59 protein-coding genes and 1 other RNA gene (2 of these 60 running past the window's edge) are annotated in these 55,020 nt (G+C 65.8%); 42 read left to right on the top strand and 18 right to left on the bottom strand.

Going from position 1 to position 55,020, the window contains the following annotated elements; all coding sequences use genetic code 11:
• From NMB43_RS15800 to NMB43_RS15690, 23 genes are all read left to right on the top strand, one after another.
• On the top strand, window positions 1-367 hold the 3' end of the coding sequence (locus tag NMB43_RS15800) for a hypothetical protein (protein WP_494349120.1). Its footprint begins 1,400 nt before the window's first position; only the last 367 of its 1,767 coding nucleotides appear in the window; the start codon falls outside the window, past its left edge; it ends in the stop codon at window positions 365-367.
• 8 nt (window positions 368-375) lie between these two features.
• Window positions 376-537 (top strand): hypothetical protein, encoded by a 162-nt coding sequence (locus tag NMB43_RS15795; RefSeq protein WP_494349119.1) that lies wholly within the window; start codon window positions 376-378, stop codon window positions 535-537.
• 94 nt (window positions 538-631) lie between these two features.
• Window positions 632-1,063 (top strand): hypothetical protein, encoded by a 432-nt coding sequence (locus NMB43_RS15790; protein ID WP_494349118.1) that lies wholly within the window; start codon window positions 632-634, stop codon window positions 1,061-1,063.
• Window positions 1,064-1,124: 61 nt separating this feature from the next.
• Window positions 1,125-2,333: an ExeA family protein gene (locus tag NMB43_RS15785; protein ID WP_494349117.1), complete on the top strand. Its 1,209-nt coding sequence runs from the start codon at window positions 1,125-1,127 to the stop codon at window positions 2,331-2,333.
• Between the two features lies 1 nt (window position 2,334).
• On the top strand, window positions 2,335-2,625 hold the full coding sequence (locus NMB43_RS15780) for a hypothetical protein (RefSeq protein ID WP_494349116.1): 291 nt from the start codon (window positions 2,335-2,337) through the stop codon (window positions 2,623-2,625).
• Between the two features lie 11 nt (window positions 2,626-2,636).
• Window positions 2,637-2,858 (top strand): hypothetical protein, encoded by a 222-nt coding sequence (locus NMB43_RS15775; protein WP_494349115.1) that lies wholly within the window; start codon window positions 2,637-2,639, stop codon window positions 2,856-2,858.
• The gene (locus NMB43_RS15770) at window positions 2,851-3,096 is read left to right on the top strand and encodes a hypothetical protein (RefSeq protein ID WP_494349114.1); all 246 of its coding nucleotides are present in this window, start codon (window positions 2,851-2,853) and stop codon (window positions 3,094-3,096) included. Before NMB43_RS15775 ends, NMB43_RS15770 begins: the two co-directional genes overlap by 8 nt.
• Entirely contained in the window at window positions 3,093-3,389 is a 297-nt protein-coding gene (locus tag NMB43_RS15765) for a hypothetical protein (protein ID WP_494349113.1), read from the top strand. The genes NMB43_RS15770 and NMB43_RS15765 overlap by 4 nt, the downstream gene beginning before the upstream one ends.
• Before the next feature lie 26 nt (window positions 3,390-3,415).
• Window positions 3,416-3,763 carry a hypothetical protein gene (locus NMB43_RS15760; RefSeq protein ID WP_494349112.1) on the top strand — a complete coding sequence of 116 codons (348 nt, stop codon included), beginning with the start codon at window positions 3,416-3,418 and terminating at the stop codon, window positions 3,761-3,763.
• Window positions 3,760-4,284, top strand: a complete 525-nt coding sequence (locus tag NMB43_RS15755; RefSeq protein WP_494349111.1) for a host-nuclease inhibitor Gam family protein — start codon at window positions 3,760-3,762, stop codon at window positions 4,282-4,284. Before NMB43_RS15760 ends, NMB43_RS15755 begins: the two co-directional genes overlap by 4 nt.
• A 130-nt stretch (window positions 4,285-4,414) precedes the next feature.
• A complete protein-coding gene (locus NMB43_RS15750) occupies window positions 4,415-4,699 on the top strand; it encodes an HU family DNA-binding protein (protein WP_494349110.1) in 285 nt (94 codons plus the stop codon).
• A gap of 2 nt (window positions 4,700-4,701) precedes the next feature.
• The gene (locus NMB43_RS15745) at window positions 4,702-4,899 is read left to right on the top strand and encodes a hypothetical protein (RefSeq protein ID WP_494349109.1); all 198 of its coding nucleotides are present in this window, start codon (window positions 4,702-4,704) and stop codon (window positions 4,897-4,899) included.
• A 138-nt stretch (window positions 4,900-5,037) separates the two neighbouring features.
• Window positions 5,038-5,520, top strand: coding sequence for a hypothetical protein (locus tag NMB43_RS15740; RefSeq protein ID WP_494349108.1), 483 nt, complete (start codon window positions 5,038-5,040; stop codon window positions 5,518-5,520).
• A gap of 1 nt (window position 5,521) precedes the next feature.
• A complete protein-coding gene (locus NMB43_RS15735) occupies window positions 5,522-6,262 on the top strand; it encodes a hypothetical protein (protein ID WP_494349107.1) in 741 nt (246 codons plus the stop codon).
• 2 nt (window positions 6,263-6,264) lie between these two features.
• Complete coding sequence (locus tag NMB43_RS15730; protein WP_494349106.1) at window positions 6,265-6,672, top strand: hypothetical protein; 408 nt, start codon at window positions 6,265-6,267, stop codon at window positions 6,670-6,672.
• A gap of 5 nt (window positions 6,673-6,677) precedes the next feature.
• Window positions 6,678-7,325, top strand: a complete 648-nt coding sequence (locus NMB43_RS15725; protein WP_494349105.1) for a phage protein GemA/Gp16 family protein — start codon at window positions 6,678-6,680, stop codon at window positions 7,323-7,325.
• Entirely contained in the window at window positions 7,325-7,669 is a 345-nt protein-coding gene (locus tag NMB43_RS15720) for a Mor transcription activator family protein (protein WP_494349104.1), read from the top strand. Before NMB43_RS15725 ends, NMB43_RS15720 begins: the two co-directional genes overlap by 1 nt.
• Before the next feature lie 29 nt (window positions 7,670-7,698).
• Window positions 7,699-8,157, top strand: coding sequence for an HI_1489 N-terminal domain-containing protein (locus NMB43_RS15715; protein WP_494349103.1), 459 nt, complete (start codon window positions 7,699-7,701; stop codon window positions 8,155-8,157).
• Between the two features lie 64 nt (window positions 8,158-8,221).
• Window positions 8,222-8,518, top strand: a complete 297-nt coding sequence (locus NMB43_RS15710) for a hypothetical protein (protein WP_494349102.1) — start codon at window positions 8,222-8,224, stop codon at window positions 8,516-8,518.
• 94 nt (window positions 8,519-8,612) lie between these two features.
• Window positions 8,613-8,837, top strand: coding sequence for a hypothetical protein (locus tag NMB43_RS15705; protein WP_494349101.1), 225 nt, complete (start codon window positions 8,613-8,615; stop codon window positions 8,835-8,837).
• A gap of 261 nt (window positions 8,838-9,098) precedes the next feature.
• On the top strand, window positions 9,099-9,467 hold the full coding sequence (locus NMB43_RS15700; RefSeq protein ID WP_494349100.1) for a hypothetical protein: 369 nt from the start codon (window positions 9,099-9,101) through the stop codon (window positions 9,465-9,467).
• Window positions 9,468-9,543: 76 nt separating this feature from the next.
• Window positions 9,544-9,774: a hypothetical protein gene (locus NMB43_RS15695; RefSeq protein ID WP_494349099.1), complete on the top strand. Its 231-nt coding sequence runs from the start codon at window positions 9,544-9,546 to the stop codon at window positions 9,772-9,774.
• Window positions 9,775-9,857: 83 nt separating this feature from the next.
• Entirely contained in the window at window positions 9,858-10,064 is a 207-nt protein-coding gene (locus NMB43_RS15690) for a DUF167 domain-containing protein (protein ID WP_494349098.1), read from the top strand.
• 44 nt (window positions 10,065-10,108) lie between these two features.
• On the opposite strand, the gene NMB43_RS15685 is transcribed toward NMB43_RS15690, so the two are convergent.
• Window positions 10,109-11,575: a pectate lyase family protein gene (locus tag NMB43_RS15685; protein WP_494352158.1), complete on the bottom strand. Its 1,467-nt coding sequence runs from the start codon at window positions 11,573-11,575 to the stop codon at window positions 10,109-10,111.
• Window positions 11,576-12,161: 586 nt separating this feature from the next.
• On the opposite strand from NMB43_RS15685, the gene NMB43_RS15680 reads away from it, so the two are divergent.
• From NMB43_RS15680 to fliW, 5 genes are all read left to right on the top strand, one after another.
• Window positions 12,162-13,151 carry a DctP family TRAP transporter solute-binding subunit gene (locus tag NMB43_RS15680; RefSeq protein WP_494349097.1) on the top strand — a complete coding sequence of 330 codons (990 nt, stop codon included), beginning with the start codon at window positions 12,162-12,164 and terminating at the stop codon, window positions 13,149-13,151.
• Window positions 13,152-13,199: 48 nt separating this feature from the next.
• Window positions 13,200-15,332: an ATP-binding protein gene (locus NMB43_RS15675; protein WP_494349096.1), complete on the top strand. Its 2,133-nt coding sequence runs from the start codon at window positions 13,200-13,202 to the stop codon at window positions 15,330-15,332.
• Window positions 15,329-15,697, top strand: coding sequence for a response regulator (locus tag NMB43_RS15670; protein WP_494349095.1), 369 nt, complete (start codon window positions 15,329-15,331; stop codon window positions 15,695-15,697). The genes NMB43_RS15675 and NMB43_RS15670 overlap by 4 nt, the downstream gene beginning before the upstream one ends.
• A complete protein-coding gene (locus NMB43_RS15665) occupies window positions 15,690-16,136 on the top strand; it encodes a chemotaxis protein CheX (protein WP_494349094.1) in 447 nt (148 codons plus the stop codon). The genes NMB43_RS15670 and NMB43_RS15665 overlap by 8 nt, the downstream gene beginning before the upstream one ends.
• A gap of 94 nt (window positions 16,137-16,230) precedes the next feature.
• Window positions 16,231-16,665, top strand: a complete 435-nt coding sequence (gene fliW, locus NMB43_RS15660) for a flagellar assembly protein FliW (RefSeq protein ID WP_494349093.1) — start codon at window positions 16,231-16,233, stop codon at window positions 16,663-16,665.
• Window positions 16,666-16,727: 62 nt separating this feature from the next.
• On the opposite strand, the gene NMB43_RS15655 is transcribed toward fliW, so the two are convergent.
• Window positions 16,728-19,082, bottom strand: a complete 2,355-nt coding sequence (locus NMB43_RS15655) for a Tex family protein (protein ID WP_494349092.1) — start codon at window positions 19,080-19,082, stop codon at window positions 16,728-16,730.
• 155 nt (window positions 19,083-19,237) lie between these two features.
• On the opposite strand from NMB43_RS15655, the gene NMB43_RS15650 reads away from it, so the two are divergent.
• The 3 genes from NMB43_RS15650 to NMB43_RS15640 all read left to right on the top strand — a co-directional run bounded on the left by NMB43_RS15650 (window position 19,238) and on the right by NMB43_RS15640 (window position 21,078).
• A complete protein-coding gene (locus NMB43_RS15650; protein WP_494349091.1) occupies window positions 19,238-19,651 on the top strand; it encodes a globin family protein in 414 nt (137 codons plus the stop codon).
• Between the two features lie 37 nt (window positions 19,652-19,688).
• An RNA gene (ffs, locus tag NMB43_RS15645) (signal recognition particle sRNA small type) lies at window positions 19,689-19,786 on the top strand.
• A gap of 125 nt (window positions 19,787-19,911) precedes the next feature.
• A complete protein-coding gene (locus NMB43_RS15640) occupies window positions 19,912-21,078 on the top strand; it encodes a right-handed parallel beta-helix repeat-containing protein (RefSeq protein WP_494349090.1) in 1,167 nt (388 codons plus the stop codon).
• A 65-nt stretch (window positions 21,079-21,143) separates the two neighbouring features.
• Here the strand turns inward: NMB43_RS15640 and katG are convergent, their stop codons facing one another.
• Window positions 21,144-23,345 (bottom strand): catalase/peroxidase HPI, encoded by a 2,202-nt coding sequence (gene katG / locus NMB43_RS15635; RefSeq protein WP_494349089.1) that lies wholly within the window; start codon window positions 23,343-23,345, stop codon window positions 21,144-21,146.
• Window positions 23,346-23,728: 383 nt separating this feature from the next.
• On the opposite strand from katG, the gene dnaX reads away from it, so the two are divergent.
• Together dnaX and NMB43_RS15625 are read left to right on the top strand one after the other, a co-directional pair.
• Window positions 23,729-25,414, top strand: a complete 1,686-nt coding sequence (dnaX, locus tag NMB43_RS15630; RefSeq protein ID WP_494349088.1) for a DNA polymerase III subunit gamma/tau — start codon at window positions 23,729-23,731, stop codon at window positions 25,412-25,414.
• 5 nt (window positions 25,415-25,419) lie between these two features.
• A complete protein-coding gene (locus NMB43_RS15625; RefSeq protein WP_494349087.1) occupies window positions 25,420-25,743 on the top strand; it encodes a YbaB/EbfC family nucleoid-associated protein in 324 nt (107 codons plus the stop codon).
• On the opposite strand, the gene NMB43_RS15620 is transcribed toward NMB43_RS15625, so the two are convergent.
• Window positions 25,727-25,858, bottom strand: coding sequence for a hypothetical protein (locus NMB43_RS15620; RefSeq protein ID WP_494349086.1), 132 nt, complete (start codon window positions 25,856-25,858; stop codon window positions 25,727-25,729). The two genes, NMB43_RS15625 and NMB43_RS15620, sit on opposite strands and share 17 nt — an antisense overlap.
• A 30-nt stretch (window positions 25,859-25,888) precedes the next feature.
• On the opposite strand from NMB43_RS15620, the gene recR reads away from it, so the two are divergent.
• Together recR and NMB43_RS15610 are read left to right on the top strand one after the other, a co-directional pair.
• Window positions 25,889-26,476, top strand: a complete 588-nt coding sequence (gene recR / locus NMB43_RS15615) for a recombination mediator RecR (RefSeq protein ID WP_494349085.1) — start codon at window positions 25,889-25,891, stop codon at window positions 26,474-26,476.
• A gap of 94 nt (window positions 26,477-26,570) precedes the next feature.
• On the top strand, window positions 26,571-27,350 hold the full coding sequence (locus NMB43_RS15610) for a substrate-binding periplasmic protein (protein ID WP_494349084.1): 780 nt from the start codon (window positions 26,571-26,573) through the stop codon (window positions 27,348-27,350).
• 10 nt (window positions 27,351-27,360) lie between these two features.
• Here the strand turns inward: NMB43_RS15610 and NMB43_RS15605 are convergent, their stop codons facing one another.
• Window positions 27,361-27,864 carry a MaoC/PaaZ C-terminal domain-containing protein gene (locus NMB43_RS15605; RefSeq protein WP_494349083.1) on the bottom strand — a complete coding sequence of 168 codons (504 nt, stop codon included), beginning with the start codon at window positions 27,862-27,864 and terminating at the stop codon, window positions 27,361-27,363.
• Between the two features lie 80 nt (window positions 27,865-27,944).
• Window positions 27,945-28,376 carry a hypothetical protein gene (locus tag NMB43_RS15600; protein ID WP_494349082.1) on the bottom strand — a complete coding sequence of 144 codons (432 nt, stop codon included), beginning with the start codon at window positions 28,374-28,376 and terminating at the stop codon, window positions 27,945-27,947.
• Window positions 28,377-28,555: 179 nt separating this feature from the next.
• Between NMB43_RS15600 and NMB43_RS15595 the strand changes: the two genes are divergently transcribed.
• The 6 genes from NMB43_RS15595 to NMB43_RS15570 all read left to right on the top strand — a co-directional run bounded on the left by NMB43_RS15595 (window position 28,556) and on the right by NMB43_RS15570 (window position 37,932).
• Entirely contained in the window at window positions 28,556-29,791 is a 1,236-nt protein-coding gene (locus NMB43_RS15595; RefSeq protein ID WP_494349081.1) for an extracellular solute-binding protein, read from the top strand.
• A gap of 10 nt (window positions 29,792-29,801) precedes the next feature.
• Window positions 29,802-30,569: a glycerophosphodiester phosphodiesterase gene (ugpQ, locus tag NMB43_RS15590; RefSeq protein ID WP_494349080.1), complete on the top strand. Its 768-nt coding sequence runs from the start codon at window positions 29,802-29,804 to the stop codon at window positions 30,567-30,569.
• Window positions 30,570-30,707: 138 nt separating this feature from the next.
• A complete protein-coding gene (locus NMB43_RS15585) occupies window positions 30,708-32,306 on the top strand; it encodes a methyl-accepting chemotaxis protein (protein WP_494349079.1) in 1,599 nt (532 codons plus the stop codon).
• Window positions 32,307-32,407: 101 nt separating this feature from the next.
• The gene (gene alaS, locus NMB43_RS15580) at window positions 32,408-35,053 is read left to right on the top strand and encodes an alanine--tRNA ligase (RefSeq protein WP_494349078.1); all 2,646 of its coding nucleotides are present in this window, start codon (window positions 32,408-32,410) and stop codon (window positions 35,051-35,053) included.
• A 99-nt stretch (window positions 35,054-35,152) separates the two neighbouring features.
• On the top strand, window positions 35,153-36,910 hold the full coding sequence (locus NMB43_RS15575) for a sensor domain-containing diguanylate cyclase (RefSeq protein WP_494349077.1): 1,758 nt from the start codon (window positions 35,153-35,155) through the stop codon (window positions 36,908-36,910).
• The gene (locus NMB43_RS15570; RefSeq protein ID WP_494349076.1) at window positions 36,907-37,932 is read left to right on the top strand and encodes a threonine aldolase family protein; all 1,026 of its coding nucleotides are present in this window, start codon (window positions 36,907-36,909) and stop codon (window positions 37,930-37,932) included. The genes NMB43_RS15575 and NMB43_RS15570 overlap by 4 nt, the downstream gene beginning before the upstream one ends.
• Window positions 37,933-38,003: 71 nt before the next feature.
• Here NMB43_RS15570 and NMB43_RS15565 read toward each other — a convergent pair whose 3' ends face one another.
• From NMB43_RS15565 to NMB43_RS15510, 12 genes are all read right to left on the bottom strand, one after another.
• Window positions 38,004-39,593, bottom strand: a complete 1,590-nt coding sequence (locus tag NMB43_RS15565; RefSeq protein ID WP_494349075.1) for a pectate lyase family protein — start codon at window positions 39,591-39,593, stop codon at window positions 38,004-38,006.
• A gap of 238 nt (window positions 39,594-39,831) precedes the next feature.
• Window positions 39,832-41,397: a pectate lyase family protein gene (locus NMB43_RS15560; RefSeq protein WP_494349074.1), complete on the bottom strand. Its 1,566-nt coding sequence runs from the start codon at window positions 41,395-41,397 to the stop codon at window positions 39,832-39,834.
• A 452-nt stretch (window positions 41,398-41,849) separates the two neighbouring features.
• Window positions 41,850-43,223, bottom strand: a complete 1,374-nt coding sequence (locus tag NMB43_RS15555) for a phosphomannomutase/phosphoglucomutase (protein WP_494349073.1) — start codon at window positions 43,221-43,223, stop codon at window positions 41,850-41,852.
• A gap of 120 nt (window positions 43,224-43,343) precedes the next feature.
• Window positions 43,344-44,438 carry an FIST signal transduction protein gene (locus NMB43_RS15550; protein WP_494349072.1) on the bottom strand — a complete coding sequence of 365 codons (1,095 nt, stop codon included), beginning with the start codon at window positions 44,436-44,438 and terminating at the stop codon, window positions 43,344-43,346.
• A gap of 154 nt (window positions 44,439-44,592) precedes the next feature.
• Window positions 44,593-45,066 carry a nuclear transport factor 2 family protein gene (locus NMB43_RS15545; RefSeq protein ID WP_494349071.1) on the bottom strand — a complete coding sequence of 158 codons (474 nt, stop codon included), beginning with the start codon at window positions 45,064-45,066 and terminating at the stop codon, window positions 44,593-44,595.
• Window positions 45,067-45,259: 193 nt separating this feature from the next.
• Window positions 45,260-45,703, bottom strand: a complete 444-nt coding sequence (gene cynS / locus NMB43_RS15540) for a cyanase (protein WP_494349070.1) — start codon at window positions 45,701-45,703, stop codon at window positions 45,260-45,262.
• A 24-nt stretch (window positions 45,704-45,727) separates the two neighbouring features.
• A complete protein-coding gene (locus tag NMB43_RS15535) occupies window positions 45,728-46,600 on the bottom strand; it encodes an ABC transporter ATP-binding protein (protein WP_494349069.1) in 873 nt (290 codons plus the stop codon).
• Window positions 46,601-46,746: 146 nt separating this feature from the next.
• On the bottom strand, window positions 46,747-47,586 hold the full coding sequence (gene ntrB, locus NMB43_RS15530) for a nitrate ABC transporter permease (RefSeq protein WP_494349068.1): 840 nt from the start codon (window positions 47,584-47,586) through the stop codon (window positions 46,747-46,749).
• 138 nt (window positions 47,587-47,724) lie between these two features.
• Window positions 47,725-49,104: a CmpA/NrtA family ABC transporter substrate-binding protein gene (locus NMB43_RS15525; protein ID WP_494349067.1), complete on the bottom strand. Its 1,380-nt coding sequence runs from the start codon at window positions 49,102-49,104 to the stop codon at window positions 47,725-47,727.
• Between the two features lie 33 nt (window positions 49,105-49,137).
• Window positions 49,138-49,812 carry a DJ-1/PfpI family protein gene (locus NMB43_RS15520; RefSeq protein WP_494349066.1) on the bottom strand — a complete coding sequence of 225 codons (675 nt, stop codon included), beginning with the start codon at window positions 49,810-49,812 and terminating at the stop codon, window positions 49,138-49,140.
• 115 nt (window positions 49,813-49,927) lie between these two features.
• Window positions 49,928-51,775 (bottom strand): glucans biosynthesis glucosyltransferase MdoH, encoded by a 1,848-nt coding sequence (gene mdoH, locus NMB43_RS15515; protein WP_494349065.1) that lies wholly within the window; start codon window positions 51,773-51,775, stop codon window positions 49,928-49,930.
• 59 nt (window positions 51,776-51,834) lie between these two features.
• Window positions 51,835-53,421, bottom strand: a complete 1,587-nt coding sequence (locus NMB43_RS15510; RefSeq protein ID WP_494349064.1) for an OpgD/OpgG family glucan biosynthesis protein — start codon at window positions 53,419-53,421, stop codon at window positions 51,835-51,837.
• A gap of 303 nt (window positions 53,422-53,724) precedes the next feature.
• Here NMB43_RS15510 and NMB43_RS15505 point away from each other — a divergent pair, with 303 nt between their 5' ends.
• Window positions 53,725-55,020 carry the 5' portion of an ABC transporter ATP-binding protein/permease gene (locus NMB43_RS15505; protein ID WP_494349063.1) on the top strand. It continues 495 nt past the right edge of the window, so 1,296 of the gene's 1,791 nt are visible here — the first part of the coding sequence; the start codon lies at window positions 53,725-53,727; its stop codon lies beyond the right edge, outside the window.

Here is a 55,020-nt window from a genome sequence, read left to right as displayed (position 1 = left end):
GCTCAAGAAGATCAACCAAATGGCTTACGACGTGCCCACCGAGGCCGAGGCCAGGGCCGCCCGCAAGGCGCGCGAGAACGCCTTCGAGGGCGAGATCAACCCGTTCGCAGACTTCGAGCAGGTAAGTGTGCCGCAGTACCTGACGAAGCGCGGCACCGAGCATGCAGTGAGCATTGCCGCCCGCGAGCTGCCCCCCGTTGCCCTGGTGGATGTGGTGCGCCGACTCAAGGCGGCTGGCGACCGCAGCCCGGACCTGTATGCCCGCCTGCGCGCCGAATACGGCGACGAGGTGCCCGCCAGCGTGGCGGATGAACTGGAAGCCGCTGCCCGCGCCGCACAGCCCGTGCGTGCCGCAGGTGGCATGTGAGGTGCCACATGGAACAGCAACCGACCCCGCTGCCGCCGCTGGACCCGGATGTGCGCGAGCAGCAGAAGCGTGAAGAAGAGGAAAGGCCGGTGACGGCCGACTTGCACGGCGGCGCGCACTCGCTGGGCGTGAGTGGGTGTTACGTGCGCGAAACGAAGTATCGGGAATGAAAACGCCCCGTCGGCGCTAACCGACAGGGCGTTGGGTGGGGGCCTGGCAGGGCACCCGTTGCAACCGCAGGAGCAATCGCAGGAGGTAGTGTAAATGAGCAACAGCAAGTACGTCATCCCGCTGCTGCTGGCCTTGCTGGCCACCAGCGCACACGCGGAAACGCCGGCCGACGAGGGCTGCGCCCTCACGGTGGCCGGCATCAGCCACCACTTCGACCGCTCGCAGGAGTGGAAGGAAACCAACCCCGGCATCGGTATCGAGTGCGAAGGGGCCATCGCCGGCTACTACCGCAATAGCTACGACAAGGACACGGTCTATGTCGGTTACGCCTGGCGCCCGCTGGAAGCCGGCCCCATCCGCGCCGGGCTGATGGGTGGCCTGGTCACCGGCTACGACCTGCCGGTGATGGTGGCGCCGACGGTCGAAATCCGCATCACGCAACGCGTGGCCATCGAGCTGATCGGTGCCCCCTCGGTGGGTAAGCGCACCGCGTTCGTGGCCGCTCAACTGAAGCTGGGGTTCTGACATGGCACACGCCAAGCGCACCGAACCCAGCCCCCGCGAAATCTACTGGAGGCTCCCTTACATGCCACTAAAGCTCCGCGACGTGGTGGCGTCTGCCGGCCTGACGATGAAGAAGTTCGGCAGCCTGCTGCGCCAGCAGAACGGCAAGACGTTCAGCGAATCGACCGTCAGCCTGATCCTGGGCCGCGACATCTGGCCCACCAAGACCCCGCGCCCCTGGCTGGAGAAGCAGATCCGCGAGCTGCTGGAACAGCTGGGCCGCCCCGAGGCGCACGACGAAGACCTGTTCGCGGTGCTGGAAGACCAGATCGCGGAACACGGCCCCGCCGTGAGTGCCTTTCAGCGCGCGGGCGCCAAGCCCGCACCCGTGACTGATGAACCCTTTGACTATGAGGAACGACACATGCTCAGCGCTGCTGCCAAACGCAAGTTCGGCCTGTTCTCCGACCCCTTCAACGCCGACCCGCAAGGGGCGGAGGATGTGTGGTTCGGGCCCGACCAGAAGTTCATTGCCGATTCGGTGTGGGAGGCCATCCGCAATGGTCGCCTGTTCGCCCTGGTGGGCGAGTCCGGCAGCGGCAAGTCGACCATCATGGACTGGACGCGCGACCGCATTCAGCGCGAAGGCCACCCGATCCGGCTGATCCAGCCGATGCTGCCGGAGAAGCAGAAGCTGAGCGGCGTGGGCATTCTGGAAGCCATCGTGCGCGATCTGGATCCGGACGCGGTGGTGAAGCAGCGCAACGAACCGCTCACGCGCCAGGCCATTCAACTGCTGGCCGATAGCGCGGCGGCAGGCAACACGAATGTCATTCTGTTCGAGGAGGCGCACGACTTGTCGGTGCATGCCTTGAAGCAGCTCAAGCGCTTCCACGAATTCAAGAGCGGCTGGAAGCGGCTGGTGTCGATCATCCTGATCGGGCAGCCGGAAATCCTCTCGAAGCTGGGCGAACACGCACAGGGCGAAGCGCGCGAGGTGGCACGACGCCTGGAGATTGCGCAGTTGCTGCCGCTGGACGATGAGCTGGAAAGCTACACCAGCCACAAGCTGGCCCGCTGCAGCAAGCAGGCGCATCAGCTCTTCGACGACAGCACGTGGGACGCCGTGCGCGGCAAGCTGCGCCGCAGTGTGCAGCGCCCCGGCCAAACGGCTGGTGCGGTGTCGATGCTGTACCCGCTGTTGGTCAACAACCTGCTGGTGAAGGCCCTGAACGCTGCCGCCGAACTGGGCGCGGACAAGGTCGACGCCGCCATCGTGAAGGGGTGCTGAGATGAATCGCGAAGTCGATCACACCCCCGGCATGCCTTTGGCCTACCAGGCGCGCGGCGTGGCGCTCAACGCCTTCTTCACCGCGCTGTTCATCGTGGGGCTGTTGTTGCTGGTCGGCACCGTCAGCAACGACGAGTACACCGCGCAGGTGGTCTATGAGCGCGACACGCTGCAGAGCGAGCGCGACGCGCTGGCAGATGCGGTCGGCCAACTGGAGCGCGAGCTGCTGCTGGCCCGCGCCCAGGCAGACCTGGCGTGCGCCCACCAATCCACCGAGTTGGCACAGCGATGAGGGCGGCAGACATGTTCATCCATATGCACGTGCAGTCCCATGTCATCGGCCCGGTGGTGGCGGAGCGCAGCAGCAAGGGCGGCCACTGGTCGGTGCATCGCGAGATCACGATCTACGAGAAGGATGGGGGCCGTCACATCCTCACCCTGTTCCTCGACCCGCGCAGCCCTGAGGGTGTCGTGGCCATCACGGCAGCGAAGAGCCGCATGAATGAGGAGGTGAGCCATGCCTGATACCACGCTCATCCCCCTGGCCCCCGTGGGGGACGCGGCACAGGCCACGCCACGTCAGGAGGTGTTTCCGGTCGGCCGTGCAGATGAACCCGCCGATCAGACCGAGCCCTGCTTTTTGTTCAGCGACAAGGGCGAGCTGTTTATCGAAACGGGCGAAGAAGTGACCCGCCTGGGCGCGCGTGATGTGGCACGGCTGCGCGACTTTCTGGCACGCCTGGACAAGGGGGACCGGTCATGAAAAAGCTGCCCGCGCTGGCAAACAAGATCCTGCTGGCGGCACGGCCGTCGTGCATCACGATGGCACAGCTCAACGAGCGCTATGGCGTGTCGGTGCTTCACCACCTGCATCTACTGCGCCGCGAAGGCCTGCTGACCACGACGCTCAGCGATGCGGGTGATGAGGCCTGGATGCTGACAGCGGCAGGCCGCAAGGCCTGCCCCTCCGCACGCGACCTGGCACGCCTGCCCAGCCCGGAAGAGCTGACCGCAATGGCGGCTGCGGCACGACCGGCACACGCACCGCAACACTGACCCAAACCCATCGCCTGGAGAGTGACATGCAGATTACGAAGGAAACGCCCGGCAACAACGCGCTGCTATTGGTGCTCTCCCGGCACATGGGCGAGGCGAATGGCATCACCGGCGAGGCACTGGCCCGCGCCATCGGCAAGACCTCTCGCCAGGTGCGCGAGCTGATCAGCGAGCTGCGCACCTGCGGCGTGCAGGTGTGCGGCCATCCGAAGAGTGGCTACTACATCGCCACCGACCCGGCCGAAGTGCAGGAGACCTGCCGCTTCCTGCGCGACCGTGCGATGCACTCGCTGCGGCAGGCCGCCGCCCTCGACAAGAAAACCCTGCCCGAATTGTTGGGCCAACTTCGCATCGATCTGGAGCAAGCAGCATGAGCAAGAACAAAACCCGCCTCAAGGCCGCCGCGTCGGTCGCCGTACCTCAGACGCGCGAGCAGGTGACCGGCAGCATCCGAGAGATCGGCACGCTGACGCGCGACATCACCCGCATCGAAGCGGCCATGAACGACGAGCTGGCCGCCGTGCGTGAGCGCTACGAACAGCAGGCACAACCGCTGCGCGACCGCGTGGCCACGCTCAACCTGGGCGTGCAGACCTGGTGCGAGGCCAACCGCGAGCCGCTGACGCAAGGCGGCAAGGTGAAGACGGCCGCCTTCCCCAGTGGCGAGGTGCAGTGGCGCCTGCGCCCGCCCTCGGTGCGCATCACCGGGCAGGAGGGCGTGCTGGACGCACTCGCCCGCCTGGGCCTGACCCGCTTCATCCGCACCAAGGAAGAGGTGAACAAGGAAGCCATCCTCGCCGAGCCCGAAGCGGTGCGCGGCGTGGCCGGCATTGCCATCAACCAGGGGGAGGACTTTGTCATCCCCCCCTTCGAGACCGAACTCAGCGAAGCCTGAACCGAGTGTGAGTGAGCTGTTGCACGAGCCCAGGAAACCGTGGCGCATGTAACGGACCCCGCGGCCGCCGATCCTCCCGCAGTACCAAACCGGCGGCCGCACCCCACCCATCAACTGAAAGGAGCCATCAATGGCAACGCAAGCAGAACTGATCGCCGAAGTGTCGGAAGTGTCCGGCTACACCCGCAAGGCGGTCGAAGACGTCATCAAGACCTTCGGCGACGTGGTCGCCGCCGAGCTGGCTGCCGGCCATGAAGCCCCGCTGCCCGGCCTGGGCAAGCTGGTGGCCACGCAAGCCCCGGCCCGCACCGCCCGCAACCCCAAGACCGGCGAAACCATCCAGGTGCCCGCCAAGTGGAAGCCGGTCTACAAGTCGGCCAAGGCCCTGCGCGACGCGATGAACGAGGGTTGCTGACCATGCACATCCGCATCACCCACTGCGACCCCGACACCCGCAAGGCGCTGGTCGTCACCCCCATCAATGAACACGGCCGCATCTGCGGCCTGCCCGAGATGGTGACCCCCGGCGAAACCCGCGACCTCTACCTGCACCACGCCAAGGGCTACAGCCTCGGCGAACACACCATCGACGTGGTGAGCCAGGCCGCAGCTTGACCCCAGCCTGCAGCCTCGCGTGCGGGGCTGTGGAGTGGAGTCGGACGAACACCCCAGAAGCTGGTGAGACGGCTAGCCAGCGACCACCCGTGTGAGCCCCCGGTGCCGAAATCTTAGCCGGGCTGAATGGAGGAAACGATGAACCGCACCAAGATCACCAGCGAGCTGATGCCGAAGCTGTCTCACTGCCTCGAAGCCACGCTGACCAAGCACACCGGCCACAACTTCACGTTCTCGCTCATCGTGTTCCTGGAGCACTCGCTGGAATACATCACCAACGGAACGCTCGACGACTGTCTGAGCATGATCGAGCGCGTCGTGTCCATCCATCGCAACCCGGTGGAGCACAGCGAAATGCAGGCTAGGCAAATGATGGCCGACGACAAGACGATGCGCGTCGCCTACTGCCTAAACGGCGCCGCTCACTTCATCCGCGACCAGCTCCAGGCCGCCTCGAAGACCAGCACCTTCGCCCTGATCGTGCAAACCGACATCGGCCCGCTCTACGCCAGCAACGCGGATCGGATCGACGTGACCAATGCACTGGCGGAGTTCGCCGCCGACGTTCGCGCAGGCAACCCGATTGATCCGCCTGCTTACCTGCAACACCAGTTGCACTGACATGGCCAAGAAGAAGGCACCCCACGTTCCTGACCCGGCGCGCATCGCGCAGTACCGAGGCGTGCCGGAGTTCAAGCCGCTGGCGATCAAGCGGCACCCGCATCTGCGTCAGGAACACGCACCGCTGCGCCAACTTGGCGCAGTCACCGAACAACCGCACCAGCCGGTACTGGCACCGCAGGAGGATCAGATGGATACACCCACCACATCGCGCGACTGGCACGATGAATCGCTCTCGATGGCAAGGCGTGTTCGCAGTTGGCTGGCCGACCACCAACAAGGAACCGCGAGTGCCATCGCACGGGATTTTGGCCTCAAGGACAGCACTCGCGTTTGCGCCGCACTGAACGACCTGGAAAACCAGGAGGGCTCGCCGCGCATCGTGCGCGGCGGCAACGAAGGCCGGTTGATCCTTTGGAAGTTGCAGGCTCAGGATGCAGAAACGCAGTCGAAGAATGCAGAAATCTGCACCACAAATGAAGCAGGCTGCGCGCAACAAAAGGAGACGAACGTCTCCCAATCTACAACCGCAGAGCCGGTGCCGCCAGCTTCAGCAGGACACACGCCGGCCCATGCCCTGGGTCGCCCTCACCAGGATGTCCAGGAGCCCACGCGCTTCTGGATGGCTGACAACGGCGAAATGGTCATCGAACAGGGCGCGTTTGAGATTGCGCTGACGGGGCTGGAAACGCGCCGCCTTGCGCGGCTGCTTGGTAGCTTCATTCTCGCGGTGGAGGCCTGACCATGCCAGCACTCAGCTTCACTGTCTTCATTGACAAGGTCGAAGCCGGCCTCGCCATCCTCAATCAAGGTCGGCGGCCTGACGCGCTCGACCCCACGGTGAAACTCCAGACCATTCGCGCCCGTGGCAAGCGCCGCCCGCCCAAGGTCGGCGAGACGCTGATGCTGTACTACGGCATGCGCACCACGCGCTGCCGCAAGCTGGGCGATGCCACCTGCCGCGCGGTTCGCCCGATCTCGATCAGCGCCAAGCAGCGGCAGGTGTCGCTGGCCGATGAATCGCTGACGCGCTACGAGCCGCTCACCGAGCAGCAGATCGAGAGCCTCGCTCGGGAGGATGGCTTCGCCTCGGTCGACGCCTTCTTCGACTACTTCGGCGACAGCTTTTCTGGCTACCTGATTCAGTGGTGAGAACCATGCAAACCGCCGCCGACCGCGCCGCACACAACGCCAAACGCCGCAAGGCCAAGATCGCCAAGATAAAGATCGCCCAGGCCCAGCTCGGCATGGACGACGACAGCTACCGCGCGATGCTGGAGCGCGTGACCGCTGACCCGCGCCGCAACAAGCCGGGCAAGCGCTCGCTGACCGAATGCAGCGAGATGGAGATCGACCTGGTGGAGCGCGAGATGCAGCGCCTCGGCTTCAAGCCGGTGCGCAAGCCGGAGGTGCGACAGGCAGCCGACGACGCCGAGGTGCAGAAGGTGGTGGCGCTGTGGTGCCAGTTGCAGGCCATCGGCGCGGTGCGCGATGGGTCGGAGCGCGCGCTCAACAGCTACGTGCAGCGGCAGACCAAGGTCTCCGCCGTGAAATGGCTCAGCAGCAAGCAGATGGAGCGCCTGATCGAGGCGCTGAAGGCCTGGGCGGTGCGCTGCTTCCCGCCGGCACTGCGCAAGCAGTGGCTGCGCGCGCAGATGCAGGGAAAGATCGGTGTGCTGACCGACGATGGCTTTCAAACCATGCTGACCCACTTCAGCACCATCACCAACCGCCACCGCAACAGCTACGAGTGCCTGCTCGCCGCCTGGCAAGACCTGAGCGCGCGCGCCAAGGGAGACGCCTGATGCTGACGCTGCCAGACCATTACCCCGACGCGCTGCGCGAGGTGGCGACGGCGGCTTATGACCTGCTGGTGGGGCCGCTCAAGCAGCCGCACCAGGCCGCCAACGAGGCGGCGCTCGGCATCGCGGAGGCGGTGCGGCAGAACCTGGGTGGATCGCGCGTCTATATCCCCAAGGGCCGCCATATGCAGCTCTCGGAGCGCAACGAGCAGATCTACCGCGACTGGACCGGCAACAACATGCCCTTCATGACCAAGAAGTACGGCCTCACCGAGGTGCAGATCCAGAACATCCTCAAGCGCGTGCACGCCGTGCACCAGGCGCGGCGGCAAGGGAGCCTGATTTGAAAACGCGCTGTCCATCCTGCGGCGCGACCGTGTCGCTCGACGCCCTGATCGGCCACGAGGGCGCCCGCGAAGCGCTGATCGCCATTACCAAGATCAGCGGCCCGCTCGGCCAGGCCATGATCCGCTACGCCGCGCTTTTCCGCCCGGCGCAACGCGATCTCAGCATGGACCGCCTGGCCAAGCTGCTGGGCGAGCTGCTGCCCGACATCACCAGCGGCCGCATCACCCGCAACGGCACCGTGTGCGACGCGCCCGTAGAGGCGTGGATTGCAGCCGTCGACAAGGTGATCGAAGCCAACCAAAACGGCCGCCTGACGCTGCCGCTCAAGAGCCACGGCTACCTCTACGAAATCCTCGCCAACCAACCCGCGCCCCGCACCGGCGCCCTGGTCAGCACCGACAGCGCAGGCAAAACCACCGCGCCAAAGTCACGCACGATGGGCGGGCTGGAGGCGCTGGATGCGTTCAGGAAGGGCGGCAAGTCGTGAAGGTGGAGCAGGACAACTTCAAACCCGGCGACCTAGCGCCATAGAACGGACAAAGGACAGCAACATGGTGGTTATGTTTGAGATTGCACCGCCGTTTCGGATAGTGCCGAAGGTGGAGAAGGTGGGGCCACTGAAGCGCCTCATTTGGGCGTGGTTCTCGGTGGCGTACATCTCCGGAAGGTTCGGCAGCGTCTGGGACGCATTCCGCCACGACGAGCGCCAGAAGTGCTGGAACGAGATCATTGCCTTGATCACGCCCGGTGAGTTGCAGGGGAACGGGTTAGACCAGGTGGCGCAGCGCAACGGGTTGATCTTGGCGAGCAACATAATCATGGAAGGAATGAATGGCTCCAACACCTGAGATCACAGGCAGCCGGAGCGCAGCGTATGGCACCCAAGCGCAGCTTGGGCTGTCCGGTTGATTGAATTGTTAGGCGTAACCCAGGAGGCATTAAATGAACGTGACCACATCTATTGATGCGCTTGATATTGAGTGCGTAGTAACGGAGTCTGGCAGCTTTAGGGTGCAGACGACAGACGGATGGGGCATCCATGAGTTCTACTGCACAACACAAGAACAGATCGCCCAAGGCATGACATACGCGCTACAACTGGTGCAGCGCCGAGCGTTTGAACAAGGGCGAAAGCATGTGCGCGACGCGATGGGCATTGCCGCCTAACGCGGAAGTGAGGGGCCGCCCTCACGGACAAACAAAGGATTGACGGACATGGAGCAACAACAGAACACCGAAGCGCAGCAGGGGGCGGTCCCGCTCGACTGCAAAGTTATGCGGCCGACGTGGACCAAGCACGAATTCAACTACGGATGGGTTTGCCATTGCGGCTATCACGGGAAGACTCAGGTTGGGCGAGATGTTCATGAACGCAGGGCTGCTCGCGGTTTAGGGTGCTCTGACGTATAACATCAAGTAGAAGACGGCGTGTCCAATAACACCTGGCTCCGCGAAGAGATCGGTACTGGCCTGATGAAGCTGCTGGTGCTGCGGCTGCCGAACACCCCTCCTGAAGACGCCATCCTCGGCACCGCCGAGGTGTGGCTGGAGGCCATCCTGGGCGCGCCGACGCGCTGGGATGAAACCAAGGACCGCCCGCGCATCCAGGCGGCCTTCCGGCAGCTCCTGCGCACAGCAGACCGCTGGCCCGCCCCGCGCCAGCTCCTCGACTGCATCCGCGCGCGGGAAGACAATACACCCAAGCTAGGCCACACCATCAGCGAGGAGGAGCGCGCCCGCGTGCGCGGCCACCTCACCCAGCTCCGCGACATCCTGGGCAGCTTCAAGCGCTCCTGAGCGCCCGGTTAATCACCCCCCTTGACCGTACAGCACTGTATGCCGCTACATTGACGCGCTCCACCCAGGAGCCGCCATGCACGCCCCTCAATACCCCCTCAAGACCTACCGTTTCTGGCACACCTGGATCGGCCGCCGCATCAAATCCAACTACTACGCCACGCTCGCCGACATCGAGGCCCGTGGAGGCGAGCCCATACTCACTGACTGCCGCATCATCACCGGCCCCTCCGCCGACACCAGCGGCTTCCTGAACGCCCTCGAACCCGGCCCCCTGCACCTCGACCCCAAACCCATCCGCAAATGAAAACGGCGGGCTGTGTCGGCACCGACACAAACCCGCCGCATTGTTTTCACCCGGCGTAACCTTTTTACGTTTCCCGTCCCGTTATGTCCCGGTCCGTCTCGCCGTATCCCGGTTTATCGTGCACCACGCCCCTGGTTTATCGTGCACCCCGTCAGCAGAGCTTCCTGGCCGAGTACTTCGGCGTGGCGCGCTCGGCGGTGAGCCTGGTGAGTGGCGAGACCGCGCGGCAGAAGGTGGTGCTAGTGACGGGGGCGGACGAGGCGGCGCTGGCCCGGCTCGGGCAGGCATAGAAAAAGGGGCCCGCGGGCCCCTTTCTTCTTGCTGGCGGGTGAGCTCAGGGCGCGATCTTGCCGGCGCCTGCGCCGTTGCCGAGGATGCTCGGTAAGCTTGCGGCCGGATCGAGCGTGTAGCTGTAGTAGCTCTTCGGGTCGAAGGCCGTTCCGGTGTTCACCTCGACCGCCTTGGCCTTGACGATCACATTGCTGGCATCCCAGCTCAGCTTGCCGGAGGCACTACCTTGCTCCTGCGTGGCGTAGCCGGCCATGTTCAGGTAGTTGCCATCGGCGTACACGTCGGACTGATAGCTTGAACCGATGAAGTAGTTCTTCACTCCGTCGGCCCAGTTATTGAACACGTGAGCCTGGCCGAAGCGCACCCGCGGATTGCGCTGCACCGTGTTCTGCAGCCAGTTGTGGTGATAGCTCACATGCAGGCGGCCGGTATCCTGCGCCGCGTTGCTGTCGTCATGGCCCAGCAGCATGGTCTTGTCGGTGCCTACCAGCTTGTTCCAGGACACCGTGATCCAGTCCGCCCCGCGCTTGATGTCGATGGCACCGTCGGCGCCGGGCAGGATGGTGTTGTGGTCGATCCAGATGTGGTGCGACCAGCAGGCCACGTTGATGCCGTCATCCGCGTAGTTCTGGATCGTCAGGTTGCGCACGATCACGTTACGCGTGTAGGGGAACAGGCCGACGTGCTTGGCCTCGCACCAGTCGGACTTGTACTGCGCCACCTGCGCCGGCCACCAGCCGCTGATGTTGAGCCCGAAGCCATCCAGCACGGCCGTGCTGCCAACCCCCACGATGGTCTTGTTGGAGCCCACGTTGACCATCGGGCCTGGGCCGCTGATGGTGCCTTGCACCTGCACGATGCGTGGCTCATGGTCGCCCACCGCCGCGACGAACTGGGCATAGCTCGTGACCACCACGGTCGGCCCGCCTACCCCACCATTGGTGCCGTTGCGCCCGTCGCGGTCGAGGCTGGCGAAGCCGATGACGCCCGCGGCATTGCCAGGCGTGCCGGGGGGCACGGTGTTGCCGCCGGAACTGCTGGACGAGCCGGAAGAAGAACCCGAGGAGGATGAACTCGATGAGGAAGAACTGCTGGATGAAGAGCTGCTCGACGAGCTGGATGAACTGGATGACGAACTCGAAGACGAACTCGAAGACGAACTCGAAGACGAACTGCTGGAGGACGAACTGCTCGACGAAGACGAGGAACTGGATGAACTGCCGCTGCCGGCGACACAGCGACTCCCGGCTGGTGAGGAGCATTCATTCACGCCGCCAGCGACGCGCCCGCCGAAGGTGGCCTCGCTACAGGTGAAGCTGCCGGTGAGGGCCTTGTAGATGAACTTGTCGGCACGACCGAATGCGACATTGGTCGTGGAGGGGCCTGCGCAACTGCAGGTCTTGCCCTCGCTGCAGAACGTGGTGAAGCCGGCCGGCCGGTTGGCGGCCAGGGCGGGCAGGGTGAAGCTTGCCAGGCATGCCAAAAGCATGCCCCGCAACAGATGGGTCATTCTCACGATTCGTCTCCAGAGTGTTTTGTTGTGTGTCCGGCGCGGCCCGGTTCAACGCCGGTCTGCGCCGTGCGTGTGCCGTCATCCCTCAGGGAGCGGCCAGATCACTATGGGTGGCCGATCTGGCATCGTCAAGCTTGCCTTGTCGCGCAAGGGACGCGCTGGGTACGGGACCTGGCGCTCAACAGGCCATGCCCGGGTCGGCCAGGCCGGCGTGGGCCGGGGCTTGGCGCGGTGTGCCGGGCGTTTCGCATCGGGCGCTGCAACAGAGTCTTGCCCTGCTGGATTATGTATTTGGAATATCTGTGCAAGATGCTTCGCGGCGACTGGTGGTATGGTAGTACGCATGCTTCGAGCGGTGAAACGCTTATCTGGCGCGCCTTTCCGCGCGACCGGACGCCCTGCCCGAAGGTCGGTAATCCCCGCTAGGCCGCGCCGTCTGTAGCTGTTTTCCCTCGCGCTCGTCGCCGCGATGTGATCTGCATCACAGTCCACCTCAAGTTGTGCACTGCGGTTCCGTACAACAGGAACGCGGCGGCAGCGACATCTGCCGCTCCCTCATGTGCGAACGACCGCGGGAGATGCGATGAGAGTACTGGCAGGCTTGATCCTGTGCGTGCTGGCCGGGACGCAGGCTGTGATGGCGCAGCAGCCTATCGTGATCCGGTTCAGCCACAACTCCACGGTGGACTCTCCCAAGGGGCGGGCCGTCGAGTTCTTCAAGATGCGCGCCGAATCGCTCACCAAGGGACGTGTGCGCATCGATATCCACCCCAACGCGCAGGCATTTACTGATGCCGAAGAGTTCGCCGGCCTGCAGCGTGGCGACGTGGAGATGCTGGCCCCCTCGCTGTCCCGCTTTACCACCCTGGGGGCGACCGAGTTCGAGGTGTTCGACGTGCCCTACATCTTCCCGACCCGCACCTCGCTCAAACTGGTGCAGGAGGGGCCGGTCGGCCTGGACCTGCTCAAGCGCCTCTCAAGCAAGGGCATGCTGGGCCTGACCTACTGGGACAACGGTTTCAAGGTCATGAGTGCCAACAAGCCCTTCCTGATGCCGGCCGACCTCAAGGGCCTGCGCATGCGGGTACAGCCTTCGCGCATGCTGGAGGCGGAGATGAAGGCGCTCGGCGCGGTGCCGGTGGGGCTCCCTCTGGCACAGGCCTACAAGGCCTTGCAGAGCGGACAGGTGGATGGCACCGAGAACCCGCCGGCCAACATGTACACCCAGCGCATGAACGAAGTGCAGCGCTATGTCGTGGAAACCGAGCATGGCTACCTCGGCTATGCGGTGGTGGCCAACCTGAGTTTCTGGAGCGGACTGCCGTCCGATGTCCGGGCGGGGCTCGACAAGGCCATCAAGGAGTCCACCCGCTACGCCAATGCGATTGCTTGGCAGGACAACACGGACGCGCTGGCTGTCATTGCCCGCTCAGGCAAGACCACCGTCACGCGGCTCACCGCCACGCAACGCCGCGAATGGCAGAAGGCGATGGAGCCGGTGCTGCGCGAGGCAGAGACGCGCCTGGGCGCCGACTTCGTGCGCAGCGTGGCGCGTGCGGCAGCAGGCAACTAACGAATCCGCAGCATGAGGGGTGCGGCCTGAGCCGCAGGGGAGGCTGAGATGTTTGGTTTCGAGCTGGGCAAGTACCGGACGATGGTGATCGCGATCGCCCTCTTCCTGCTGTTCGACCTTGGCGTGCTGGTGACGAACTTCGTCATCTCCAGCCAGATCAAGGATAACGCGATCAACGTCAACGTCGTCGGTCGCCAGCGCATGCTCAGCCAGCGCATGGCCAAGGCTTCGCTGCAGATCGAGCAGCGCCTCAAGGCCGGGCAACCGGTGCGCGAACTGCTGCTGGAGCTGGACCGCGCCTCGGCAGTCTTCGACCAGACCCTGCAGGCCTATCGCAATGGGGGCAGCACGCCGGACCCCGACGGCGGAGGCGACATCTTGCGCCAGCGGGTCGATGACGAACGGGTACAGCAGATCCTGGAGGACGCGTTGGGCCAGTGGGAGTCCTATCGTGACGAGGTGCGAGAACTGGTGGGCATGGGCACGCCCACGGTGGAGAAGGCCGAGCGCGTGGCCCGCCAGTCCGAGGTTGTGAACGTATGGCTGTTGACCCTGATGAACGACTTCACGACGCGCATCGGTGAGATCGCCGCAGCCCAGGCCACCAAGTTACGCGCGGTGCAGATCGCGGGGATCACGCTGGCGACGATCAACTTCCTCGTCATCCTGTTCCACTTTCTGCGTCACCTGCGGCACAGCGACCGCGCGCTCGAGTCGGCGCGCAAGGAAACCGACGACATCCTGCGTACCACCCAGGAAGGCCTGTTCCTGCTCGACGCCGATTACCGCATGGGCTCCCAGCAGTCGCGCGTGCTGCCCCGGATCGTCGGAACCCCCATGCCGGCCGGCACCAACCTGCTCGACGTGCTGCGCCCGTTGGTGACCCAGAAGACACTGGATACCGCGCGCGAATACATCGACCTGCTGCTGCGCCACGACGTGAAGGAGAAGCTGGTCACGGGCCTCAATCCGCTGGATTGCGTCGAGCTGAGCGTGGCGCAGGGGCCCGGCGTGGTGGATACGCGCTACCTGCAGTTCAGCTTCAACCGCGTCACCGAGGGCGGCAAGGTCACCCACCTGCTGGTGACGGTCAACGACATCACGCGGCGGGTTCGCCTGGAGCGCGAGTTGCAGGAGAGCGAGGCGCGCGCGCAAGGCCAGATGGGCCTGCTGCTGCAGATCCTGCAGGTGGAACCGCGCATGATGCAGGACTTTCTCAAGTCCGCCGGCGAGGGCCTGGACGAGATCAATCGCATCCTCGAATCTCAGCCCACGGTCGCCGAGCCGCTGGCCAGCAAGGTCACGGCGATCCTGCGTCTGGCCCACCGGGTCAAGGGCGATGCCGCCAGCCTGCGCCTCGATGGTCTGGCGCAATCTTTCCACGGCCTGGAAGACATCCTCAGCGCCCTGCGTCAACGCAGTTCCCTGAGCGGGGAAGATCTGCTGCCGGTGGCAGTGCGGGTCAAGGGCCTGTACGGCGAGATGGAAGCCATCCGCACCGCGCTGACCCGCATGGCGCAGATTCGTGGCGTCGTCACCGTGGAGCCCCCGCGGCCGCCGCACGACCCGCAGTTGGCACAGCGCCCCTTCGTGCAGCAGTGGCAGAGCTTTGCCGCAGAGATCGCGCAGCGTCAGGGCAAGCAGATCGAGATCAGCTACCAAGGCATGGATCTGCTGGTGCTGCCGCCCTCGCAGCGCGAGGCACTCAACAGCATCGTCAACCAGTTCATCCGTAACGCGCTGGTGCATGGCATCGAAACGCCGGCGGAGCGCAAGGGGCGCGGCAAGCCGGAGGCCGGGCGCCTGTCGATCTACGTCGCCGATGGTGGCAGCTCCGGCGTCGAGCTGAGCTTCCGCGACGACGGCCGTGGCATCGATCCGGTGGCGATCCGCGAGGCCGCCGTGCGGGCGGGGCGCCTCACGCCAGAGGCGGCCGCCAAGGCCGAAATGCGCAGCCTGGTGTCGCTGATCTTCGACCCGGGCGTGTCGACGCGCACGACGCCGGATCAGGACGGCGGCCGTGGGGCCGGCCTCGATGCCGTGCGCGAGATCGTGCGCCGCCTCGGTGGCCATGTGCGCATCGGTACCACGGCGGGTGAGTACTGCCATTTCCGCGTACAGCTTCCGCAGCTCACCGAGCGCGTGGTGGCGGTACCGCCCATGGCGCGGGAGGTGGCATGAGGCTCATGGTCGTCGATGATTCAAACGTCATTCGCGGCAAGATCGCGCGCACCTTGGCGCGACATGGCCTGGAGATCGTAGGGCAGGCCTGCAACGGGCGCGATGCCGTCACCCAGTTTCACGCGTCGAAGCCGGACGTGGTGACCATGGACCTCACCATGCCGGAAATGGACGGCATCGAGTGCATCAAGGCGCTGCGGGCGCTCAGCCCGCGCGTGCGCATCCTGGTCGTGTCGGCCCTGGCCGACAAATCGACTGCGATCGCGGCGCTGAAGGAGGGCGCCCAGGGCTTCCTGTGCAAGCCCTTCACCGAGGACGATCTGTCGGAAGCCATGGGCGAGTTGCTGGGAGACGGCAATGGATGAAGAACAACTGAAGGTATTCGTCGACATCGTCCAACGCTACTTCGAGCGCCAGGGTGGGCGGGCGGCCGAAGTGGGCAGCCCCTTCCTGGCCGGGCCGGACCGCTTGCCGATGATGGACTTCACCGGGGTGATCGGCATCTCCGGCGCCCGTCGCGGCTGTGTCTACATGACCGCGCGGCGTGATTTGCTGCGCGCACTCCTGCTGCACGTGGGCGAGACCGATGTGTCGGACGCCAACCTGGCCGACCTCGCGGGGGAGGTGGCCAACACCATCTCCGGCAATGCACGCCAGCACTTCGGCCATGACTTCATGATCTCGGTGCCGGTCATCGTGCAGGGGCATGCCCAGGGCATCCAGATGCCGCGCAATGTGAAGGCCTACATCATTCCGCTGCGCTGGCACAAACAGGACGCGTCGCTGGTGGTGAGCCTGCAATAAGGCGGGTAAACCCGGCGCTTATTGGCGTGTCGGGCTTGCCCTGCCTGGGTTAGAGTGGGTAACCAGCCGCATTCCGAACATAGGGGAGCTCAGCATGCAGATCGAAAGTACGCGTTTTGGCCGTCTCGACGTCGACCCGGACAAGGTCATCCACTTCCCGGGCGGCATGCCGGGTCTGGAGGACTGCAAGCAATTCACTCTCATCGAGCTGCAAAAGGCTGACGGCCCTGCGGTCGCCGTGCTACAGAGCGTCGATCAGGGTGACGTGGCCTTTTCGGTCACCGTGCCGGACCAGATCGGGCTGCATTACGAATTCACGCTGACGGAGGAAGAGGAGCAGTTGCTGCGCGCCTCCGACCCCAAGGAAATCGCCGTGCTGCTGATCCTGCGGCGCGAGGGCGGTGATGCGGAAACCGGCATCAAGGCCAACCTGATGGCGCCGCTGGTCATCAACGCGGGCAGCCGTATCGGCATCCAGAAGGTCATCGGCAAGCTGGGCTGCGACATCACGCTGAAGGCCACCGATTAGGTTGGTGTCACACAACGCAAAAGGCCGCCCTCGGGCGGCCTTTTGCGTTGTGGTGGCGTCGCTCAGTTTTGCTTGGCGCGCGCAAAGGCCGCCGCCAACGCATTGTTGGCCATGGGGTTGTTGCTGCGCGAGGCCGAGTCGCGGCCGCCGCCAGGCTGCTGCTTGGGCTTGCGCGCCTGAGAGTCCTGCGGCCGCTCGTTGCGGGCCGGCGGCTGGGGGCGTGCTGCAGGCTCGTTCAGGCGCATGGTGAGGCCGATGCGCCGACGCGGCACGTCGACCTCGACCACCTTCACCTTCACGATATCGCCAGCCTTCACGACTTCACGCGGGTCCTTCACAAAACGCTCCGACAGCATCGACACATGGACCAGACCGTCCTGGTGCACGCCGATGTCGACGAAGGCCCCGAAGTTGGTGACGTTGGTCACCACGCCTTCGAGTTGCATGCCGACTTGCAGGTCCTTGATCTGTTCGACGCCTTCGCGGAACGAGGCGGTCTTGAACTCGGGGCGCGGGTCGCGGCCGGGCTTGTCCAATTCGCGCAGAATGTCTTGCACGGTGGGCAGCCCGAAGCGCTCGTCGGTGTACTTGGCGGGTTCCAGTTGTTGCAGGAAGCCCGAATTGCCCATCAGCTCGCGCACGTTCTTCTGCACGTCCGCCAGGATGCGTTCGACCACCGGGTAGGCTTCCGGGTGCACCGCCGAAGCGTCCAGCGGGTTGTCGCCATTCATGATGCGCAGGAAGCCGGCGCACTGCTCGAAGGTCTTGTCGCCCAGGCGCGGTACCTTGCGCAAATCGTCGCGGCGCGCGAAAGCACCATGCGCGTCGCGGTGCGCCACGATGTTCTGCGCCAGCGTGCCGTTGAGGCCGGAGATGCGCGCGAGCAGGGCGGCCGAGGCGGTATTCACGTCTACGCCCACAGCGTTGACGCAATCCTCCACGACCGCATCCAGCGACTTGGCGAGCTTGCCCTGGTTCAGGTCGTGCTGGTATTGACCCACCCCGATGGCCTTCGGCTCGATCTTCACCAGCTCGGCCAGCGGGTCTTGCAGGCGGCGGGCGATCGACACCGCGCCGCGCAGGCTGACGTCCAGATCAGGGAACTCCTTGGCGGCCAGCTCAGAGGCCGAATACACCGAAGCGCCTGCTTCGGAGACGACGATCTTGGTGAGCTTCAGCTCGGGCTGCAGCTTGATCAGCTCGCCAGCGAGTTTGTCGGTCTCGCGGCTGGCCGTGCCGTTGCCGATCGCGATCAGTTGAACGTCATGCTTCTTGCATAGCTCGCCCAGCGTGTGGAGCGACTTGTCCCAGTCGCGGCGCGGCTCATGCGGGTAGATCGTGGCGGTGTCCAGCAGCTTGCCGGTGGCATCGACCACGGCAACCTTGACGCCGGTGCGCAGGCCCGGGTCCAGGCCCATGGTGGCGCGCGGGCCGGCCGGGGCGGCCAGCAGCAAGTCCTTGAGGTTCTTGGCGAAGACGCGGATCGCCTCTTCCTCGGCGCGCTCGCGCAGGGTGCTGAAGAACTCGTTCTCGAACGCGCTCTCCAGCTTCACACTCCAGGTCCAGCGCGCGACCTCGACCAGCCACTTGTCGCAGCGACGGCCCATGTCCTTGATACCCACGCAGCTCATGATGCGGCGTTCACAAGGGTTGGGCTTCTCCGGGCGCGCGCCGTCTTCGGGGTCGGAGTCCAACACCAGCTTGACGCGCAGCACATCCTCGTTGCGCCCACGGAAAAGGGCCAGCGCGCGGTGCGAGGGCACATCCGCGATCTTCTCGCGGAAACCAAAGTAGTCGCGGAACTTCGCCGCCTCGGGGTCGTTCTCCTTGCCTTCGGCAGCGGTGGCGATCACCACGCCGTGATCCTTGATGTAGTGGCGCAGCGTCTCTATGACTTCGGCATTCTCGGCGAAGCGTTCCATGAGAATCTGCCGCGCACCGTCCAGTACTGCCTTGGTGTCGGCGAAGCCTGCTTCTGCGTTGAGGTACTTGGCCGCCTCCTCGTCCATCTTGAGCATTGGATCGCCCAGCAGTGCATCGGCCAGCGGCTCGATACCGGCTTCACGCGCGATCTGTGCTTTGGTGCGGCGCTTCTGCTTGTACGGCAGATAGAGGTCTTCCAGGCGTTGCTTGGATTCAGCCTCCTCGATCTCACCCTTCAGTTCAGGGCTCAGCTTGCCTTGCGATTCGATGCTGGCGAGGATCGCCACGCGGCGCTCCTCCAACTCGCGCAGGTAAGAGAGGCGCTCTTCGAGCAGGCGCAATTGCGTGTCGTCGAGGCCGCCCGTGACTTCCTTGCGGTAGCGGGCGATGAAAGGCACCGTGGCGCCTTCGTCGAGCAGCGCGATGGCGGCGAGCACCTGGCGCGTCTGGGCCTTGAGTTCATTGGCGATGCGTTGTTCGATGGACGGCAGCATGGATTCCCAGAAAAGTTAACGGCAAAGGGGCGCACTATGCCCAAGCCTCGCGGGTGAATCAATCATGGCATCCCGCCGACCCTTGGGCACGTTTGCTGCATGCCGAGCGACGCATGGTGATGATTGTCGTCCAACCCCAAAAACAGGAGCGCCCCATGACCCCGCAACAAGTCGCCCTCGTGCAGTCGTCCTGGCAGCAGGTGCTGCCGATCCAGACCCAGGCCGCCGAACTGTTCTACGGCAGGCTGTTCGAACTCGATCCCGCGCTCAAGCACTTGTTCACGGCCGACATGGCCGAACAGGGGCGCAAGTTGATGAGCATGATCTCCACCGTCGTTGCGCGTCTCGACAAGGTTGGTGAGATCGTGCCAGCGGTGCAGGATCTCGGGCGTCGCCACGTCGGTTACGGGGTGGAGGACAGTCACTACGAGACCGTCGGCGGCGCACTGTTGTGGACGCTGGCGGCCGGACTTGGTGCGGCTTTCACCGACGAGGTCAAGGAGGCCTGGACGGCGGCCTATACCACCCTGGCCGGCGTGATGAAGGAAGCGGCCGCTTCCGCCGTGTAAGCAGACGGCGGGCGGGGGGCGTGCTATTCTTCGCTGCGGCGGGTCTCCCCGCATTGCAGCGTGGGAACCTGGTCAGGTCCGGAAGGAAGCAGCCATAACCGCTCCCTGCAAGTGCCGGGGGTCAGGCTCGCCGCCTCGAATACCGAACGGCGCATTGCTTTCAAGCAATGCGCCGTTTTTTATTTGCCCGCAGTGCAGCAGGCCGCCCGCAGGTTAATCGTTATACTTCCGTCCAGAATCTGACCGGGGGAGTGTCGTCGATGCCTGCTGTTTCGCGCGTGTTGAGTGTCGTGGCCGTGTTGCTGCTGCTGGCCTGTGGAGGTGGTGGCGGGGGAGGCGAAGCGGTAGCGGCTGCGTCATCGTCCTCCTCGTCCGGCGGGGCGGTCGTGGCCGAATCTTGCCAGGCGATGAGCGGGACACCGGCCGCCGGCGGTGTACGGACGATCCAGGTGAGCTCCGCGAGCGCGCTGAGTGCCGCCCTGGCTGAGGTCAATCCTGGCGATACCATCGAGCTGGCGGCGGGAATCTACCAGGGCAGCTTCGTGACCAGTCGCTCCGGTACCGCGACCCAGCCGATCAGCTTGCGCGGGCCTGCCACCGCGGTGCTGCAGAACAACGCGACCAGCGGCAAGCGCTATGGCCTCTACCTCAACGGGGCGAACTACTGGGTGCTGGATGGCTTCACGGTCAGCCATTCGCAGAAGGGCATCGTGACCGACCGGGCGAATTTCAATCTGCTCAAGAACCTGACCGTGCACACGACCGAGGACGAGGGCGTGCATTTCCGCCAGTTCAGTTGCGACAACACCCTGCAGGGCAGCACGATCTACAACATCGGCCTGGTGCAGCCGCAGTACGGTGAGGGCGTGTATCTCGGGTCGGCCAAGTCGAACTGGGCGACGTACACGGGCAGCGCCAACACGCCGGATGCGAGCCATCGCAACAAGGTGCTCAACAACACCATCGGACCTGACGTGGCGGCCGAGGGCATCGACATCAAGGAAGGCACGAAGGACGGCCTGATCCAGGGCAACAGCTTCATCGGCACCGGTATCAAGGGGCAGAACAGCGGCGACAGCGTGATCGACATGAAGGGCGACAACTACCTGGTCAAGGGCAACACCGTGACCAATACGCCGAGTGCCAGCAGCAACTTCATGATCGACGGCTTCCAGGTGCACGAGAACGCGGTGAATGGCGTGTCTTACGGTCACAACAACACCTTCAACGGCAACACGATCAACCTCAACACGACCGGGCCGGAAGGCGCGCCCGGTTACATCGCGCTGCCTGCCGGCAGCAGCCAGGGTTATGGCATTCAGGTCGGCGCGCGGGTGACCGGAACGGTGGTGTGCAGCAACAACGCGGTGATCAACGCGATCTCCACGCGTGGGTTGAGCAACGTGGCGACGAGTGCCTGTCCCTGAGGTGGTGCGGCCCAAAGAAAAGGCGCTCCCGGGGGAGCGCCTTTTTTGTGCCTTGAACGCCGGCTTTACTTGAGGTCGAAACGGTCGAGGTTCATGACCTTGCTCCAGGCCGCCACGAAGTCCTGCACGAAGCGGGTCTTCATGTCTTCCTGTGCATACGCCTCGGCCAGCGCGCGCAATTGCGAGTTGGAGCCGAACACCAGATCGACGCGGGTGGCCGTCCATTTCACCGCGCCGGTCTCGCGATCACGCCCCTCGAAGAGTTGCGCGTCGGGCGAGGTGGGCTGCCACACCGTCCCGATGTCGAGCACCTGGGTGAAGAAGTCCGTGCTGAGCGTGCCCGGCTTGTGCGTGAACACGCCGTGCTTGCCGTCGTAGGTGGCGCCGATGGCACGCAGGCCACCGATCAATACGGTCATCTCGGGGGCCGTCAGGGTCAGCAGTTGCGCCTTGTCGACCAGCAGCTTCTCGGCCGGCACGCGGTACTGCGCCTTCTGGTAGTTGCGGAAGCCGTCGGCGATGGGTTCGAGCACCTTGAACGACTCGATGTCGGTTTGCTCGGCGGAGGCATCCGCGCGGCCCGGGGTGAAAGGCACTTCCGTGCTGACGCCACCCGCCTTGGCGGCTTGCTCCACGGCGGCGCTGCCTGCCAGCACGATCAGGTCGGCGAGTGAGACTTGTTTGCCACCGCTGGCCTGTGCGTTGAACTCACGCTGGATGCCTTCAAGCACGCCCAGCACCTTGGCGAGCTGCGCCGGCTTGTTGGCTTCCCACTCTTTTTGCGGGGCGAGGCGGATGCGTGCACCGTTGGCGCCGCCGCGCTTGTCGGAGCCACGGAAGCTGGCCGCGGCGGACCAGGCGGTGTAGACCAGTTCCGCGATGGACAGGCCGGAGGCAAGCACCTTGGCCTTCAGCGCGGCGATGTCCTTGGCATCGATCAGCGCGTGGTTCACGGCCGGGATCGGGTCTTGCCAGAGCAGGTCTTCACCCGGTACCTCCGGGCCCAGGTAGCGGGCTTTCGGTCCGAGGTCGCGGTGCGTCAGCTTGAACCAGGCGCGGGCGAAGGCGTCGGCGAAGGCGGCCGGGTCCTGGTGGAAGCGGCGCGAAATCTTCTCGTAAGCCGGGTCCATGCGCAGCGACAGGTCGGCCGTGGTCATCATCGGCGGATGCTTCTTCGATGGATCGTGGGCATCCGGGATCATGTGTTCGGGCTTCACGTTCTTGGCGACCCATTGATGAGCGCCGGCCGGGCTCTTGGTGAGCTCCCACTCGTACCCGAACAGCATGTCGAAGTAGCCGTTGTCCCACTTCGTAGGGTTGGGTTTCCACGCGCCCTCGATGCCGCTGGTCGTGGTGTGCACGCCCTTGCCGGTGCCGAGCTTGTTGATCCAGCCCAGCCCCATCTCTTCGAGCGGAGCGGCTTCTGGTTCGGGGCCGACGAGCTTCGGGTCACCCGCGCCGTGTGCCTTGCCAAAGGTGTGTCCGCCCGCAACGAGTGCGACCGTCTCTTCATCGTTCATGGCCATGCGGGCGAAGGTCTCGCGCACATCGCGGCCAGAGGCGACCGGGTCGGGGTTGCCGTCGGGGCCTTCCGGATTTACATAGATCAGCCCCATCTGCACGGCGGCGAGCGGATTTTCCAGTTCGCGATTGCCGCTGTAACGGCTGTTCGGCTTGTCGCTGGTGGCCAGCCATTCAGCTTCGGCCCCCCAGTAGATGTCTTCTTCCGGCGCCCAGATGTCCTCGCGGCCGCCGGCGAAGCCGAAGGTCTTGAAACCCATGGATTCCAGCGCGACGTTGCCGGCCAGGATCATCAGGTCGGCCCAGGACAGCGCGTTGCCGTACTTCTGCTTGATCGGCCACAGCAGGCGGCGTGCCTTGTCGAGGTTGCCGTTGTCGGGCCAGGAGTTCAGCGGAGCAAAGCGCTGGTTGCCGGTGCCCGCGCCGCCCCGACCATCCGCCGTGCGATAGGTGCCGGCGCTATGCCAGGCCATGCGGATCATCAGGCCGCCATAGTGGCCCCAGTCGGCCGGCCACCAGTCCTGCGAGGTGGTCAGCAACGCGGTCAGGTCTTTCTTCACCGCAGCCAGATCCAGCTTCTTGAAGGCTTCGGCGTAGTTGAAGCCTTCTGGCATGGGGCTGGATTCCGGCGTGTGTTGGTGCAGGATCTTCAGGTTTAACTGGTTGGGCCACCAGTCGCGGTTGGATTTGACGCCCGCGGTGGCGGCGCCGCCTTGATGGAAAGGACACTTGCTTTCACTGCTCATGGCTTGCTCCTTGGTTGCGTGTGAAGAGGACTGACTGCTGCGGGGCGGTCGTCCCATATGTCAGAAAAGGCAGGTTGGGGGCGGTTGTTGAGGGCGTACGGCCGGATTCAGTAACGACCCGCTTGGCAGGCAAGCACGGACACAAGAGGACCTACTTGTTGGTGGAACCAGCGTTTCATGGAGACCTCCCTTCGTTCGATAGATCAAATCTATCTGCTGCCTGCAAATCAATCCAATTGATTAATCGAAGGATGGCAATAGCCAATGCCAATGGCTCACAGGAGACGGGTTCATTTCCTATAGTCATGCACCGCAGCATCCGCAATCACGACCTTCCCGGGGCGCCGGTCGGGGCAGTGGGTATCCGGGCTACAATCGCGGCCATGAGTTACCAAGTCCTGGCCCGCAAGTGGCGCCCCAAGAGCTTCGATACCCTGGTGGGGCAGGAACATGTCGTGCGGGCCTTGTCGCACGCGCTGGCCACCGGCCGCCTGCATCACGCCTACCTGTTCACCGGCACGCGCGGGGTGGGCAAGACCACCATCTCGCGCATCCTGGCCAAGAGCCTCAACTGCGAGACCGGCGTGACCGCCACGCCTTGCGGTGTGTGCACGGCCTGCACCGAAATCGATGCCGGTCGCTTCGTCGATTACGTCGAGATGGATGCGGCCTCGAATCGTGGCGTGGACGACATGGCGGCGCTGCTCGAAAAAGCGGCCTACGCGCCGGCCCGCGGCCGCTACAAGGTCTACATGATCGACGAAGTGCATATGCTCACCGGGCATGCCTTCAACGCCATGCTCAAGACCTTGGAAGAGCCGCCGGCGCACATGAAGTTCATCCTCGCGACGACCGACCCACAGAAGATCCCGGTCACCGTGCTGAGCCGCTGCCTGCAGTTCAACCTCAAGCAGATGCCGCAGACGCACATCGTCGAGCACTTGTCGAACATCCTCGGCCAGGAAGGCGTGCCCTTCGAAGCGGGCGCGCTGCGTCACCTCGCCAAGGGTGCCAACGGTTCCATGCGCGACGCGCTGTCGCTGCTCGACCAGGCCATCGCACACGGAGCCGGCAAGGTCGAGGAAGAGCAGGTCATCGAGATGCTGGGGACGGTCGGCGACGACCATCTGTACGCCTTGCTCGACGCACTGCTGGCGCAGGACATCACTGCGCTGCTGGCGGTGGCCGACACGATGGAGACGCGCAGCCTCTCCTTCGACGCTGCACTGCAGGGCCTGGCCACGCTGCTGCACCGCATCGCCCTGATGCAACTGGCGCCCAATGCACTGACCGACAGCTTCGAGCGCGAGCGCCTGGCCGGCTATGCGCAGCAGATGGACGCCGAATTCCTGCAGCTCGCCTACCAGATCGCGGTGCATTGCCGTGAAGAGCTGGCGCTGGCCCCCGACGAATACACCGGCTTCACGATGGCGCTGCTGCGCCTGCATGCCTTCCGCCCGGAAGCGCCCGGCGCTGCCAGCCAGGTCAGGCCTGCCGCCGCTCCTATGCCTCGCCCGCAGGCCGCCCTGGTGGCGGCCGAGCGGCCGGCGGTGGTGAGTCGCCCGGCGCCGCCGCCGGCCGCCATCGAGCCGCGTCCGGCACCCGCTGCGCGCGAACCCGAAGCCCGTGCAGCGGAACCTCGCGCAGCCGAGACGCGTCCGCGTACTTACGATGCCAGTGCCGCGCTGCCTGACTGGCACGATCTGATTGGCCAGATGGGCCTGGGCGGCATGGTGCGCGAGCTGGCGCACAACTGTGAGTTGCTGGCGTTGGACGAGAAAGTCGCTACCTTGCGCCTGGCGCCGGCGCACAAGCACCTGATGGCCACGCCGACCAGCCCGGCGCGCCTGCAGGAGGCGCTGTCGCAACTGCTCGGCCGGCCCCTGAAGATAAACATCGAACTGGGCGAGGTCGCCTCCCAGACCCCGGCCCAGCGCAATGCCGAGACGCAACGCCAACGGCATGCCGAAGCGGTGGCGGCCATGGAGGCCGACCCCTTCGTGCAGGAAATCATTGAACGCTTCGACGCCACCCTCGTCGAAGCCTCCGTCAAACCCATCCAGGAGTAACAGCCATGATGAAAGGTGGCCTCGCTGGCCTGATGAAACAGGCCCAGCAGATGCAGGACAACATGAAGAAGGCGCAGGACGCGCTCGCGCTGATCGAAGTCGAGGGCCAGTCCGGCGCCGGCATGGTCAAGGTGCAGATGACCTGCAAGTACGACGTCAAGCGCGTCGCCATCGACCCCTCGGTCATGGACGACAAGGAAATGCTGGAAGACTTGGTCGCTGCCGCGTTCAACGACGCCGTGCGCCGCGTCGAGGCGACCACGCAGGAGAAGATGGCCGGCTTCACTGCCGGGCTGAATCTCCCCCCCGGTTTCAAGATGCCCTTCTAAACACGCTGCCGAAGCTACTGCGCGGGCCGATCTCGATCCTGTGATGCTCGTCGTACTCCAGTACGACTGCGCTTCTCGCATCGACCTCGGCCCGCTCGCTACGCTTCTGCAGCATGTTTGAGACCCTCCCCGGATTCCTTCTCGCATGTCCCTCCTGGACCAGCTCATCGAAGCCCTGCGCGTGCTGCCTGGCGTCGGCCCCAAGTCGGCGCAGCGCATGGCTTACCAGTTGCTGCAGCATGACCGCGAGGGAGCGGCCCGGCTGGGCGCGACACTGCGTCTGGCGCTGGAGCAACTGAAGCATTGCACCCGCTGCAATGACTTCACCGAGGCCGAGGTCTGCAGCCGCTGTGCCAGTACGGAGCGCGACCCGAGCGTGCTGTGCGTGGTCGAGATGCCGGCCGACCTGGCCATCATGGAGCAGACCCACGCCTACCGTGGGCTGTACTACGTGCTGATGGGGCGCATCTCGCCGCTGGATGGCATCGGCGCACGTGAGTTGCGCTTGGAGCGCTTGCTCGCGCGGGCGACCGATGGCGTGGTGAATGAAGTCATCATCGCCACCAACTTCACCAACGAGGGCGAGGCGACCGCGCACTACGTCGGCGAGATGCTGCGCGCGCGTGGCCTCAAGGTCAGCCGCATCGCACGTGGTGTGCCGGTGGGCGGCGAGCTGGAGCACACCGACATCGGCACCCTGGCCCAGGCCCTGGCTGAGCGGCGCGGGCTCTGATCGCTGCAGTGCGGCGGCAGGCCTTGGCGGCACTACCTATACTGGGCCTTAGGCCCGTCGATACAAGCGTATTGGGGCAACCGGGGGAGGATGTGTGGCGCAGATCGGCCGCAGGGCGGTACTCGCTGGAGCCGGCGCGCTGGCACTGAGCTGGCTGTCACCGCTGAGGGCCGCCGACAATGCCGCCGGCGTGCGCATCCTGCTGCAGGAGCTGCCGCCATTCGTCTACAACCGGCGCGGCGTGCCGGAAGGTTTCATTCCGGAACTCATGAGTGCGCTGCTCGCCGAGCAGGGGCTGCAGGGTCAGTTTGAGTTCGCCCCACTACCGCGTGCCGCCGAACTGCTGCGCGCCCATCCTGGCTTGATCTTCGCGCCGATCGCCAAGGTGACCGGCAATACCGAGGAGTTCAAGTGGATCCGCCCCTTGCTGCGCAACCGGGTGTTTGCTTATCGGCGCACCAGCTCGGCGCCGCTGCCGGGCAACCTGGAGGCGCTCAAGGCGGTGCCGCGCATCGCCGTGGGGGCGGGCGGCGGACACCAGGCCCTGGTGCAGGAGGCGGGCTTCCGCAACCTGGTGCCGGTGCGCGGGCAGGTCGACGCTTTCCGCCGGCTGATGGCGGGCGACGTGGATTTCTGCATCGCCTCGGACCTGGCGATGCAGGGCATCCTCGACAGTGAGAAGCTCAAGCCCTCGGCGGTCCAGGCGACCGAGTTCGTGCTGTCGGAAACGGAGGTGCACATCGCCTTCTCGCCACAGGCCAGCGCGGATTTTCTCGCGCGCTGGCATGCCGCGCTGGAGCAGTTGCGTCGTTCCGGGCGGCTGGAGAGCCTGGCCCGCCAGCACTTTGGGCCGGCGGTTCAGGTGCCGAAGTAGTAGGCCGCGCTCAGCCCAGCGCGACCGGCACGCCGTCCAGGCTCACGACGGGAATCTGCGGGCGCGGCCGGCGTACCTTCTCGGTCGGCGCCATCACCTCCGCCTCGCCTTTCACCACCGCCTCGCCGGCCTGGTTGTTGACCACGCACTCGAAGCGCAGGCGCTTCTTCTCGACGTTGCGTTCGGCGCAGGTCAGGGTCACCGTGAGGGTGTCGCCGATGCGCACCGGGCGGCGGAACTTCAGGTCCTGGCTGATGTAGATCGTGCCCGGCCCAGGCAACTGCGTGCCCAGCACGTTGGAGACGAGCGCGCCGGCGAACATGCCATGTGCAATCACGCCGCCGAAGGGGGTGCCCAGGGCATAGGCCTCGTCCAGGTGGGCGGGGTTGATGTCGCCGGACACGGCGGCGAACAGTTGCACGTCTTCCAGGCGCACCTGGCGTGACAGCGTGGCACTGTCGCCCACCTGGATCTCGTCGAAGGTGCGGTTCTCGATGTAGCGCGGTTCAGTCATGGAAATCTCCTGCGAGTGATGGAATGTGCACTTGCAGCAAAGATAGCCGCTGGCCGGCGCTTTTGCTTGGACTGGATCAATCAGTGTTTTTCCGGTGCGCTGGCGGGCGCGGCAGCGGCGGCAGCGGCGGCCGCGCGGCGGGCGCGGCGGCGGGCGCTGGCCGACTCTTCGGCTGCCGGTTCCGAGGCCGCTTCCTCCGCCTTGGCTTCGTCTTCCCGGTTTGTCTTTCGCGGGATCGCCATCGACGGGAATTCGGGCTTGATGGCCTCGATCTTGTTCTGCGTCATGTAGTCGTTCATCTCGCGCCAGCCGGCGAACACCGCGGCCTTGCTGGCACCGGGGTTGAGCGTGTAGCAGTCTTCCAGCGCGCGGCCCGAGTGGCGGCAGGCGCCGCCGATCGCCTTGCTTTCCTCCTCCTTGGCGGCGGCCTCGCGGGCCGGATCGGGAATGCCCAGGCGGTCGCAGCCGCTCAGTGTCAGGATCAACAGCATCAAGCCCAGTATGCGCAACATGTTTCCTCTCCGCTCGACCATCTGGCGCGGGTTCGCGTGGTCGTGTGTCCATGGAGAATTACGTCCCCCGCGGAGCAGAACTTGAACGACGAGCGCCGCCCGGAGGCTCGCACGAGGCTGCGGGCCGGCGTGGCCACCTATAATCCGGGCTCCCAGATTCATGCCGTACGGAGGTCCCGATGTTCCCCACTTTGACGCGTAGCGCCCTGATTGTCCTGGCGCTTTCCCTGTCCCTGCCGCTGGCCCGCGCGGCGGATATCCGGCTGGCCCATACCCTGAATCCGGACAAGGCGGAACAACTGGGCAAGCTGGTCGAGCGCTTCAACGAGAGCAGCAAAGTCGGGCGGGTGAGCCTGGTGCCGTACAGCGAGCGCCAGAATGCCGATCTGGTGCTGCCGGCCGAGGAGGACGAGCCGGCCATCGTGGCCAGCCGCCGCTTCAAGCCGCTGTGGGAGCTGATGGGCGAGGCCCAGGTGCCGCTCAACACCTTCACCCAGTTCCCGCGCATGGTCATGCCGCTGGCGGTCGATGAGCGCGGTCGCCTGCAGGCCTTGCCGATGACCCTGTCCACTCCGGTGGTGTACGTCAATCGTCCGGCATTGCAGCAGGTGGGCATCGACATCGACAACCTGCCCAAGTCCTGGCTGGACTGGCAGAACGAACTGGGCAAGCTGGCCAACAACCGCTACCTGTGCCCCTTCACCACGACTCAACCGATCAAGGTGTTCGTCGAGAACACCGGCGCCTGGAATGCGCAGCCCACGACCAGCGGGGCCGGCAAGGCGGAGACCCTGGCGTCCAACGGCCTCATGCACGTCAAGCATCTGGCGATGATGATCACCTGGTACAAGGCCAACTACCTCAAGCTCTTCGGCCACGCGGACGAGGCCGAGGAGCAGTTCGTCAACGGCAACTGCGTAATCATGATTGCCTCATCGGCGAGCTATCCCGAGTTGCAGCGCAAGACCAAGTTCGATGTCGGCGTCGCCCCCCTGCCTTATCACGAGGGGGCGTACGGGGCGCCGCAGAACACGGTGGCCGATGGAGCCTCGCTGTGGGCCAGCGCGGGTCGCAGCAAGGACGCCTACCGCACCGCGGCGCGCTTCGTCAGCTACTTCCTGTCGCCCGAGAGCCAGATCGCCTGGCAGGTCGGCGCCGGCTACCTGCCGCTCAACAGCAGTGGCGTCTTCGTCGCCACCGAGAGCAGCCTGCTCAAGGACGAGATGGCCGCCCAGCGTATTGCCGTGAAGCAACTGACCAACAAGCCGGTGATCACCGCCTCCGCGCCCACTCCCTACATGCGGCGTGCCGGCGTGCGGCGCATCCTGACCGAAGAGCTGGATGCCGCCTGGGCCGGCAGCAAGACGGCCAAGCAAGCGCTCGATGCCGCGGTGATGCGCGCGCGCGGGCTGTAACGGAGCCGGCATGACTGCCAGCACCTGTCTCGCCGACTGGCCCTGGCCCAAGGTGCTGGCGCATCGCTGCGGCGGAGCGCTGGCGCCGGAGAACACGCTGTGCGGGCTGGACCTGTGCCTGCTCACCGGCTGCCGGGGCGTCGAGTTCGACGTGATGCTGTCGGGCGACGAGACGCCGGTGCTGATCCACGACGACACGCTGGAACGCACCACCAACGGTAGCGGCCAGGTGTGCCAGACGCCGGACACCCTGCTTGCCCTGCTCGACGCGGGCAGCAAGCACCACCCGGCTTTCGCCGGTGAGCCGCTGCCGTTCTTCCGCGCCGCGGCGGCGCGCCTGCAGGCGCTGGGCCTGGCCGCGAATGTCGAGATCAAGCCCTCGCCTGGCTTGGAGACGCTGACCGGCGAGGTGGTCGCGCGCGTGGCCGCCGAAGTCTGGCGGAACAAGGCCCTGCCGCCCCTGCTGTCGTCCTTTTCCGAGGCGGCGCTGGATGCCGCGGCGGTGGTCGCGCCAGAGCTGCCGCGCGGCCTGCTGGTCGATCGCGTGCCGAGCGACTGGCAGGCCCGCTGCGAACGCGTGGGCGCGATTGCCCTGCATGTGAACGGGCACCACCTGGACGAGCCGGCCGCGCGCAAGGTGCGCGAGGCCGGCTACCGCCTGGCGGTCTACACCGTGAATGAGCCCAGCCATGCGCATCGCCTGTTCCAGTGGGGCGTGGACTGCGTCATCACCGACCGGCCGGATCGCATCTTCGAGCCCCTGGGCGTGCCGGGTTGATGGCAACGGCAGGCGCCTGGCTGTCACGAAAAATTCATACGGGTTATCCCTTAAGTCGTAGGTCCGGGCGTCGATGAAGGGTCGGCGTGCTCACGAGGCGCGCCACCCTCTCACAGGCCATCCGTCCCGTACCTCCCGATGAAAATCTCTCGTCAACTCATGCTGCTGGCGCTCGTCAATGGCGCGGCCCTGCTCATCGCGCTGCTGTTGAGCGCCTATCGCCTCTCCGACCTGCGCCAGGCTTTCGCCGACTACTCCAGCGGGCAGGCCACCCTGTACCAACTCGCCGAAATCAAGGCCAGCACCCTGGCGGTGTCGCGCGCCGACCTGCTGGCGCCCGAGACGCCGCAACAACTGAGCGCCGCCGATGCGCTGGTCCGCGCACGCTGGGCGCGACTGCGCGAAACCCTGCCGGCCGAGCAGCGCGAGGCCGCCGACAAGGAGGTGCTGGCCAACTGGGAGGCCTTCCACAAGAACTTCGACAATGCGATCAAGATCTTCACCAGCGCACCGCAGGATGCACTGAGCATCCCCGAGCGCATCTACACGATGTACCTCGTGCCCCTGAACCAGGCGCTCGACCGCCATGCGGCCGCGCACCAGACGCAGGCCGCGGCCAGCCAGGCCGGCATCCAGCGCCGCATCGACAACCTGCTGTGGGTGGTGCTGACGCCGCTGCTGGTGGCTGGCGTGGTCGTGCTGGCCTTCCAGATCCGCTTCGGCCAGCGTATCCGCAAGCGGGTGGCGGCGATGTCGGCGGTGTCTGCGCACCTGGCCGCGGGCGACTTGCAGCATCGCCTGCCGGCGGGCGAGCGCGACGAACTGGGCGAGCTGGCGGCTCATTTCAATGGTTTCATCGAAGCCTTCGAACACATCCTGCGCGACGTGCAACGGGCGGTGGCCGATGTCGACCGCGTGACGCGTTCGGTGGCCCAGCAGAACGAGCGCCTGGGCGGCCATACGCAGGAGCAGTCGCGTCAGTTGGAGGAGACCACGCGCGCCGTCGGCGAGATCAGCCGTGCGGTGGAAGACATCGCGCATTCCGCGGCGGAGGCCTCCCAGTCCGCCGCCCAGGCCAGTGACATGGGCGTGCAGGCCGGTCACATCGGTACTGCCACGGTGGCGCGCCTGGACGAGTTGGGCGGCGCCGTGGGCCTGGCTGCCGAGCAGTTGAGCCGTCTGTCCCATTCCATCACCCAGATCGGCGACGTCAGCGCGTTGATCAAGGGCATCGCCAGTCAGACCAACCTGCTCGCCCTCAATGCCGCCATCGAGGCGGCGCGGGCCGGCGAGCATGGGCGCGGCTTCGCGGTGGTGGCCGACGAAGTGCGCGCGCTGTCCGAGCGCACCGCCACCTCGACCGGCCGCATCGAGGAACTGTTGCAACAGGTGTGGTTGGCCTCGGCCGAAGTGGTGGCCTCGATCCGCAGCGCGGAAGAGAAGGCCGCCCTCAGCCGCGACCAGGGCGGGGTGATGAACGACAACATCGGCAGCATGGTGCCAGCGGTGGGCGAAGTCAGCCGCATGCTCGACGGCATCGCGGCCGCCACCGAGGAGCACAGCTCGGCCACCGCCAGCATCCATGGCCTGGTGGAGCAGGCCGCGGGCATCGCGCGCGAGCTGGTGCGTCAGCTCGACCACACGCGCGCCGACATGGCCTCGCTGACCGAGGTGGCACAAGGCCTGCAGCGGGCGACCGGGCGCTTCCGGGTGTCCGGTCTCGGCCAGACCGGTTGAGGCGGGCCGGCCGTGGGCTGCTAAGGCGGCCGGGCGGGCGGCCCGGATGGTAAAATCCGGCGATTCAACACTTTGCCGTGACCTCACCCGACCGGGCCACCATGAAAGCCGCAGACATCCGTTCCACCTTCCTCAGCTTCTTCGAATCCAAGGGCCACCAGATCGTCGCCTCCAGCCCGGTGGTGCCGGGCGACGACCCGACCCTGCTGTTCACCAACGCCGGGATGAACCAGTTCAAGGACGTGTTCCTCGGCTTCGACAAGCGCCCGTATTCGCGCGCGGCCACGGCGCAGAAATGCATCCGCGCCGGCGGCAAGCACAACGATCTGGAAAACGTCGGCTACACCGCGCGTCACCACACCTTCTTCGAGATGCTGGGCAACTTCAGCTTTGGCGACTACTTCAAGCAGGACGCCATCAAGTACGCCTGGGAACTGCTGACAGAAGTGTTCAAGCTGCCCGCTGACCGCCTATGGGCCACCGTGTACGCCGAGGATGACGAGGCCTACGAGATCTGGACCCAGCAGATCGGCCTGCCGCCCGAGCGCGTGATCCGCATCGGTGACAACAAGGGCGCGCGCTACGCCAGCGACAACTTCTGGATGATGGGTGACACCGGCCCCTGCGGTCCCTGCAGCGAGATCTTCTACGACTTCGGCCCGGGCATTCCGGGTGGCCCCCCGGGCAGCCCGGATGAAGACGGTGACCGCTACACCGAGGTGTGGAACAACGTGTTCATGCAGTTCAACCGTCGTGTCGACGAGAACGGCAACTACGTCATGGACCCGCTGCCCAAGCCCAGCGTCGACACCGGCATGGGCCTGGAGCGCCTGGCGCGCGTGTTGCAGAACGTGCCGACCAACTACGACATCGACCTGTTCGTGAACCTCATGGCCGCCGCCAAGCGCGAGGTCGAGGCGGCCGGTGGCGACAACGTGGACAAGGATTCGCCCTCGCTCAAGGCGATCGCCGACCACATCCGCGCCTGTTCCTTCACCGTCGCCGACGGCGTGGTGCCCAGCAACGAAGGCCGTGGCTACGTGCTGCGCCGTATTGCCCGCCGCGCCATCCGCCATGGTTACAAGCTTGGCGCGCGCAGCCCCTTCTTCTACAAGCTGGTCGACGCGCTGACGCTGGAGATGGGCAAGGCCTATCCCGAGCTGGTGGCCAAGCAGCGCCGCATCACCGAGGTACTCAAGCAGGAGGAAGAGCGCTTCTTCCTGACCATTGCCAATGGCATGGAAATCCTGGAGTCCGCGTTGTCCTCGCTGGGTGCGGGCAAGGTGCTGGATGGCGAGACCGCCTTCAAGCTGCACGATACCTACGGCTTCCCGCTGGACCTGACCGCCGACGTGCTGCGCGAGCGCGGCCTGAGCGTGGATGACGCCGGCTTCAATGCGGCCATGGCGCGGCAGCGCGAGCAGGCGCGCGCGGCCGGCAAGTTCAAGATGTCGCAGGGCCTGGAGTACAGCGGCGTGCCGACCGACTTCAAGGGCTACGAGAAGATCTGGGTTGAAGACGCCAAGGTTGCCGCGCTGTACGTCGATGGCAGCCCGGTCGAGGTGATCCGCGCCGGCGACGACGCCGTCGTGGTGCTGGAGACCACGCCTTTCTACGCGGAGTCGGGCGGTCAGGCCGGCGATGCCGGCTGGTTGATGAATGGCAAGGCCGGTTTTGCGGTGGACGACACCTTCAAGATCCAGGCCGACGTGTTCGGCCATCATGGTCGTGTGGTGGAAGGCGAGATCCGCATCGGCGACACCATCGACGCGCGCGTCAATGGCAACCGTCGGGCCGCCACCGCGCGCAACCACTCGGCCACCCACCTGATGCACAAGGCCCTGCGCGAAGTGCTCGGCAATCACGTGCAGCAGAAGGGCTCGCTGGTCGACGCCGACAAGACCCGCTTCGACTTCGCCCACAACGCGCCGCTCACCGAGGCCGAAATCCTCAAGGTCGAGCAGATCGTCAATCGCGAGATCCTGCAGAACGCAGCCACCGAGGCGCGCGTGATGTCCATCGAGGACGCCCAGAAGACCGGCGCCATGATGCTGTTCGGCGAGAAGTACGGCGACAGCGTGCGGGTGCTCGACATCGGCTCCTCGCGCGAGCTGTGCGGTGGTACGCACGTGGGCCGCACTGGCGACATCGGCTTCTTCAAGATCGTCATGGAAGGCGGCGTGGCCGCCGGCGTGCGCCGTGTCGAAGCAGTGACCGGCGAGAACGCGATGAACCTGATCCTCGAACGCGAAGCCCTGCTGGACAGCGTGGCCTCTCTGCTCAAGGCGCCGGTGGCCGAGTTGCCGGCCAAGCTGGCGCAGACGCAGGAACACGTCAAGGCACTGGAGAAGGAACTGGCCGCGCTCAAGGGCAAGCTGGCCAGCAGCCAGGGCGACGCGATGCTCGACCAGGCGGTTGATGCCGGGGGCGTCAAGGTGCTGGCGGCGGTGCTGGAAGGCGCCGACGTGCCGGCCCTGCGCGAGGCGGTCGACAAGCTGCGCGACAAGCTGGGCACGGCGGCCGTCGTGCTGGCGGCAGTGGCGGACGGCAAGGTCAGCCTGATCGCGGGCGTGACGCCGGACCTGACGGCCAAGGTCAAGGCCGGCGAGCTGGTGAACATGGTGGCCCAGCAGGTCGGCGGCAAGGGTGGTGGCCGTCCCGACATGGCCCAGGCTGGCGGCACCAACCCGGCCGCGCTGCCTGCCGCGCTGGCCTCGGTCAAGGACTGGGTCGCCGCGCGCGCCTGAGAGGGCTGCGCGCGCGCGGTGGCGGACGGTATCATGCCGAAGGCATAGGGACGGTCCGCGCTGCCGCGGTCCGGAGGCGACTGCGGGACGGGGGCGGAGATGGTCTTTGGGCTGGGCGTGCTGGGATGTCTGCTGCTGGCGGCGGCCGCGTTGGCCCTGCAGCGCCGGGTCTCGCTCGCCACCGAGCTGCGCGTGCTGGGCGACAGCTTCGATGCCCCTGTCCTGGTGTTCGATCGTAATGGCCGGGTGCGCGGCTTCAACGAGCGTCTCGCCAAGCTGTGCGACAGCCTGCTGGTAGCGGCACCGGAGAACGGCCTGCGCGTGGCCGACCTGCTGCGCGACTGGGTGTCCTCCAGCGTGCTGGAGAGCGGGGTCAGCGCGCTGATCGAGTTGGTGGAGCGCGGCGAGGATGCGGTCGAGTGTCGCCTGGTCGGCCAGACCTACAGCGTCACCCGCATCCGCCTCGCCCAGCAGCGCGCGGCCTTCGTGTTCCATGACGTTTCCGGCCGCGTACGGCTGGAGAGCGCGCTGGCCGACAGCGAGGCGGCGCGCCGTTCGCTGCTCGATACCTCGCCGCTGCCCATGCTGCTGACCTCGCCGCTCAACGGCCAGATCCTCGAGGCCAACCAGCCGGCGGCCAGCCTGTTCGGAGCTGAGGGCGCGGCGGCCCTGGTCGGGCGCACCTCGCTCGAGTTCTACGTCGATCCGGAAGAGCGCACGCGCCTGCTCGACGTACTGCGCCAGCACGGCCGCATCGACAATCACGAACTGCCCTTGCGGCTACCCGATGGCGGCCATGGCTGGTTCATCCTGTCTGCGCGCACCGTCGACGTCGGCAACCAGCGCCTGATCCTTTCCGCGATCAACGATGTCACCCGCCTCAAGCTGGTGGAGACCGCCTTGCGGCGCAGCGAACAGCAATTGCGCCAGTTGCTCGAGCGCACCCCCATCCCCATCCTGATCCTCGATCCGGAACGCAGCATGGTGCTGTTCGACAACCGCCAGGCGCGGGTCGAGTTCGGTGGCGGTGAGAGCGCTTCGCGCGTCGGCCTGCCGCAGCCGGACATCTTCGTGAGTGGCGAGGAGCGTGAGTCGGTCGGTTCCGAGCTGGAGCGCAGTGGCGTCGTGGAAGGCCGCGAGCTGCAGTTGCGACGGGCCGACGGCGAGGTGCGCTGGTTCTACCTGTCCGCCGTGCGCGTCGAGTACGAGGGGCGCGAGGCGGTGCTCTACTCGATGCTGGACATCAACGAGCGGCGGCAGATCGAGGCGCAACTGCACCTCGCACGGGTCGAGGCCGAGCTGGCCAACCGCGAGCTGCGCAGCGTCAACCTGGAACTGGAGCAGCAGGCCTCCACTGACCGCCTGACGCAGGCCTTCAACCGCCGCCATTGCGAGGAACTGACGCTGCGCGAGATGAGCCGCGCGCGGCGCTACAACCTGCCGCTGTCGGTGATCCTGTTCGACATCGACCACTTCAAGCGCGTCAATGACACCTATGGCCATGCCGTGGGCGATTCAGTGCTGGTGGAACTGGTGCGTCTGGTGCGTGGCCACCTGCGCAGCTCTGACGTGCTGGCGCGCTGGGGCGGCGAGGAGTTCGTGGTGGTCGCGCCGTCCAGCCTGGAGGAGGCCGCCGCGCTGGCTGGCAAGCTGCTGGAGCGGGTGCGCGAGCACGAGTTCACCCATGTCGGGCGGGTCACGGTCAGTGCCGGCGTGTCCAGCCTGAACTACCGCGACACCCTGGACACCCTCATGCGCCGGGTCGACCGTGCGCTGTACGACGCCAAGGAGGGAGGGCGTGACCGGGCCTGCACCCTCGCATCCGATGCCCTGGGGCCCGGCCCGGAGGAAGAATGAGCATGCAGCAGTTCGCCAGCGACAACTACGCGGGCATCGCACCGGAGGCGCTGGCCGCCTTGCTTGAAGCCAATACCGGGCATGCGCCGGCCTATGGCGACGACCCCTGGACGCAACGCGTGGCCGACCGCCTGCGCACGCTGTTCGAGACCGACTGCGACGTGTATTTCGTGTTCAACGGCACCGCCGCCAACTCGCTGGCCCTGGCCGCGCTGTGCCAGTCCTACCACAGCGTGATCTGCCATGAGGCCGCGCATGTCGATACCGATGAGTGCGGCGCGCCCGAATTCTTCTCCAACGGCGCCAAGCTGCTGACCGCGCGTGGCGAGCTGGGCAAGCTCACGCCCTTTGCCGTGGACGACCTGGTGACCCGGCGCAGCGACATCCACTACCCCAAGCCGGCGGTCGTGACCCTGACCCAGGCCACCGAGCTGGGCACGCTCTACACCCCGGACGAGGTGGCGGCCATCGCGGCCACGGCACGTGCGCGTGGCTTGCATGTCCACATGGATGGCGCGCGCTTCGCCAACGCGGTGGCGGCGCTGGGCGTGAGCCCGGCCGACATCACCTGGCGCGCCGGCGTGGACGTGTTGTGCTTCGGCGGCACCAAGATGGGCTTGCCGGTGGGCGAGGCCGTGGTGTTCTTCAAGCGCGAGTTGGCGACCGATTTCGCCTGGCGCTGCAAGCAGGCCGGCCAACTGGCCTCGAAGATGCGCTTCCTGGCCGCACCCTGGCTGGGCATGCTGGAAGAGGGTGCCTGGCTGCGCCATGCGGCGCATGCGAATGCCATGGCACGTCGGCTCAGCGAGGGCCTGGCCGCGCTGCCGGGCGTGCGCATCGCGCATCCGACCCAGGCCAACGGCGTGTTCGCCGATCTCCCTCCCGCCCTGGAGGCCGGGCTGCGGTCGCGTGGCTGGCGCTTCTACAACTTCATCGGCGGCGCCGCACGATTCATGTGCGCCTGGGACATCGAGACGGCCACCGTGGATCGCCTGCTGGCCGATGCGCGCGCGCTGAGCTGAAAGGCTCCCGGACGTGAAAAGGGCCTGCCACCGGCGTGGCAGGCCCTTTCATTTGGCGATGCCGCGCAGGCTCAGTTACGGAACGAGCACTTGTTCGGGCTGCCCTTGGGGTCGGAGCCGAAGGCTGCGACGGTACAGGGGATGCTGTTGCCCACGCCAACATACTTCAGAACCCAGTTGCCCTTGCGGCCAAAGGCTACCCAGCCGGTGCCGCGCTTGGGCGTGCACACCTTGCCTTCATCCGCGCACTTGCTGAAGTTGTTGGGGTAGTCGCCCTTGCCGGACAGTGCCGGCGGCGTACCGCCACCCGAGCTGCTCGACGAGGAGCTGGATGAGCTGGAACTGCTGGACGAAGACGAACTCGAGGACGAGCTGGAGGAACTGCTGCTCGAGGAGGACGAGCTCGACGAGGAGCTGGACGAAGAAGATGAAGACGAAGACGAAGACGAGCTGGACGAAGAGCTGCTGGACGAGGATGAACTGGAGCTGCTCGACGACGAGCCGCTACCTGAGCACGCTGCTGCGGTCAGTTGCGCGCCGTTCTTGCCCACGCCCGCGTAGCCGGGCAGCTTGTCCTTCACGCACTGGGCGCTGACCGGCTCATAGGTGTAACCGAGCGCCTTCGGGAAGGTCGCAGTCGTCTTCCAGTCGGTCGCATCCACCGTGCCACCGCTGCTGTAGCTGATGTTGTAGGTGGCGAAGTCGGCGGGCGACATGATGTTGTTGTTGCGCAGATCCCAGAAGCCGCAATTGCTGCTGTCGTAGCGGCAGGTCACCGGGTTCTTGGCGTTCTGGAACCAGTTGCGTTCGATCAGCGCATAGCCACCCTGGCGTACGTTGATGCCGGAGTCGGTGATGCCGTCGTAGAGGTTGTTGTAGACGTGGATCCAGCCACCGCGCTGCAGCGGCAGACGGGCCGACACGTTCTTGTAGTAGTTGTGGTGGAAGGTGATCTCGCGGCCACCCGCGATATCGGAACTCGACGAACCATCCAGGCCGACCTTCTTGCTGTCGTGGATGAAGTTGTACGAGACGGTGATGTTGTGCGAGTCCTTCTTGATGTCGATGGCCGACTCGAAGGTCAGGTCGCCGTCCGGCGAGCCCTTGCACTCGTTGTTCACCGCGAACAGCTCGTTGTGGTCGATCCACACGTTGGAGCCGCTGTCGATGCGGATCATGTCGGCGTCGTTGGCTGCGCCGCCCAGCGCACCGATCTTCATGTTCCTGACGACCACGTTGTTCGAGCCGCCGTTGATCACCACGCCGAAGTTGGCGGAGGAGCCGTTGGCGCCTTCAAGAGTCACGCCGGCGGTGAAGTTCTTGATCTCGACCTTGCGGTAGGTATCGCTCCAGCGCGGCTTGGGGCAATTGCCTGAGGCGTCGACCGTGTGGTCCTTGATGACCTGGGCGATCAGCGCGTCTTCGTTGCCGGTGTAGGTGATATGAATCGGGTACGCGCCGGTGCTGACTTTCTTGCCGGCATCGTCGATGCGGGCCGCTTCGATGATGGACTGGATCTGTTCGAAGGTCGAGGCGCTGAATTTGCGGGCGCTGCCGATGTTGCCGTCAGCGGTGGCAAAACCGCCTGTCGGTGCGGCCAGCGCGGTCTGCGCCAAGGCCAATGCGATGCCCCCGACCAGGGCATTGAGCTTGAATTGCATAACGACTTCTCCATTCTGTTTATTGGTTTTCGTCGGGCAGGGGAGCCCGCGATCCTGACCGCCGAACGGACTGCGCCAATCGCCTCGCGCTGCCGTGCAGCATGTCGACTCTGCGGCGGTGCGGGATCGGTGCCAAGCACCGTCCTACGGGCGCCGTCTGTCCCTCTGGGGGCGAGGTGAACGAAAAAGGCCTGCCACCGGAGTGGCAGGCCTTGCTTGCTGCGAAGTGCGTATCAGATCAGTTCTGGAACGAGCACTTGTTCGGGTTGCCGCCAGGGTTGGAGCCGAAGGCGGCGACGGTACAGGCGATGCTGTTGTTCACGCCGACGTACTTCAGGACCCACTTGCCCTTGCGGCCAAAGGCCACCCAGCCGGTGCCACGCGTCGGCTTGCAGGTTGCGCCTTCGTCCGCGCACTTGCTGAAGTTGTTGGGATAGTCACCCGTGCCCGACAGCACCGGCGGCGTGCCACCACCCGAACTGGAAGAGCTGCTGCTCGACGACGAGCTGCTGGAGCTGGACGACGAGGAGCTGCTCGACGACGAGGAGCTGGAAGAGCTGCTGCTGGAGCTGCTCGACGAACTGCTGGAGGACGAGGAGCTGCTGCTCGACGAGGAGCTGGAGCTGCTCGAAGACGAGCTGCTACCCGAGCAGGCGGCAGCGGTCAGTTGCGCGCCGTTCTTGCCCACGCCGGCGTACTGCGCCAGCTTGTCCTTCACGCACTGCGGGGTCACCGGCTCGTAGGAGTACGGCAGCGTCAGGTTGAAGGTGCCCGTGCTGGTCCAGCTATCGGCGTTGATGCCACCGCTGCCCGGATCCGTCCAGGTGATGTTGTAGGTGGCGTTGCCCGCAGCGCTGGTGACGTTGTTGCCACGCAGGTCCCACTTGCCGCAGTTGACCGTGTCGTAACGGCAGGTGATCGGGTTCACCGAGTTCTGGAACCAGTTCTTCTCGATCAGTGCCATGCCGCCGGTACGAACATTGATGCCCGACTCGGTGATCTTGTCGTAGAAGTTGTTGTACACGTGGATCCAGCCACCACGTTGCAGCGGCAGACGGCCATTCACGTTGGAGTACACGTTGTGGTGGAAGGTGATCTTGCGGCCACCACCGATGTCGCTGGCGGATGAACCGTCCAGGCCGACCTTCTTGCTGTCGCGGATCACGTTGTAAGAAACGGTGATGTTCTGCGACTCCTTCTTGATGTCGATGGCCGACTCGAAGGTCAGGTCGCCGTCGGGCGAGCCCTTGCACTCGTTATTCACGGCGAACAGCTCGTTGTGGTCGACCCACACATTGACGCCGCTGTCGATGCGGATCATGTCAGCGTCGTTCGAAGCGCCCGGCAGTGCGCCGATCTTCATGTTCTTGATGATCACGTTGCTGGACTTGTTCACGACGATGCCGAAGTTGGCCGAAGAACCATTGGCGCCCTGGATCGTCACGCCCTTGGTGAACTCCTTGATTTCAACGTACTTGTAGGCTTCGCTCCAGCGCGGCTTCGGGCAATTGCCGGAAGCGTCGACGGTGTGGTCCTTGATGACCTGGGCGATCAGCGCGTCTTCGTTGCCGGTGTAGGTGATGATGACCGGGTAAGCGCCGCCGGTGACCTTGTTGCCAGAAGCGTCAAGGCGTGCCGCGGCGATGATGTTGTTGATTTCGGTGTAGGTCGACGCCGTGAAGGACTTGGCTCCGGCGACGTTGCCACCATCGGTAGTCGCAAAACCGCCGGTAGAGGCGGCAAAGGCGGACTGACCGGCGAGCAGCAGCAGGCTGGCCGCCAAGGCGGTGAGTTTGACTTGCATGAGTTTGTCTCCAACTAGTTGTTGTGCTGTCGTTCCCGGCGTCTCGGATGCGTGACCGGCGGCGTCGGCGGAGGGGAGCTTGCGGCCACCCTGCAACATTAGTTTGCACATCGAACTACGTAGAGGCAAGCCGCAGTGCATCAAATCGACCTACATCTTTGGTGATAGACGCATGGAGTTTTCGTTGCTCCGTGAAGCAGGTCACACAAGGTGTTGCCTGGGGAAAACCCTAGGCCAGGATGGGGTCGAGATGCAGCAGAGGCCGCGTCGCGCGGTGCGACATGCGCGCTATTTGTTCTGACGACCGGTGTAGGAATTGTTCCTACATGCCGTCTATTGGGCTGGGCTGTTCGGGAGGCGGTATAGAGCTTGGGCGGGCACCGGCAAGGCGGGGCCGTGATCAGGAGTGGGGCGGGGGCGCGACCCGTTGCGCGGGCCACGCCCCGGGGCGCTCAGAACGGCAGTTCGATGCCCGGCCAGGCGGCTTGCAGGGCCTGACGGAATTCGCCCTGGATGCGGGCGATGGCGGCCTCCGAGTCGGCCTCGAAGCGCAGCACCACGACCGGAGTGGTGTTGGACGAGCGGGCCAGGCCGAAGCCGTCGGCGAACTCCACGCGCAGGCCGTCGATGGTGATGCGCTCGACCTCGCCGGCGAAGCTGGCGGTCTTCAGCTTCTCGACCAGTTGCACCGGCTCGCCTTCCTTCATCTTGATGTTCAGCTCGGGCGTGCTGATGGCGTCCGGCAGGGCCTTCAGCACGGCATTGGCGTCCGCGCTCTTCGACAGGATTTCGAGCAGGCGCACGCCGGTGTAGAGGCCGTCGTCGAAGCCGTACCAGCGCTCCTTGAAGAACATGTGGCCGCTCATCTCGCCGGCCAGCGGGGCGCCGGTCTCCTTGAGCTTGGCCTTGACCAGGGCATGGCCGGTGTTCCACATGACCGGCTTGCCGCCGTGCTGGCGCACCCACTTGGCGAGGTTCCGCGTGCACTTCACGTCGTAGATGATTTCGCCGCCCGGCACGCGGCTCAGCACGTCGGCCGCGAACAGCATGAGCTGACGGTCGGGGTAGATGATCTCGCCGTCCTTGGTGACCACGCCCAGGCGGTCGCCGTCGCCGTCGAAGGCTAGGCCCAGTTCAGCGTCGCCACTCTTCAGCGCATGGATCACGTCTTCCAGGTTCTCGGGCTTGGAGGGGTCCGGGTGGTGGTTCGGGAAGTTGCCGTCGACCTCGGAGAACAGCTCGGTCAGCTCGCAGCCCAGGCGCTTGAAGAGTTCCGGCGCGGTGTTGCCGGCCACGCCGTTGCCGGAGTCCAGCACGATCTTCATCGGGCGGGCCAGCTTCACGTCGCTCAGGATGCGTTCGATATAGGCCTGGCGCACGTCGGTGTGCGTGAGCTTGCCCTGACCCTTGGCCAGGTCGCCGTCGACGATGCGGCGGCGCAGATCCTGGATCATCGCGCCATAAAGGGTCTGGCCACCCAGCACCATCTTGAGGCCGTTGTACTCGGGCGGGTTGTGGCTGCCGGTGATCGACACGCAGGAATTCGCGCCCAGGTGGTAGGCCGCGAAGTAGGTGATCGGGGTGGCCACGCAGCCGATGTCGATGACGTCGATACCGGTGCTGGTGATGCCTTCGGCCAGCGCGGCAGCGAAATCGGGACCGGACAGGCGGCCGTCACGACCGATGACGATGGTCTTCTGGGCGCGGGCCAGCGCCTCGCTGCCGAGGGCCTGGCCGATGGCGCGCACCGTGTCGATGGTGAGGGATTTGCCGACGATGCCGCGGATGTCGTAGGCCTTGAAGATTTCGGGTGCTGGATGGGTCATAGGTGTGGTCCAAGCAGAAGGAAAATTCCGGAAGGGGCCGTGCAGAGGCACGACACCCGGGCTTCATTTGATTTTATAGGGGTTGACCCTCGGTTCAAGCGGCCAGCCCTCTTGGGCCGATCAGAGGATCAGCGTCAGCGCTCCCGTGTAACCCAGTACGCGGGAGCCGACGATCTCGCCGGCCGCGAAGAAACCCGCCAGGGGCAGGTCGCCGAAGACCTCGGCGATCATTTCGATCTCCGTCTGGTCGCGCTCGAACATGGCGCCGCCACGGCCCAGGCAACTCACGTACAGCGCGCCGCGCGGTTCCGCGGGGCAGGCTTCGCGCAGCTCCACCAGCATGTTGTGCAGATCCTCGCGTGCGCTGCTTTCATCCTGTTGCACGAAGACCAAGTGCTGACCGGCGGCGAGGTTGTCGTTGATGGCGATGCGCCCGGTGCGCACGTCGGCGGCGACGATGTAGCGCACGGCGAACAGGCGCCGATCCTCCGGACCATTGGTGAGGCCCACCTGCACGTTGCGGATGGCATGGCGCAGGTCGGCGCCGCGCGCCGGGCCGATAGCTTCGCGGAAGATGTCCAGCGCCGGGCGGCCGTCGATCTTGTCGATCAGGTTGTCGCTGGCGGCGGTCACACGCCAACTGCCGGGCAGGGCCACGCAACTCTGGCTCACCCCGGTCAGCAGGCGCACCCGGCTGTCGAAGGCGGCGCCGGAGAGGCCACCGGTCAAGGGCGCGTCGGCGATCTGCCAGGCGGTGTCACGCGCGCTGGCCATGCCGCCGACTAGGGTGGCTGCGCGCACGCGGGCCGCCATGTCCTGCACCAGCTCGCCCATGTCCGGCGTGCGCGGGTCCGCGTGGATCAGCGCGCCGTAGGCGGCGAAGTCGCGCGGCAGCGGGCTGCGGCCCGAGAAGACACGGAAGCTGTCGGGCGGGAACTGGCCCAGCATGATCGAGATGGCCGGGTTGTCCATCTCCGCGCCACGGTCGCCGATCACGCCGACGCCCGAGGCGCCGACCCAGTGTGCAACGCCGGTGGCTTCGCGCAGGCGCGCCAGGATGGGGGCGATGTACTCGCTGAACTGGTCGGAGACGTACAGGAACCCCAGGTTGGCGCCGGCCGTACGCAGGCGCGGCAACTGACGCAGGGCCTGGTCCAGCACTCCGCTCCAGTCGCTGCCGGCGGCAAAGGCGCTGGCGAAGCGGGCGCGGCTCATGCCGGGCGGCTTTCGACGAGGGCGGGCGGGACGGGAGCGGCGAAGAGGGGCGACATGCTGGGTCCGGACGGGGGCTGGGCTGCCATTTTAAGGCAGCAGCGCCCGCCGTGCCGGCCCGAGCGCCCCGGGCATGCCCCGATGGCGGGACCGGCGACTACAAGCCCAGGGCGGACAAGCCCGGGTGATTGTCTGGCCGGCGTCCCTGTGGCCAGTGGAATTTGCGCTCCTCGGGCCGGATCGGCAGGTCGTTGATGCTGGCGTGGCGGACGGCCATCAGCCCCTGTGCGTCGAATTCCCAGTTCTCGTTGCCATACGAGCGGAACCACTGGCCGGCGTCGTCGTGCCATTCATAGGCAAAGCGCACCGCGATGCGATTTTCCTGCCAGGCCCAGACTTCCTTGATGAGCCGGTACTCCAGTTCGCGGGCCCACTTGCGTTGCAAAAACTCGACGATCTGCGCGCGGCCACGCGGAAACTCGGCACGGTTGCGCCACTGACTGTCCGGCGTGTAGGCCAGCGACACGCGCTCGGGGTCGCGCGAGTTCCAGGCGTCTTCCGCCAGGCGGGCTTTCTGGGCGGCGGTTTCGGCGGTGAAGGGTGGGAGCGGTGGGCGGGCTTGCTCGGACATGATCGGGTTCCTGCGTGGGGCGGCGTTACCGCCGGAGCTCTGTGTATTCTGCTGTGATTCGGATGCCGCAAAAGGGTGCGTCAGTGGGAGCGAGCGGACGCCTTGCTAGAAGGCTCGCGCAGAGCAGTGCTCCTGCACGGCGAGCGAGCCGACAACGCCAGGGGTTCGCGCAGCCCCACTGGCGCGCCCTTTTTCAGTAGGTTTTGTATGGGAGGAACTTCCCGCTCATGGTGATGCTCACGCGGTCGCCCATCGGGTTGGCCTCGCGCTTGAGGTCCATCTTGAAATCGATGGCGCTCATGATGCCGTCGCCGAATTCCTCGTGGATCAGTTCCTTGAAGGTGGTGCCGTACACGCTCACCAGTTCGTAGAAGCGGTAGATCAGCGGGTCGGTCGGCACGCTGGTGGGCAGCGAGCCCTTGTAGGGGACGACCTGCAGCAGGGCGACGGCTTCTTCGGGCAGCTCGAACAAGGTGCCGACCTTGGTGGCCTGCTCCTCGGTGAGTGTCATCTGGCCGAGCAGGGCGGCGGTGGTCCATTCCTTGGATTGGCCGACCACTTCGGCGATCTGGCTCCACTTGAGCTTCTTGGCGATCTTCTTCTCGATGATCAGTTCGGTGACGTCGTGGCGCTTCATGGGTGTTCTCCTTGGGTGGCGGGTTCAGGCGGCCAGCTCGTCACTGGCGCGGATAAGAGGGGGCGAGTCGGGCGAGGCCTCCAGGCCGGGACGTACTCGCAGCGGATGCGTGGCCTGGCGCGCGGCCTCACTGCCGGCGCGGCTGACCAGGAAGTCGATCAGGTGGTTGCGGATGCGGTAGTACTGCGGGTCGTGATGCAGGCTAGCGCGCGTGCGATTGCGCGGCAGCGTGATCTCCACGATCTCGGCGATCTTGGCGCGCGGCCCGTTGCTCATCAGCAGCACCTTGTCGGCGAGCAGGATGGCTTCGTCCACGTCATGGGTGATCATGAAGACGGTCTGCTGCGTGGCCTGCACGATCTTCAGCAGTTCGTCCTGGATGGTGCCGCGTGTGAGTGCGTCGAGTGCGCCGAAGGGTTCGTCGAGCAGCAGCATCTTGGGCTGGATGGCAAAGGCCCGCGCGATGCCCACACGTTGTTTCATGCCGCCCGAGAGTTCGGCCGGCTTCTTCTTCAGCGCATGACCCAGACCCACCATGGTCAGGTACTCGGTGGCCTGTGCCTCGATCTCGGCGCGTGACTTGTCGGGCCAGCGTGAGCGCACCGCGAAGCACACGTTCTCCAGCACCGAGAACCAGGGCATCAGTGCGTGACTCTGGAACACCACGCCACGGTCCAGACCCGGGCCGCTCACCTCGCGGCCATCCACGATCACATTGCCGGCGCTGGGCGACTCCAGCCCGGCCAGCACGTTGAGGATGGTCGTCTTGCCGCAGCCGGAGTGGCCGATGATGCAGACGAACTCGCCGCGCTCGATGCCGAAGTTGATCGTCTCGAACACCGGCTCGGCACCGGGCGCGTAGGTCTTGGACAGTTGTTCGACTTGCAGGTAGGGCATGTGCGTGCTCGTCTCAGAAGGGAGTCGTCATTCCCGCGCAGGCGGGAATCCAGTGTCTTTCGCCGTGCGCGGCCCGGGCGGTGGCGCACCCAAAGCCGTTGGGTCCCTGCCTGCGCAGGGACGACGAGGCGGGGGTGATCCGTCCATCACTCTGCATACGTCACCCATTTCTGCAGCAGCGCGAACAGGCGGTCGAGCAACATGCCGACCACGCCGATCACGAGGATGGCGAAGATCACGTTGGGCAGCGCCAGGTTGTTCCACTCGTTCCACACGAAGTAGCCGATGCCGGTGCCACCGACCAGCATCTCGGCGGCGACGATCACCAGCCAGGCGATGCCCATCGAGATGCGCGCGCCGGTCACGATGGTGGGCGCGGCGGCAGGCAGGATCACGGTCAGTGCGCGGCGCAGCGGGCGCACCTCCAGCGTGCGCGCCACGTTGAGCCAGTCGCGCCGCACGCCGGCCACCCCGAAGGCGGTGTTGATCAGCATCGGCCACAGCGAGCAGATGAAGATCACGAACACGCCGGAGATGCTGCTGTCCTTGATCGTGTAGAGCGCGAGCGGCATCCAGGCCAGGGGCGAGATCGGTTTGAGCACCTGGATGAACGGGTCCAGTGCGCGGTACAGCAGGGGCGACATGCCGATGGCAAAGCCAAGCGGGATGGCCACCGCCGCCGCCAGCAGGAAGCCCAGGGCGACACGCCCCAGCGAATGACCCAACTGGATGGCGATGCCCTTGTCGTTGGGGCCGCGGTCATAGAAGGGGTCGGACAGGTAATGCACGATGGCGCGGCCGATCTCCAGCGGCGGCGGAAAGCCGGTCTGCTTGGCCTCGCTCTTGCCCATCAGCGCGGCGTACTCATCGGCGGCGGTGGCGGGGCCGCCGCTGGCCTTGGGCAGTGTCGCGACATGCCAGACGCCGACGAACAGTGCGAACAGCAGCAGCGAGAGCAGGGCGGATTTCCAGGTCTGGGGTTTCATCTCTGGTTCGGACTCATCAGGTCATGCATCAAGGTTCGTGTCTTTGCTGCCTGCAGAGGCAGGCGGAGCCCTCTCCCGGCGCTGCGCGCCACCCTCCCCCGCAGGCGGGGGAGGGGGATGTGCTGTGTCCGCGCGCCATCACGCCCGCTTGATCGCAAAGCTCTCCACGTAGGCTTCCGGCTTCATGGGGTCGAATTCCTTGCCCATGACCTTGAACTTCGCGTAGCTCTCCTTGGGCGGGGTGAGCCCGACTTCGGCCATGCGCTTCTTGGCGTCGGTGAGCAGGTAGACCTTCTCGGCGATGTCCTTGTATTGCAGATCGCCTTTTACATAGCCCCAGCGCTTCATCTGGGTGAGGATCCATACCGCCATCGAGTACCAGGGGAAGGGGTCGAAGTCGGCGCGGTCGGGCACGTTCTGCACTTGGCCCAGGCCGTCGGCGAAGCGCCCGGTGAGCACCTGTTCAAGCACCGTCTTGGGCTGGTTGAGGTAGTTGGCGGGTGACAGCACCTCGGCCATGATCGGGCGGTTCTTCGGGTCGCGCGCCATCTTGGAGGCGGTCAACACGGCGCGGTACAGCGCGGCGAAGGTGTTGGGGTTCTGCTTCACGAAATCGGCCGAGGCGCCGAACGAGCAGCAGGGGTGGCCGTTCCAGATCTCCTTGGAGAGGATGTGGATGAAGCCCACCTCCTCGTACACCGCGCGCTGGTTGAAGGGGTCCGGGCCGAGGAAGCCGTCGATGTTGCCGGCGCGTAGGTTGGCCACCATTTCGGGCGGCGGTACCACGCGGATCTGGATGTCGCGGTCTGGGTCCAGTCCGTGTTCTGCCACGTAGTAGCGCAGCAGGAAGTTGTGCATCGAGTAGTCGAAGGGGACCGCGAACTTGAAGCCCTTCCAGTCCTTCGGGTCGCGCTTGTCCTTGTGCTTGACCGACAGGGTGATGGCCTGGCCGTTGGTGTTCTGGATCGTCGCCACGTTGACCGGCAAGGGGTTGGAGCCCACGCCCAACGACATGGCGATGGGCATCGGCGCCAGCATGTGCGAGGCGTCGTATTCCTTGTTCATCACCTTGTCGCGGATCAGTGCCCAGCTCGCCGTCTTCACCACCTGCACGCTGAGGCCCTGGGCTTTGTAGAAGCCCAGCGGGTCGGCCATCACGATGGGGCTGGAGCAGGTGATGGGGATGAAGCCGATCTTCAGATCCTTCTTCTCCAGCGGGCCTTTCTCCTGCGCCATGGCTTCCAGCGCGCCCAGCGGGAAGAAGGTGGAGATCGCGGCCAGTGCGCTGCCGCGTCCCACCGCCTGCAGGAAGGCGCGGCGCTTGGCGTCATCGGGGAACACCGCGCGCATCACGGCGGATTCGATCACGCGGCGGCTCATCGCCTCTTCGTTGGCATCCGCCGCCAGGTCCTGTGCCTGCGCGGCGTCATGCTCGGCCTGGGTGTGATGCTGGCCGCAGGTGCAAGTGCCGGCACCGAGGCGGTTGCGGTGATCGAAAGGGTCCTTGAAGGCTGACATGGCGATACTCCTCGAAGAAAGATGGGCCGTGTGCTAGGCGGCGGCAGACATGCCGTGGGCGAATTCGATGTCGTCGCGGTGCAACTGGTAGGCGCGCTGGTACTCCATGATTCGCGCCACCTCACCGACGAAGGCCTCGTCGTAACCGGCGCGGCGTAGCAGGTGGAAACCCAGTTCCAGCCCGGCGCTCATGCCACCGGCAGTGATCACGCGGCCGGCGTCGACCACGCGCGCACGGCTGACGCGGCAGGTCGGTGCGATCTCGGCCAGGCGGTCGATCGGGGTCTTGCCCATGTACGAGGCCTCCAGCCGATCCGGCTCCTTGCGGTTGGTGGCGGGCAAGCCGTCGAGCAGACCCATGCGGCCGAACACCCAGGAGCCGGTGCACACGCTGGCGAGCAGGCAATCGGTGCGCTGCTGGCGGATGAAATCGTGCAGGCGGCGGTTGTGCATCTCCTGCCGCGCACCCAGGCCGCCGGAGATGACGAAGGCATCCATGGCCGGCGAATCGGCCAGGGTGTAGTTGGGCAGCACGGTGATGCCGGAGGTGGTCTGCACCGGACGCATGGCCTCGGCAAGCAGGAACACGTCGATCTCAGGGTCGAGCCGGCGTGCCACCGACAGCACGCCGGCGGGTGCGGCGTAGTCGATGAGCTCTGCGTCCTTGAAGACGTAAATCCCGACCCGGAATCCTGCGATACGCGCCATGTTCTGGCCCCTTGTGTGTTGGGGCCAGATTAGGGCGGGGGGCGAGGCGGCGGTATCGTGCGCGGCGTGATTGTCGTGTAGTGGAATCACTACACGACACACGAGGGAGGGGGCGTCAGGTGGCCGGGGCGGGCCTCGGTTGGCGACCGTAGTGCCAGGCGGCGGTGAGCACGCGCGGCGTCCTGAATTCCTCCGGCACCAGCAGCAGCTTGCGCGCGCGGATGCTCCGCCCCAGGCGCAGGTCGCCGGTGGTCACTGCCAAGGGGATGGCCCCTACCAGCGGGGCGTAGATGGGGGCCAGCCAGAGTGCTGCGGCCGGATGGCTCAGTTGCGCGAACATGCCCCATTGCGCGGCGAGCAGGCTGTCGCCGACGAAGCCATCCGCTGCTTCGCGCCAGCTCAATGCGTCGGCCTCGCGCGGGGGGGATTTCCATTCCAGCCTCATGCCGGTCACGGCGGAGAAGACGAAACTGGTGTGCGCGAACATGCGGATCGGTGCCTGCAGCATCGACAGCAGCCCCTCGATGGCGGCGCTCGCCAACAGGCGGCGCGTGCCACCGAACGCGCCCTGTTCGCGGCGCAGGCAGATCGCGGCCACGCCTAGTGCGCGCGGCAGCATCAGCATCAGCGCGATGAACAGCCACAGGCTTTGCAAGGCGCCGGGCAGGGCGTCGCCCAGTGCGGGCTCCACGAAGCCCCATGCCAGGGTGCCCGCCAGCAGGTAGAGCAGCCACAGCGGGGCGGAGGCATAAGCCATGGCGCCGGTCACGAACATGGCGCGATGTGCGGGGGCCAGGCCAGGCTCGGCGATCAAGCGGGTGTTGAGCATGTTGCCCTGGCACCAGCGCCGGTCGCGTTGCAGCTCGGCCAGCAGGTTGTGCGGGACCTGCTCGAAGCTGCCGGGCAGGTCCGGCACCACCCACACGTGGTAGCCGGCGCGGCGCATCAGGGCGGCCTCGACGAAGTCGTGCGAGAGCACGTCGCCGGCAAGCGGCCCCCGGCCCGCCAGCGTGGCCAGCCCGCAGTGGCGCATGAAAGGGGCGGTGCGGATGATCGCGTTGTGCCCCCAGTAGTGCGAGTCGCCCAGTTGCCAGTACTGCATGCCGGCGGTGAACAGGCTGCCGGTCACGCGCGAGGCGAACTGCTGGGCGCGCGCGTGCAACGTGGTCTGGCCACAGGGGCGTGGCACGGTCTGGATGATGCCGGCGCGCGGATTCACCTCCATGAGGCGTACCAGGCCGGCCAGGCATTCGCCACTCATGATGCTGTCGGCATCGAACACGATCATGTAGCGGTACAGGCGCCCCCAGCGACGGCAGAAATCGGCCAGGTTGCCCGCCTTGCGCTTGCCGGGGCGGCGGCGCACCCGGTAGTAGACGCGTGGTGCGCCGCTGCCGGCCAGCTCGGCGCAGAGCGTCTGCCAAGCCGCGAGCTCCTGTGCCTGCAGCGCCGGGTCGCGCGTGTCGGACAGGATGAACACGTCGAAATGGCGCGCCTGGCCCGTGGCGGCGAGCGATTCGCAGGTGGCGCGCAGGCCGGCGATGACGGTCGGCACGTGTTCGTTGCAGATCGGCATCACGATGGCGCTGCGCGCCTCGGGCGGAATCGTCACCCCGTCGGCCTGGCGGGCGGAGAGCACGTGATCGTCACCGCGCAACAGCACCACGAAGCCCATCATGGCCGACCAGAAGCCGGCCGACACCCAGGCCACCAGCGGCAGGAACAGGAGGAACTGCAGCGTCGAGAGCAGGGGCATGCTGTGCCAGTCCAGCACGCGTGTCATGACGGCGCCCGAGCACAGCGTGGTGAGCGCCATCAGCAAACCCAGCAGGGTACGTCGGCGGGTGGCGACGTCTTGCCAGGGGAGCGGCGGCTGGGTGTCGTACACCGGTACCGCGCGCGTCGGCCTGCCCCGTAGGCGCCGCCAGGCTTCGCGCCAGCCGAACCAGGGGGCGGCGGGCATCGACCCACGCTTTAGCGCGGGTGTCTGCACCAGGGCGGCAGGCGCTTGATCAACGGGGTTCATGGCTGGGGCAGAGGAGGAAGGATCGCGTTCCATGTTTCTGTGAGGGTGTCTTGCTGATTCTGGAGATAGGCGCGCAGCTCGATCGGCTGCTTGTCCTGGCGCTTGAGGCGCAAGGCGAGTCGCCAGCCGCCGCTGCCCTCGTTGCGGAACACGGTCTGCTCCTCGATGCGTGCGTTGGCCGAGGTCTCGATCCGGGCGCGGACGGTGGCGTCCGGCTTCAAACGGTCTAACGCCGGGCCGGCGAAATCGATGACGAAATGCTCCTCGTCGGCGGCGAGCGGAGCGAAACCGGCACCGCGCCGCGCCTGCACCGCGTGGCCGTGAGGTGGCAAGGCCTGTTGCGCGCCCTGCATGTGCAGGCGGTAGCGCAGATCGAGCGGGGCGCCCGGCGTCGGGCTCCGTTCCGGCACCCAGTAGGCGACCACGTTGTCGTGGGTCTCGTCGGGCGTGGGCAGCAGCACCAGTTCGACGCGGCCGCGCCCCCAGTCGCCCTGCGGTTCGATCCAGGCGCTGGGGCGTTTGTCGTAGCGCGCCTCGGTGTCCTCGTAGCTGGCGAACTGGCGGTCGCGCTGCATCAGGCCGAAGCCGCGCGGATTCTCCAGCGCGAAGGAGGTGGTCAGGATGTGGGGCGGATTGACCAGCGGCCGCCAGATCCATTCGTTCTGTGCGGTGTGGATGGCGAGACCGTCAGAATCGTGAATCTCCGGGCGGAAGCCGCTGCGCGGCGGTTGGTTCTCGCCGGCCAGGAACATGCTGGTCAGCGGCGCCAGGCCCAGGGTGGCGACCGGTTTGCGCAGGTAGAGGCGGGCGCTGATATCCACCGTGGTGGTCGCGCCCGGTTGCACGACGAAGCGGTACGCGCCGCTCGCGCTGGGGGAGTCGAGCAGGGCCAGGATGGTGGTCTCGCGCGCGCCGGCAGATGGGCGCACCAGCCAGAACTCGGTGAAGCGCGGAAACTCCTCGCCCTGGCCGCCCACGGTGTCGATGGCCAGACCGCGCGCCGAGAGACCATATATTTGTCCGGCTCCCAGCGCACGGAAGTAACTCGCCCCCTGGAACACGATCAACTCGTCCTTGTACTGCGGCGAATTCAGCGGGTAATGCAGGCGCAGGCCGGCAAAACCGATGTCGCCCCAGTGCTGCGTGTCGAAGCGGTTCTGGCCATAGTCGAACAGGCGGGTGGAGAAGGGCTGTTCCCGCACCTGGCCGTCGACCACCTCGTGGATGGTAACGGGCTCCAGGAAGTACTTGCCGAGGTGGAAGAACATCGCCTCGAAAGGCAGCCCCTCCTTGCGCCACAGGGCCTCGGCCGGTTTGAACCGGATGTCGCGCATCTGGTCGTAGTTCAGCGTGCGCAGCGGCTCGGGCAAGGTCGGCGATGTATTCCGATACGGCGTGGCCGCGCCTGCGCGGGCGCGCTCGGCAAGCTGGGCGAAGATGTCATCGGGCGTGGCTGCGCGAACTTGGGGCAGCGTCAGCCCGACAAGACAGGCGAGCAGCGTGGCGGGCAGCAGGTCGGAAAAGCGCAACAAAGCTCGCGCAGTGCGGGTGCGCAAGGGAATCGGTTGGGTCGGGTATGTCATGGTCCTTGGCATGTGCGACGTGCCCAGCACAAGCCATGCAGTATTGATGCCAGACGCTTGAGAGCAGGAAGGCGTGCACGGCATGACTGCGCAAACGGGGCAGGCAAATTTGCGCTGCTTCGGACTGGCGATCGTGGCGGCGGTTCCCCTGTTTCCTGCGCTGCCTGCGAAAAGAGGCCGCAAGGACGGGCCGGTCGATCTGCGGGAGCTAGTATGTTTGCGGGCTTTTCGGCACGCTGACGGCCTGCGGCAATTTTTGTAACAGCTTGTAATCCTGCGGCTGGGAAAAGCCGGGAGGTGTGAATGGATTGGAATCAGGAGTTGCTGACCAGCGCGCTCTGGCTGGCCAAGACCTTTGCGATCAGCGTGGTGGTGCTGTCCCTGCTCGTGTTGTGGTTGGCGCATGCCACGGGTTGGGGGCGACAGGTCAAGCGCCTGGCGTGGCCTTACTTCAATCCGCGGCGAAGCTGGAAGCCGCTCGCCGTGCTGGCCTTGCTGGTTCTGCTGACCCTGGTTTCGGTGCGCATGAACGTGCTGTTCTCCTTCTGGTACAACGGCGCCTACACCGCGATGCAGAAGCTCGACGCGCCGGCCTTCTGGTTCATGATGGCTGTGTTCGGCGTGCTGGCGACGCTGCATGTGGCCCGCGCCTTATTCACTGCTTACGTGCGTGAGGGCTTTCAGATCCACTGGCGTGCTGCATTGAGCGAAACGCTGATGGACCGCTGGCTCGCCAGGCGCAACTACTACCGCAGCCAGTTCCTGCCGGAGCAGGTGGACAACCCCGACCAGCGCATCCAGCAGGACGTGACCCAGTTCGTGCAGAGCACGCTGAGTCTGTCGCTGGGCATGCTGGATGCAATCGTCTCGCTGATCGAATTCACCCTGATCCTGTGGGGCCTGTCCGGCGTACTGGCCCTGTTCGGCCACGAGATCCCGCGCGCCATGGTCTTCCTCGTCTACCTCTATGTCGCGGTGGCGACGGTCTTCGCGGTGTGGATCGGCCGTCCGTTGATCCGCCTGAGCTTCCTCAGCGAACGCTTCAACGCCGACTTCCGCTATGCCCTGATCCGCCTGCGCGAGTATGGCGAGAGCATTGCGTTCTATGGCGGCGAGCAGGTCGAACGGCACACCTTGCTGGCGCGCTTTGCCAGCGTGATCCGCAACATGTGGGATGTGCTGTACCGCAGCCTCAAGCTGCAGGGCTTCAACCTTGGGGTGAGCCAGCTCGCCGTGGTGTTCCCGATGATCATCCAGGCCCCGCGCCTGTTTTCAAAGGAGATCCAGCTCGGCGACCTGATGCAGACCGCGCAGGCCTTCGGCCAGGTGCAGGACTCGCTGTCCTTCTTCCGCAACGCCTACGACGAGTTCGCCACCTACCGCGCGGTGCTGGTGCGTCTGACCGGCTTTGTCGAGGTGATCGAGCAGAGCGAAGCCTTGCCGGCGGTGGTACAGGCCAGCGACGGCGCGCGGGTGGCGGTGCGCGGCCTGAGCGTGCGCTCACCCGCGCAGCAGCCCTTGCTGAGCGGGCTGGATCTTGCGCTGGAGCCGGGCGAGGCCTTGCTGATCCGCGGCCCTTCCGGCTCGGGCAAGACCACC

Source organism: Uliginosibacterium sangjuense, assembly GCF_059132465.1.
This window is presented reverse-complemented; position numbering and strand designations above follow the sequence as displayed.

Bases quoted from the DNA above. Each gene is read 5' to 3' on its own strand.
- NMB43_RS15795 (WP_494349119.1), top strand. From the start codon at position 376: ATGGAACAGCAACCGACCCCGCTGCCGCCGCTGGACCCGGATGTGCGC.
- NMB43_RS15790 (WP_494349118.1), top strand. From the start codon at position 632: ATGAGCAACAGCAAGTACGTCATCCCGCTGCTGCTGGCCTTGCTGGCC.
- NMB43_RS15785 (WP_494349117.1), top strand. From the start codon at position 1,125: ATGCCACTAAAGCTCCGCGACGTGGTGGCGTCTGCCGGCCTGACGATG.
- NMB43_RS15780 (WP_494349116.1), top strand. From the start codon at position 2,335: ATGAATCGCGAAGTCGATCACACCCCCGGCATGCCTTTGGCCTACCAG.
- NMB43_RS15775 (WP_494349115.1), top strand. From the start codon at position 2,637: ATGTTCATCCATATGCACGTGCAGTCCCATGTCATCGGCCCGGTGGTG.
- NMB43_RS15770 (WP_494349114.1), top strand. From the start codon at position 2,851: ATGCCTGATACCACGCTCATCCCCCTGGCCCCCGTGGGGGACGCGGCA.
- NMB43_RS15765 (WP_494349113.1), top strand. From the start codon at position 3,093: ATGAAAAAGCTGCCCGCGCTGGCAAACAAGATCCTGCTGGCGGCACGG.
- NMB43_RS15760 (WP_494349112.1), top strand. From the start codon at position 3,416: ATGCAGATTACGAAGGAAACGCCCGGCAACAACGCGCTGCTATTGGTG.
- NMB43_RS15755 (WP_494349111.1), top strand. From the start codon at position 3,760: ATGAGCAAGAACAAAACCCGCCTCAAGGCCGCCGCGTCGGTCGCCGTA.
- NMB43_RS15750 (WP_494349110.1), top strand. From the start codon at position 4,415: ATGGCAACGCAAGCAGAACTGATCGCCGAAGTGTCGGAAGTGTCCGGC.
- NMB43_RS15745 (WP_494349109.1), top strand. From the start codon at position 4,702: ATGCACATCCGCATCACCCACTGCGACCCCGACACCCGCAAGGCGCTG.
- NMB43_RS15740 (WP_494349108.1), top strand. From the start codon at position 5,038: ATGAACCGCACCAAGATCACCAGCGAGCTGATGCCGAAGCTGTCTCAC.
- NMB43_RS15735 (WP_494349107.1), top strand. From the start codon at position 5,522: ATGGCCAAGAAGAAGGCACCCCACGTTCCTGACCCGGCGCGCATCGCG.
- NMB43_RS15730 (WP_494349106.1), top strand. From the start codon at position 6,265: ATGCCAGCACTCAGCTTCACTGTCTTCATTGACAAGGTCGAAGCCGGC.
- NMB43_RS15725 (WP_494349105.1), top strand. From the start codon at position 6,678: ATGCAAACCGCCGCCGACCGCGCCGCACACAACGCCAAACGCCGCAAG.
- NMB43_RS15720 (WP_494349104.1), top strand. From the start codon at position 7,325: ATGCTGACGCTGCCAGACCATTACCCCGACGCGCTGCGCGAGGTGGCG.
- NMB43_RS15710 (WP_494349102.1), top strand. From the start codon at position 8,222: ATGGTGGTTATGTTTGAGATTGCACCGCCGTTTCGGATAGTGCCGAAG.
- NMB43_RS15705 (WP_494349101.1), top strand. From the start codon at position 8,613: ATGAACGTGACCACATCTATTGATGCGCTTGATATTGAGTGCGTAGTA.
- NMB43_RS15695 (WP_494349099.1), top strand. From the start codon at position 9,544: ATGCACGCCCCTCAATACCCCCTCAAGACCTACCGTTTCTGGCACACC.
- NMB43_RS15690 (WP_494349098.1), top strand. From the start codon at position 9,858: ATGTCCCGGTCCGTCTCGCCGTATCCCGGTTTATCGTGCACCACGCCC.
- NMB43_RS15685 (WP_494352158.1), bottom strand. From the start codon at position 11,575: ATGACCCATCTGTTGCGGGGCATGCTTTTGGCATGCCTGGCAAGCTTC.
- NMB43_RS15680 (WP_494349097.1), top strand. From the start codon at position 12,162: ATGAGAGTACTGGCAGGCTTGATCCTGTGCGTGCTGGCCGGGACGCAG.
- NMB43_RS15675 (WP_494349096.1), top strand. From the start codon at position 13,200: ATGTTTGGTTTCGAGCTGGGCAAGTACCGGACGATGGTGATCGCGATC.
- NMB43_RS15670 (WP_494349095.1), top strand. From the start codon at position 15,329: ATGAGGCTCATGGTCGTCGATGATTCAAACGTCATTCGCGGCAAGATC.
- NMB43_RS15665 (WP_494349094.1), top strand. From the start codon at position 15,690: ATGGATGAAGAACAACTGAAGGTATTCGTCGACATCGTCCAACGCTAC.
- fliW (WP_494349093.1), top strand. From the start codon at position 16,231: ATGCAGATCGAAAGTACGCGTTTTGGCCGTCTCGACGTCGACCCGGAC.
- NMB43_RS15655 (WP_494349092.1), bottom strand. From the start codon at position 19,082: ATGCTGCCGTCCATCGAACAACGCATCGCCAATGAACTCAAGGCCCAG.
- NMB43_RS15650 (WP_494349091.1), top strand. From the start codon at position 19,238: ATGACCCCGCAACAAGTCGCCCTCGTGCAGTCGTCCTGGCAGCAGGTG.
- NMB43_RS15640 (WP_494349090.1), top strand. From the start codon at position 19,912: ATGCCTGCTGTTTCGCGCGTGTTGAGTGTCGTGGCCGTGTTGCTGCTG.
- katG (WP_494349089.1), bottom strand. From the start codon at position 23,345: ATGAGCAGTGAAAGCAAGTGTCCTTTCCATCAAGGCGGCGCCGCCACC.
- dnaX (WP_494349088.1), top strand. From the start codon at position 23,729: ATGAGTTACCAAGTCCTGGCCCGCAAGTGGCGCCCCAAGAGCTTCGAT.
- NMB43_RS15625 (WP_494349087.1), top strand. From the start codon at position 25,420: ATGATGAAAGGTGGCCTCGCTGGCCTGATGAAACAGGCCCAGCAGATG.
- NMB43_RS15620 (WP_494349086.1), bottom strand. From the start codon at position 25,858: ATGCTGCAGAAGCGTAGCGAGCGGGCCGAGGTCGATGCGAGAAGCGCA.
- recR (WP_494349085.1), top strand. From the start codon at position 25,889: ATGTCCCTCCTGGACCAGCTCATCGAAGCCCTGCGCGTGCTGCCTGGC.
- NMB43_RS15605 (WP_494349083.1), bottom strand. From the start codon at position 27,864: ATGACTGAACCGCGCTACATCGAGAACCGCACCTTCGACGAGATCCAG.
- NMB43_RS15600 (WP_494349082.1), bottom strand. From the start codon at position 28,376: ATGTTGCGCATACTGGGCTTGATGCTGTTGATCCTGACACTGAGCGGC.
- NMB43_RS15595 (WP_494349081.1), top strand. From the start codon at position 28,556: ATGTTCCCCACTTTGACGCGTAGCGCCCTGATTGTCCTGGCGCTTTCC.
- ugpQ (WP_494349080.1), top strand. From the start codon at position 29,802: ATGACTGCCAGCACCTGTCTCGCCGACTGGCCCTGGCCCAAGGTGCTG.
- NMB43_RS15585 (WP_494349079.1), top strand. From the start codon at position 30,708: ATGAAAATCTCTCGTCAACTCATGCTGCTGGCGCTCGTCAATGGCGCG.
- alaS (WP_494349078.1), top strand. From the start codon at position 32,408: ATGAAAGCCGCAGACATCCGTTCCACCTTCCTCAGCTTCTTCGAATCC.
- NMB43_RS15575 (WP_494349077.1), top strand. From the start codon at position 35,153: ATGGTCTTTGGGCTGGGCGTGCTGGGATGTCTGCTGCTGGCGGCGGCC.
- NMB43_RS15570 (WP_494349076.1), top strand. From the start codon at position 36,907: ATGAGCATGCAGCAGTTCGCCAGCGACAACTACGCGGGCATCGCACCG.
- NMB43_RS15565 (WP_494349075.1), bottom strand. From the start codon at position 39,593: ATGCAATTCAAGCTCAATGCCCTGGTCGGGGGCATCGCATTGGCCTTG.
- NMB43_RS15560 (WP_494349074.1), bottom strand. From the start codon at position 41,397: ATGCAAGTCAAACTCACCGCCTTGGCGGCCAGCCTGCTGCTGCTCGCC.
- NMB43_RS15555 (WP_494349073.1), bottom strand. From the start codon at position 43,223: ATGACCCATCCAGCACCCGAAATCTTCAAGGCCTACGACATCCGCGGC.
- NMB43_RS15550 (WP_494349072.1), bottom strand. From the start codon at position 44,438: ATGAGCCGCGCCCGCTTCGCCAGCGCCTTTGCCGCCGGCAGCGACTGG.
- NMB43_RS15545 (WP_494349071.1), bottom strand. From the start codon at position 45,066: ATGTCCGAGCAAGCCCGCCCACCGCTCCCACCCTTCACCGCCGAAACC.
- cynS (WP_494349070.1), bottom strand. From the start codon at position 45,703: ATGAAGCGCCACGACGTCACCGAACTGATCATCGAGAAGAAGATCGCC.
- NMB43_RS15535 (WP_494349069.1), bottom strand. From the start codon at position 46,600: ATGCCCTACCTGCAAGTCGAACAACTGTCCAAGACCTACGCGCCCGGT.
- ntrB (WP_494349068.1), bottom strand. From the start codon at position 47,586: ATGAAACCCCAGACCTGGAAATCCGCCCTGCTCTCGCTGCTGCTGTTC.
- NMB43_RS15525 (WP_494349067.1), bottom strand. From the start codon at position 49,104: ATGTCAGCCTTCAAGGACCCTTTCGATCACCGCAACCGCCTCGGTGCC.
- NMB43_RS15520 (WP_494349066.1), bottom strand. From the start codon at position 49,812: ATGGCGCGTATCGCAGGATTCCGGGTCGGGATTTACGTCTTCAAGGAC.
- mdoH (WP_494349065.1), bottom strand. From the start codon at position 51,775: ATGCCCGCCGCCCCCTGGTTCGGCTGGCGCGAAGCCTGGCGGCGCCTA.
- NMB43_RS15510 (WP_494349064.1), bottom strand. From the start codon at position 53,421: ATGACATACCCGACCCAACCGATTCCCTTGCGCACCCGCACTGCGCGA.